A 54,904-nucleotide genomic window follows, 5' to 3' on the forward strand; every position below is an offset into this window, starting at 1 on the left:
TCCAGGACGATGGAGCCCTCCGGCGAGAGCCGCCCGCGCAGCGTGTCGGCGAGCGCAGCCGGCTGCTCGCTGATCTCCTTCAGCATGAAGTAGGGGAAGCCGCCCTTCTCGGCGGCGCTCGCGTCCCAGTCCACGTGGTAGCGACGGCCCTCGATCGGGGTGCCGGCGAAGTCGTAGATGGTCACGCCGTCGCGGCGGGCCTCGACGACCTGGTCCTGCCCGATCTCCAGGGCCTCCCGCGTGTGCGCGATGAAGGCGGAGACGTCGCTGGCGAGGAACGCCTCGCCGGCTCCGAGGCCGACGACCAGCGGGCTGTTGCGCCGCGCGCCGACGACGACCTCAGGATGGTCCTGGTGCAGGACGACGAGGGTGAACGCGCCCTGGAGCCGACGGCAGACCGCGCGCAGAGCCTCGGTCAACGGATGCGGCCCGGTCGGCCCGGTATCGGCAGCACCGCCCGCGGCGCCGGAGCTGCCCGCCGTGCCGGCCGTGGCGGCGGCTGCGGCGACGGCGGCTGCCGCGGTGGTGGCTGAACCTCCGGTGCTGCCGGACGCAGCGCGGGACCGGGCGATCTCGATTTCCAGCAGGTGTGCGACGACCTCGGTGTCGGTCTCGCTGGTCAGTTCGTGGCCGCTGTTCTCCAGCTCCGTGCGCAGCTCGGCGAAGTTCTCGATGATCCCGTTGTGGATCACCGCGACCGTGCCGGTGCAGTCGGTGTGCGGATGGGCGTTCACGTCGGTGGGACCACCGTGCGTCGCCCACCGGGTGTGTCCCATGCCGGTCGTTCCCGGCATCGCGTCACTGCCCTCGTCGAGGACCTTCTCCAGGTTCGCCAGCCGCCCGGCGCGACGCTCGGTGCGTAGCACCCCGGCGCCGACGACGGCGACACCCGCAGAGTCGTAGCCGCGGTACTCCAACCGGCGCAGCCCGCTCAGCACGACCTCGAGGGCCGGCTGTGCACCGACGTACCCAATGATCCCGCACATGTTGCTCAGCGTACGCAGTCCGGTCCGGGTCCTGAGCACGGACCACTCGGATGCCGGAGATGTCGGCGCGCAGCCGCGCCCGTTCCGTCACAGCGGGTGTGTTTCACCCGCCGCCGGCCATGTCAGCGCAAGGCACGCTGGACGACGTCCGCCAGCCTGCCCGCGATCGCGCGGGCGAGCTGGTCGGTGGGTGCCTCGACCATCACCCGGACCAGCGGCTCGGTGCCCGACGGCCGCAGCAGCACCCGGCCCGCGCCGCCGAGCTCCGCCTCCGCCACCGCGACCGCCGCACGCAGTTCGTCGGACGTCTCCGCGCGGGCCCGGTCCACCCCACGCACGTTCACCAGCACCTGCGGCAGGCGGGTCATCACCTTCGCCAGCTCGTCGAGCGGCTGGCCCTTCTCCGCCATCCGGCCAAGAATCTGCAGTGCCGTCAGCAGCCCATCACCCGTCCCCGCGTGCCGCAGGAACAGCACATGCCCACTCTGCTCCCCGCCCAGCGAGTAGGAACCCGCGCGCATGGCCTCCAGCACGTAACGATCGCCGACCGGGGTGGTGACCACGGAGATCCCGGCGTCCCGCATCGCGTGGTGGAAGCCCAGGTTCGACATGACGGTGACAACGACGGTGCGGTGCGCCAGCTCGCCTCGCTCGGCGAGCGCGAGCGCGCAGAGGGCGAGGATCTGATCGCCATCGACGATCTCGCCGGTCGCGTCGACAGCCAGGCAGCGGTCGGCGTCGCCGTCGTGGGCGATGCCCGCGTCGGCACCGTGCAGGCGGACAGCGTCCCGCAGGCTGTCGAGGTGGGTCGCCCCGGAGCGGTCGTTGATGCGCAGCCCGTCGCCGTCGGCATGCAGCGCAACGACCTCGGCGCCGGCGGCGCGCAGCACCCGCGGAGCGAGGTCGAAGGCGGCGCCCTGGGCGCAGTCGACGACGACCTTGAGGCCGTTCAGGCTCCCCCTGCCGGCAGGCAGGCTGGTGAGCAGGTGGTCGACGTAGCCGTCGACGAGCATGCGGTCGTCACGGACCCGGCCGACCGCGGCCCCGACGGGGCGGTGGCCGGCAGCCGCGCCGGACATCCGGCGTTCGATCGCGTCCTCGACCTCGTCGGGCAGTTTGAGACCGCCGGCCGCGAACAGCTTGATCCCGTTGTCGGGCATCGGATTGTGGCTGGCCGAGAGCATCACGCCCAGATCGGCACCGGTCGAAGCGACCACGTAGGACACCGCCGGGGTCGGCACGACCCCGACCCGGACGACGTCCGCCCCGGACCGGGCGAGGCCGGCGACGACCGCGGCCTCCAGGAACTCCCCCGACGGCCGCGTGTCCCGCCCGACGATGACCAGCGGGCGGTGGTCGGCTGCCGAAGCCGACCGGGCCACCGGCACCCCGTCCACGGGCTGCCGGGGCGGCGTGCCCTGGCCCGCGACCTCCTCGACAGCAGCCGAGGCCAACGCGAGCGCCTGCTCCGCCGTCAGATCGGCGTTCGCGACACCGCGCACGCCGTCAGTACCGAAAAGCCTCGCCATTGAGGCCTCCCCTGCAGTCGCGGCGGCACCGGCGGGCGCCGTTGGCACGCCGCGCGGAGATCGACAGAAAACCATCGCACGCCTGACGGCCCGACAGGCCAGGCCTGCCGGGCCGCACCCACCGAACCGGTGGGCGGCGAATCAGCGCTTGCTGTACTGAGGCGCCTTACGGGCCTTCTTCAGGCCGTACTTCTTCCGCTCCTTGATCCGCGAATCCCGGGTCAGGAAGCCGGCCTTCTTCAGGGTCGGCCGGGACTCCTCCTCGGCGATGATCAGCGCGCGGGCGATCGCCAGGCGCAGCGCGCCCGCCTGCCCCGACACGCCGCCACCGTGCAGGAGGGCGACCATGTCGTACGACTCGGCCTTCTCCAGGATCTTCAGCGGCTCGTTCACCAGCTGCTGATGCACCTTGTTGGGGAAGTACTCCTCGAGCGTGCGCCCGTTGAGGGTCCACTTACCCGTACCCGGGAGCAGACGCACCCGGACAACAGCCTCTTTGCGCCGGCCAGTGGCTCGGGGATTGCCCTGGGCGTCGGTCACGACAGCCACGTCGCGTTCCTTCCTTGTCTGAAACAGATTGCTCGAGGCCACCCGAAACGGCTCGATCGGTCATGTCGGGCCGTCAGTCGGAGGGACGCCGTGCGCCCATCCGCGTGCTTCGGGATGCCCATCGAGCCGCGACTACTGCGCGACCTGCTTGATCTCGTACGGGACGGGCTGCTGGGCCTGGTGCGGGTGAGTCGGGCCCGCGTACACCTTCAACTTGCTGCCCTGCGCCCGGCCGAGCCGGTTGTGGGGGAGCATCCCACGGATCGCCCGTTCGACGATCACGTGGGGGCGGGTGTCGAGCAGCTCGCCGTAGGAGGTGCTGCGCAGACCACCCGGGTAGCCCGAGTGCCGGTGGAACTGGGCCTGCTCACGCTTGTTGCCCGTCATCGCGACCTTGCCGGCGTTGATGACGATGACGAAGTCGCCCGTGTCGATGTGCGGAGCGAAGTACGGCTTGTTCTTGCCGCGCAGGAGCTGGGCAGCCTGGCTGGCCAGCCGACCGAGCACGATGTCGGTGGCATCGATGACGTGCCACGCGCGCTGTACGTCCGCGGGCTTGGGCTGGTACGTGCGCACAGGTCTGCCTTCTCGTTCGGACGAACTCGCGGGGAGCCTCGTCGTGTGTCGCCAGCAAGGTGCCCAGCGGGACGTGGAGAACCGCGGGGCGAGATGCACTGCCAGAGGTATGGGGCCGACCTCAGCGCGCAGAGCTGGCCATACCAGGCCGCCACACGGAGCTGAAGGTCCGCAGCAGTCTTTGAGGTTACCAGGCGATCGCCGCGGCAGGACCGACGGCCCTCGCGACCGGCGGGCCCGCCGTCCCGCCTCCGCCCCACGGACGAGCCGCGCGGCCGGCCCGGCACCAGGCCTGCCCGGCCCCGACAACCCGGACCTGGCACGCCGACCACCCGATCCGCCGCTCCCGACCCGCTGTTCCCGATCCGCTGTTCCGGCCGGCGCGCGCCCAGCGTGTCCAGCCCGGACCCTCGACCCCGACACGCCGGCTGACCGGCACATATGCCGCGTTCGGTTATTCTCTCGCAGACATCCGGACGCGTCGCCTTCACCGCAGGCCGCGAGGCGCTCCGCCAAGCCTGACAGGACATACCGCGCCACAAACCGCGCCGACCGTGGGCTACCACCTCGCCGCAGGCACACCGCGGCGGGGCGGGCATCTCGGCAGCGGGGCGTGGGATGAGCGAGGAGGAGCCCATGCCACCCGAACCCGCGGACGACCTGCCCTTCGAGGTCCGGTCGGGCTCGGGCTCGGGTGACCAGGGTCCTGGCAGCTCGGGTCCTGGCAGCTCGGCCGGTCCGGCCGAGGAACCGCCGGCCGGCGGATGGACCCCGCCGGTCGAGGATCCGCTGTTCGGTCCGCTCCCCACCTACGCCACCGGCGCCTACCCGCTCGCCGGCCACCAGCAGGGCGGCTATCCGATCGCCGGCCACCTGCCGACCGGCCCGCTGCCCGGGCCCGGCACGCACGGCGGCGCCGCCGCCGCCGACGGTGCCCACTCGCCCGGCTGGCAGGGTGACCGGGGCCAGGCGGTCGGCGCGGGTGGCCAGATTTCTCCGGCGGAGCTCGGTCCCGAGCAGACCGGAGGCTTCTCCTTCCACCTGCGCACCGCGACCAGCCCGCTTCCGGTCCTGGCACCACGTCCCGAGGCCCCGGCCGTAGGCCAGGCATCTGCCGGCAGGCCGCCGTCGGCTGCCACGCCGGCCGCGACACCGGCTGGGGCGCAGGGGCCGCAGGAGCCACCCACCGGTCCGATCGCCACGCCCTATCCCGAGGAGGACGCGGCCCAGTCGCGGGCGGGCATGATCGGTGGCGAGCCGCGGGCCCGTTCGACGAATCTCGCGAAGCCGGCCAGGACGCGGGTCGCGATGAGTCGTCAGCAGACCGACCGTGACGACACCGACCGCCGCGAAGCTACGGAGGGTGGCGAGAACCGTCCGGGCGGGCGGGCCCGTTTCGGCGGAGACGTCAGGCGTTTCGAGGTTCCCGAGGAGGGGGCTCCGGGGCGGCGGGGCACGCGGCGGCTGATCGCGGTTGCGGCCGCGCTCGTGCTCACCCTGGTTGCCGCGGGAGCCGTCATCGTCCTCGCCCGGGGTGGCGGCGACGGCACCCCGGGCACCCCGGCGCCCACAGCAGCGGCGCCGTCGGTGGACCCGAACTTCATCAACAGCGCGGCCTCCGACGCCAGGCCGGTGGCGGCGAACGAGTTCTTCCCCGACCGCGAGATCACCGTCCAGGGCCACCGGTACACCCGGCTCGGCTCCAGTCTGGTGTCCGGCTGCCCGGACCGCAGCGGTGAGCTCGTCACCGCCCTCAACGACGACTCGTGCACCCAGCTTGTCCGCGCGCTGTACCTGACAGCGCCGGCCGGGGGCGGCCCGCAGGTGCTCGCCGGTGTCTCGGTGTTCGTCACGGACACACAGAGCACCGCGCAGGCCGCCGCGGCGATCGCTGCCCAGGGCCGGGGCGGCGTGACCGCACTGCCGATCCCCGCGGGCTCGATCGAGAACGCACAGATTCTCGGCCCGGCCGGGGACAACTCCTGGCGAGCTGCGATCGCCCGCGGGCACTACATGATCCTCACGCAGCTCGCCTACGTCGACGGCAGCCAGGGCGGTCCCGACGACCCGGCGCTGCGTGACACGATCACCGACCTGGGGCTGATCGCCGTCGAGCCGATCGCCCAGCGCATGGTCGCTGGTGGGACCGGTACCGCCGGCGGCGGCTCCTCCCCCGCGACCAGCCCGGCCGGCCGCTGAGCCGACCCCGCACCCTGGCGCACGAAAGGCTCTGGCCGCCAGGCTCCCCGGCGGGCCGTCCGGTCAGCCGGAGGACGTCGTCGGGACCCGTACCGCCCGGGTCACCCGGGCGCGGGCGGCCAGCAGCGCGTCGGGGGGGTAGCGGACCTCGACGAGCGTCAGGCCGTGCGCGGGGAGCACGGTGACCGCGGGGTCGCGCACACCTCGGCCGAGCACACCGGCGGCCCATTCCGGTCGCTGGCGCCCCTCCCCCACCGCTACAAGCGCGCCCACCAGGGCGCGCACCATCGAATGGCAGAACGCGTCAGCCTCGACATCGGCCAGGATCACGCCGCCCGCGCTGCGGGAGACATCCAGGCGCAGCAGCGTCCGCACCGTCGTGGCACCCTCGCGCCGGCGACAGAAGGCGGCGAAGTCATGCTCCCCGAGCAGCAGCAGTGCGGCCTGGGCCATCGCGGCGGTGTCCAGCGGGCGAGGGGAGGCCAGCGTGTCGAAACGGCGCAGCGGGTCCGCGCCGTGGGGTGCATCCGTGATCCGGTAGACGTACCGGCGGGACAGCGCCGAGAAGCGGGCGTCGAACCCGGCCGGGGCGGGTGCGAGGCCGGTGACGCGGACCGCGCGGTCGAGCACCCCGTTGAGCCGGCGGGCCAGCCCGCCGACCGGGGTACCAGCAGGAAGGTCGACATGCGCCACCTGGCCGATGGCGTGCACGCCCGAGTCGGTGCGACCCGCGACGGTGAGGCGCACCGCCGACAGCCGGGCCACCCTCATCAGCGCGTCCTCGACGTCGCCCTGGACCGTGCGCTGCCCGGGCTGACGGGCCCACCCGGCAAACGGGGTGCCGTCGTAGGACAGATCCAGTCGCAGGCGGAGCAGCCCTTCGATCGGGGCTGTCGGGGTCACCACTGCCATCTGGCCAGCCATCAGGACCTCCCACACCGCAACACGGCAGTCCCGGAGCCCTGACGCCCGGCACGGCCCTCGTCCCCCGCGGGGACCTACCTGGACCCTCGTACTACGGGGGGATCTACCCGGACCATCGTGGCGAACTCCGGGCACACACGCAGGAGCCCGCCGCCCCACCACGGGCGACGGGCTCCTGACCGATCAGATGCAACGACTCCGCAGCCGGCCACGAACCGGGCCGCCACGACAGTCGGAACCGCTCAGCTCTCCGGCTTGGTCTCGGCGCCGGTCTCGTTCTCGTTGCTCACGGCCTCGGCGCTGGTGGCGTCGGCGCTGGTGGCGTCGGCGCTGGTGGCGTCGGCGCTGGTGGCGTCGGCAGCCTTCGCGGCCTCGGCCTCGGCGGCAACCCCGGCAGCCGTCGGCGACTCCTTGCGGAGGTCGTCGGCAGCCTCGGCCGTGGCGCCGGTCGGCGCCTTGCGGGAGGCGAACCGCGTCCCGCGGGCACGCTCGGCCTCGGCGACGGCCGACTGGCCGACGGTCAGTGCCTCGACGAGCTCGATGCGGGCCATCGGAGCGGCGTCGCCGCGGCGCGGGCCCAGCTTCACGATGCGCGTGTAACCACCGCTACGGTCCGCGTACCGCGGCCCGATCTCGGTGAAGAGCGTGTGCACGACCGAGTTGTTCCGGACGACCCGCATCACCCTCCGCCGCGCGTGCAGGTCACCACGCTTCGCGTGGGTGACCAGGCGCTCGGCGTAGGGGCGCAGCCTGCGCGCCTTCGCCTCAGTGGTCGTGATGCCACCGTGCTCGAACAGCGCGGTGGCGAGGTTGGCCAGCAGCAGCCGCTCATGTGCGGGGCTGCCGCCGAGCCGGGCGCCCTTGGTTGGCGTGGGCATGATGGGTGCTCCTCGTTCCTCTCGCTGTTCTCCGGGCGCTGCCGGGAAGCACGGCTGGGCCCCCGGTAGACGTGCGCCTCGGGCCCCCGGTCATCCGGGGGCCCGGGCCACACGGTCGGATCAGTACTGTTCGGTCTCGACGAACTCGCGACCGTCGTCGGACGGGTCGGAGAACGACGGGTTGTACGTGTCGGTGCCGTAGGTGTCGACCGCCTGACGCGGGTCGAACCCGGGCGGGGAGTCCTTGAGCTGCAGGCCCATGGCACCCAGCTTGGTCTTGACCTCGTCGATCGACTTCTGCCCGAAGTTGCGGATGTCGAGCAGATCGGCCTCGCTGCGGGACACCAGCTCACCGATGGTGTGGATGCCCTCGCGCTTGAGGCAGTTGTAGGAGCGGACGGTCAGGTCCATCTCCTCGATCGGCAGCGCCAGGTCGGCGGCCAGGGCCGCGTCCGCCGCGGACGGGCCGATGTCGACACCCTCCGCCTCGGCGTTGAGCTCCTGGGCCAGGCCGAAGAGGCCGACGAGGGTCTTGCCCGCGCTGGCCATCGCGTCCCGCGGCGAGATCGACTGCTTCGTCTCGACGTCGACGATCAGCCGGTCGAAGTCCGTCCGCTGCTCGACACGGGTTGCCTCGACCTTGTAGGTCACCTTCAGCACCGGCGAGTAGATGGAGTCGATCGGGATACGGCCGATCTCCTGGCCGGGCTGCTTGTTCTGCGCGGCGCTCACGTAGCCGCGGCCCCGCTCGACGGTCAGCTCGATCTCGAGCTTGCCCTTGTCGTTGAGGGTCGCAAGGTGCAGGTCGGGGTTGTGCACCTCGACGCCGGCCGGGGGCGCGATGTCCGCCGCGGTGACCTCACCGGGGCCCTGCTTGCGCAGGTACATCACGGTCGGCTCGTCGTTGTCGGAGCTGACGACCAGTTCCTTGAGGTTCAGGATCAGGTCGGTCACGTCCTCCTTGACCCCGGGAACCGTGGAGAACTCGTGGAGGACGCCGTCCACCCGGATGCTCGTCACGGCCGCGCCCGGAATCGACGACAGCAGGGTGCGGCGCAGCGAGTTGCCGAGGGTGTAGCCGAAGCCCGGCTCGAGCGGCTCGATCACGAAACGCGACCGGAACTCGGTGATCGGGTCCTCGGCGAGGGTGGGACGCTGAGCGATCAGCATGAGATCTTCCTTCCGCACACGGCGACCGCCATATGACGCCGTGAATGCCCCGGAACGCGGGGCCGACACAGAGACATCCGTCCATCCCTGTACCCCCAACAGTACGCCGAGCCACGATCCGGCCCGGCACGCCACTGGTGAAACCGGCTGCCGGCCGGCGTGGCCGGCAGCCGGGAAACGACTACTTCGAGTAGAGCTCGACGATCAGCTGCTCCTGCACCTGGGTGTCGATCACCTGGCGAGCGGGCAGCGAGTGGACGAGCAGGCGCATCTGGCTCGGGATCGCCTCGATCCACGGCGGAACGGTGCGGCCGGTCCCCGCGGTCTCGCGGGCCACGATGAACGGGGTGAGCTCGCGCGACTTCGGCGCGATCTCCACGATGTCGTTCTCGGTGACCCGGTAGCTCGGGATGTCGACCTTGCGGCCGTTGACCTGCACGTGACCGTGCCGGACCGCCTGGCGGGCGGCGTCCCGGGACGGCGCGAAGCCACCCCGGTAGACCACGTTGTCCAGGCGCGACTCGAGGATCTTCAGCAGCTCGTCACCGGTCTTGCCGGCGCGGCGGTTCGCCTCGTCGTAGTAGCCCCGGAACTGCTTCTCGAGGATGCCGTAGATACGCGCGCACTTCTGCTTCTCGCGCTTCTGCAGCAGGTACTCGGAGTCCTTCGTGCGGCCCCGGCCGTGCTCGCCCGGCGGGTAGGGCCGGATCTCGATCGGGCACTTCGGGGTCTCGCACTTGCTGCCCTTGAGGAACAGCTTCGTCTTCTCGCGGCGGCAACGCTTGCAGTCCGCGCCGGTGTAACGGGCCATGCTAGTCCTTCTCTCTCGTATCCCTGGCGCGGACTTCAGACCCGGCGACGCTTCGGCGGGCGGCAGCCGTTGTGCGGGGTGGGCGTGACGTCCTGGATGGCGCCGACCTCGAGGCCGGCGGCCTGCAGCGAGCGGATCGCCGTCTCCCGACCGGAGCCGGGGCCCTTGACGAAGACATCGACCTTACGCATCCCGTGCTCCTGCGCCTTGCGGGCCGCGTTCTCGGCGGCCATCTGCGCGGCGTACGGGGTCGACTTACGGGAGCCCTTGAAGCCGACGTGCCCGGCCGAGGCCCAGGAGATCACGTTCCCGCTCGGGTCGGTGATCGAGACGATCGTGTTGTTGAACGTGCTCTTGATGTGAGCGTGCCCGTGGGCGACGTTCTTCTTTTCTTTGCGCCGGACCTTCTTGACGCCGGCAGTGCGTGTCTTGGGAGGCATAAACCCGTGGTCTCCGTCTGTGAGGTCGTCGGTCAGCGGTCGGCGCCCGGGTACGCGTGGCCCGGGCGGAGCCGATGACTACTTCTTGCCGGCCTTCTTCTTCCCGGCGATGGCACGGCGCGGGCCCTTGCGGGTGCGCGCGTTGGTGTGCGTGCGCTGGCCGTGGACCGGAAGGTTGCGGCGGTGACGGAGACCCTGGTAGCAGCCGATCTCCATCTTGCGGCGAATGTCCTGCTTGATCTCACGGTTGAGATCGCCCTCGACGCGGTAGTTGGCGTCGATCCACTCCCGGAGCTTCTGGACCTCTTCGTCGGTGAGGTCACGGACCCGGGTGTCGGGGTTGACGCCGGTGGCGGCGAGGGTGTCCCGAGAGCGGCTGCGGCCGATCCCGAAGATGTAGGTCAGCGCGATCTCGACCCGCTTCTCGCGGGGAAGGTCGACGCCGGACAGGCGTGCCATGAAACGGTGGTTCCTTCCTGCATCCGGAGGTCTCGGACGACACCGCCCCCGCCCTGCCCGGCGACGAGCCCACCCTCACGGCGGACGTCGACCCGATAACAGACGAGGCCCCGGCCTCCGACCGGGGGTGGAACCGCTGGACGCGGTCTGGCGTCGCTCCTGACGGCGGGCCATCGGCCCGCCGGGTCGGCGGCGGGCCTACAGCCCGCCACCCGTCATCAGCCCTGGCGCTGCTTGTGACGCAGGTTGTCGCAGATGACCATGACACGCCCGTGACGGCGGATCACCTTGCACTTGTCGCAGATCTTCTTCACGCTCGGCTTGACCTTCACGGCCGCACGAACCTCCACACGCAGCCGTGGGCCGCGCTCGCTGATGGGATGACGACTACTTGTAGCGGTAGACGATGCGACCGCGGGACAGGTCGTAGGGCGAGAGCTCCACCACCACGCGGTCCTCGGGGAGGATCCGGATGTAGTGCTGACGCATCTTGCCACTGATGTGGGCGAGCACTCGATGACCGTTCTGGAGCTCCACCCGGAACATGGCGTTCGGGAGCGGCTCCACCACTCGGCCCTCGATCTCGATGGCCCCGTCCTTCTTCGGCATGTCCTCCGCTGTCCTGACGTCGACGCTGGGATGACGGCCCGGACGCGCATGGCGGGCACCCACACAGCCCTGGCAGGGCGCTCACGCAACACCACCGCACCGAACACCACCTCAAAGGCCATGCCCGACGACGCTGGAGACCGTCAACTCATGAGTGTACGTGCCGGCTCCGTCAAGGGCCAACAGGGGCCTTGCGCATCCTCACGGCACGCATCCTCACGGGGCGGACGGCGCGTCCGCGGGCTGCCCGCAGACCACTCCGAGCTCGGCAAACCGCGCGACTCCGCCATCCGGCTCGGTGAGGACCCAGGGACCGCGCGGAGTCACGGCCACCGAGTGCTCGGTGTGGGCCGCGAGCGAGCCGTCCTTCGTCGCGACCGTCCACTCGTCCGCAAGCACGACAGTCTCCGCCGAGCCCAGGGTGATCATCGGCTCGATGGCAAGTGCGACGCCCTCGACCAGCTTCAGGCCGCGGCCAGGCCGCCCGTAGTTCAGCACGTGCGGAGGCTGGTGCATCTCGGAGCCGATCCCGTGACCTCCGTAGTGGTCCACGATGCCGTAGCCGTGCGGCGTGATGTGCCGCTCCACCGCGCTGCTGATGTCGGTCAGCCGGCCACCGAGCTGGGCCGCCGCCAAGCCGCGCCACAGCGCCTCGTCGCAGACCCGCAGCATGTCGAGGACCTCCTGCGGGACCTCGCCCACCGGGACGGTGATCGCGGCGTCACCGTGCCAGCCCTCGACGATCGCGCCGCAGTCGATGGAGATGATGTCGCCCTCACGCAGCACCCGGCGCCGGCTGGGGATCGCGTGCACCACCTCGTTGTTCACCGAGCTGCAGATCGACGCGGGGTACGGAGGATGGGCGTAGCCCTTGAAGGACGGGATGCCGCCGTCATCGCGGATCGTCTTCTCCGCGAGCGCGTCCAGGTCCGCGGTGGTCACGCCGGGCGCAACCGCCTCCCGCAGCTTGGCCAGGGTCTTCGCGACGAGCAGCCCGGCCACCCGCATCCTGGCGATCTCAGCTGCCGTCTTGATCTGGACATGCTCTCGACGTGCCACGCTGGTTCGGTCCCGTCCTCAGTAGTTTTCGCCCGCGCAGGTGCCCGGTGTGGTTACCGGACAGGGGCACGCGTCCGGAACACCGAGCCCAGGGCACTTCCGCCTCGTCGACGATAGCTGCCCGACGCAGGGTCGATGAACACGTGCCCAACCACTCGGCTCCTGGAACGACTCTCGTCCAGGGAGGTCACCGCGGCGCCTCGCGCCGGCAGGGGGTCAGCAACCGGCGCGAGCGCACGCCGCCCGCCACTGACCGCCCGGTCTCAGTCGCCGTAGTGGCGCAGCGCGTCCAGCGCCCGGTCGGTCACGTTGTCCACCGGTCCGGTGGCGTCGATACCGATGAGGATGCCCTTGGCCGCGTAGTAGGCGACAAGCGGAGAGGTCTGCTCCGCGTACACCTCCAGACGGTGGCGGACGGTCTCGGAGCGGTCGTCGTCGCGCTGGAACAGCTCGCCCGAACAGCGGTCGCAGACGTCCTCGACGCGCGGCGGATCGAAGTCGAGGTGCCAGATGTGGCCACAGCTGCGGCAGGTCCGGCGGCCGGAGAGCCGACGGACCACCTCGTCGTCATCCACGACCAGCTCGAGCACGACATCCAGCCGCGTGCTCAGCGCGTCGAGCATGCCGCCGAGCACCTCCGCCTGCGGGACGTTGCGAGGGAAGCCGTCGAGCAGGAAGCCCTTGACCGCGTCGTCCTCGGCGAGCCGGTTGCGCACCATGCCGATGGTTATCTCGTCGGGAACGAGGTCACCGGCATCCATGTAGGTTTTCGCCTTGACGCCCAACTCGGTGCCTTCGCGGACGTTCGCCCGGAAGATGTCACCGGTGGAGATCTTCGGAATGGACCGCGCCTGGGCGATGAAGGCGGCCTGCGTCCCCTTACCTGCTCCGGGCGGTCCTACCAGTACGAGGCGCACTACCGGAGGAAACCTTCGTAGTTGCGCAGCATGAGCTGGCTTTCAATCTGTTTCACGGTCTCCAGCCCCACTCCCACCATGATCAGCACCGATGTACCAGCAAACGGGAAGGGCTGGTCCTTGGTCAGGTTGAGAAGCGCCAACGGCAACACCGTGATGACCCCCAGGAACAACGAGCCAGGGAGGGTGATGCGGGACAGCACGTGGTCCAGGTACTCGGCTGTGGGACGGCCGGGCCGGATCCCCGGGATGAACCCGCCGTACTTCTTCATGTTGTCGGCCACCTCCGTCGGGTTGAAGGTGATCGCGACATAGAAGTACGTGAAGAAAATGATCATCGCGAAGTAGGCCGCCAGATAGAGCGGGTGGTCACCTCGGGAGAGATAGCGCTGTTCGAAGTCCTGGAATGTCGCGTTGCTCCACACCTGGCCCAGCAGCTGCGGGAGCTGGAGCAGTGACGAGGCGAAGATGACCGGGATGATGCCGGCCTGGTTCACCTTGATCGGCAGATAGGTCGACGTCCCGCCGTACATCCGGCGGCCGATGAGCCGCTTGGCGTACTGGACCGGGATACGGCGCTGCGACTGCTCGACGAAGATGACGAACACCAGGATCGCCAGGCCCAGCAGGATCACCAGGCTGAAGACGACCCCGCCGGCGACCTGCAGGATGCGGCCGCCCTGCGAGGGGAGCTGAGCCGCGATCGAGGTGAAGATCAGCAGCGACATGCCGTTACCGACACCCCGAGCCGTGATCAGCTCACCCATCCACATGATGACGGCGGTCCCCGCGGTCATCGTGATCACGATGGTGGTGATCCGGAAGAGGCTCGTGTCCGGGATAATCGCGGCGGTACAGCCGGGAAAGAGCCGGCCGCTGCGCGCAAGAGCGACGATGCCGGTGGCCTGCAGGACTCCCAGTGCGATCGTCAGATATCGGGTGTACTGAGTGAGCTTCTGCTCACCCGCACTACCTTCCTTCTTCAGCTGTTCCAGTCGCGGGATGACCACCACGAGAAGCTGAATGATGATGCTCGACGTGATGTACGGCATGATGCCGAGCGCGAACACCGACAGCTGCAGGAGCGCGCCACCGCTGAAGAGGTTGATCAGCGAGTAGACGTTGTTGCTGTCCTCACTCGCCGAGTCGAGACACGCGTTCACCGCAGCCGTGGAGACGCCGGGCGACGGCATGACGCTGCCCAGGCGGAACAGGACGACCACGCCCAGAGTGAAGAGCAGTTTCTTCCGCAGGTCGGGCGTGCGGAAGGCCCGCGTGAAGGCGGTGAGCACGACTCCTCCTGCTGATCCATACGGCTGACGGGACAGGCGCGGTGTTTGGTACGGATCCCCGCCGGCCCTCGAAGCCGGACCGTACGCGGTGAGGCGACTCTAACAGCACCTGAGGCTTACTCGTCCGGACATCACGCGCGGTAGGCACTGGTGTACCGGGCAGGTGGAGCGGCGGGGTGGCGCCGCCGGTGTTCGGGCGGACCACCCCCAGAGTGTCAGACGTCCCGCACAGGTGCCAGCAACCACGGCCGAACTCGGCGACGACAGTCGTCCACCGGTGCCCGACCGGATACCACCGGCACAAAGCAAACGCCTCGGGACGGGCGTGGTCACGCCCGTCCCGAGGCGAGCGGTCACGCCTGGGAGACAGTGCCTCCGGCAGCCTCGATCTTCTGCTTCGCCGAACCGGAGAAGGCATGTGCGGTCACCTGGACCGCCACGCCGATCTCACCGTCACCGAGCACCTTGACCAGGGACTTCGACCGGACAGCGCCAGCGGCCACCAGGTCGTCGACACCGATGGTGCCGCCGTCCGGGAAGAGCTCGCCGAGGGTGGCGACATTCACCACCTGGTACTCGGTGCGGAAGCGGTTGCGGAACCCCTTGAGCTTGGGGACCCGCATGTGCAGCGGCATCTGGCCGCCCTCGAAGCGGATCGGCACCTGCTTGCGGGCCTTGGAGCCCTTGGTGCCACGCCCCGCCGTCTTGCCCTTGGAGCCCTCGCCGCGGCCCACGCGCTGCTTCTTCTTGTGGGCACCCGGCGCGGGGCGAAGGTGGTGGACCTTCAGCCCGCTGCCGCGGGGCTCCTCCGCGGTGGCGGAGTCCGCCTTCTCCAGCGTCTTCTCGGCCATCAGGAGTCCACCTCCTCGACCCGCACAAGATGGGTCACGGTCGCGATCATCCCACGCACCTCGGGACGATCCTCACGGACGGTGCTGCCGTTGATGCGGCGCAGACCCAGCGTCCGCAGCGTCTCGCGCTGGTTGCGGGTGCCGCCGATCTCGGAGCGGACCTGGGTGATGCGCAGCTTTGCCATCACGCACCGACCCCGGCCGCCCGCGCACGCAGCATGGCCGGCGGAGCGACGTCCTCGAGCGGCAGACCGCGACGGGCCGCGATCTCCTCCGGCCGCATCAGCCCGCGCAGCGCCGCCACAGTGGCGTGCACGATGTTGATCGGGTTGGACGACCCGAGCGACTTCGACAGGACGTCGTGCACCCCGGCACACTCCAGCACCGCGCGCACCGGGCCACCGGCGATGACGCCGGTACCGGGCGAGGCGGGCTTGAGGAGCACGACACCGGCGGCATCCTCACCCTGCACCGGGTGCGGGATGGTGGAGCCGATGCGCGGCACCTTGAAGAAGTGCTTCTTGGCCTCTTCGACGCCCTTGGCGATGGCCGCCGGGACCTCCTTGGCCTTGCCGTAGCCGACGCCGACGGTGCCGTCCGCGTCACCCACGACGACGAGCGCGGTGAAGCTGAAGCGGCGACCGCCCTTGACGACCTTCGCCACGCGGTTGATGGCGACGACCCGCTCGACGTAAGCGGTCTTCTCCTGCGCCGGGCCACCGCCCGAACGGTCGCGGCGCTCGCGGCGGTCGGAACCGCCGGAGCCGCCTCCGCGGCGCTGCTGGCCTGGCATCTAGAACATCTCCCTAGTAACTGTGGTCATCAGAAGTTCAGCCCGCCCTCGCGGGCCGCGTCCGCCAAAGCGGCGATACGGCCGTGGTAGGTGCGACCGCCACGGTCGAAGACCACGGCGTCGACACCGGCGGCGCGGGCACGCTCCGCGACGATGCGGCCGACCTCGCGGGCCTTGGCGCTCTTGTCCCCGTCGGAGGCACGCAGGTCGACCTCCAGCGTGGACGCGGAGGCCAGGGTGTGGCCGGCGACGTCGTCGATGACCTGGGCGTAGATGTGCCGCGAGGACCGGGTGACGACGAGACGCGGCCGGGTCGGCGTTCCCGCCACCTTCTTGCGCACGCGAACGTGGCGGCGGAGCTTGGCCGTCCGCCGGCGCGCGCTGGCGCTGAGGCTCACTGCCATGTCTGTCTACCTACTTCCCGGTCTTCCCGACCTTGCGGCGAACGACCTCGCCCTGGTACCGCACGCCCTTGCCCTTGTACGGGTCGGGCTTGCGCAGTCCGCGGATCTTGGCTGCGACCTCGCCGACCTGCTGCTTGTCGATGCCGTGCACGACGAAGCGGGTCGGGGTCTGCACCTCGAACCGGATGCCCTCGGGAGCCTTCACGGGGACCGGGTGGCTGTAGCCGAGTGCGAACTCCAGGTCCGAGCCCCGGGCCTGGACACGGTAACCGACCCCGACGATCTCCAGGGTCTTCGAGTATCCGTTGGTGACCCCGACGACCATGTTGGAGACCAGGGTGCGGGTGAGGCCGTGCAGCGAGCGGCTGCGCCGCTCGTCGTTCGGCCGGCTGACGACGATCTGACCGTCCTCGCGGGCGACCTCGATCGGCTCCACGACGGTGTGGCTCAGGGTGCCCTTGGGCCCCTTGACCGTCACCGTCAGGCCGTCGAGGCTGACCTCGACGCCGCTGGGAACACTGATGGGCTGGCGCCCGATCCGTGACATCGTTGCGCCTTCCTTACCAGACGTAGGCGAGGACTTCTCCGCCCACGCCCCGCTTGCCGGCCTGCCTGTCGGTCAGCAGCCCCGACGAGGTGGAGATGATCGCGACGCCCAGGCCGCCAAGGACCTTCGGCAGACCCGTCGACTTCGCGTAGACGCGCAGACCGGGCTTGCTGATCCGCTTCACGCCCGCGATGGAACGCTCCCGGTTCGGGCCGTACTTCAGGTCGACGATCAGCGAACGGCCGACCGCGCCCTCGGCGGGGTCCTCGACGTGCCAGCCGAGGATGTAGCCCTCCTGCTGGAGGATCTCGGCGATGTGGGTCTTGATCTTGCTGTGCGGCATCACCACCCGGTCGTGATAAGCCCGGTTGGCGTTGCGGACACGGGTGAGCATGTCCGCGATCGGATCGGTCATCGTCATGGCTTGGCGCCTTTCTCACGGCGGTTCCCGCTCCTCGCGCCCCAGGGGGCACGCGGGCCTACCGCGATCGTGTGGGTACTACCAGGAGCTCCGGGACTACCAGGAGCTCTTTGTCACGCCAGGCAGTTCGCCGCGGTGGGCCATCTGCCGCAGGCACACCCGGCACAGGCCGAACACGCGGTACACCGAGCGCGGACGGCCACACCGCTGGCAGCGGGTGTAGCCGCGCACGGCGTACTTCGGCTTACGGGCGGCCTTCTCGACCAGCGCCTTCTTCGCCATCTCTCAGCTCTCCCGGAACGGGAAGCCCAGCGCCCTCAGCAGCGCCCGGCCCTCGTCGTCGTTGGTCGCGGTCGTGACGACCGTGATGTCCATGCCCCGGACCCGGTCGATCCTGTCGATGTCGATCTCGTGGAAGATCGACTGCTCGGTCACACCGAACGTGTAGTTCCCCGCGCCGTCGAACTGCTTCGGCGACAGTCCGCGGAAGTCACGGATGCGGGGCAACGCGATCGAGACCAGCCGGTCGAGGAACTCCCACATGCGATCGCCGCGCAGAGTCACCTTCGCCCCGATGGGCTGGCCCTCGCGCAGCTTGAACTGGGCGATCGACTTCTTGGCTCGCCGCACCGCGGGCTTCTGGCCGGTGATGGCCGCCAGGTCGCGGGTGGCACCGTCGATCAGCTTCGCGTCCCGGGCGGCGTCACCGACGCCCATGTTGACGACGACCTTCACCACACCGGGGATCTGCATGACGTTGCCGTAGGAGAACTCCTCCCGCAACGCCGGGGCGATCTCGGCGCGGTACCGCTGCTTCAGCCGAGGGACCGGCCGGGCTTCCGTGGTCACACTCATTGTCTCGTTTCCTAGCCTTGCGCCGGGGGCCTAGAGCTCGGCACCGGTGCGGCGCGAGATCCGGACCTTGGTGCCGTCCTCGTTGAAGCGGTAGCCGATGCGGGTCGGCCGGCCGTCAGACGGATCGACGATCATCACGTTGCTGACGTGGATCGGCGCCTCCTGGGTGACGATCCCGCCGGACTGCGAGCCGCGCTGGCTCTGCTGGACGCGGGTGTGCCGGGTGACCCGGTTCGCGCCCTCGACCACGACCTTGTTCTGGTCGGGGATGGCCCGGATGACCTTGCCCTTCAGGCCACGGTCCTTACCTGTGACGATCTGGACCGTGTCGCCCTTCTTGATCTTCATACCGGCCACGGTCTACAGCACCTCCGGCGCCAGCGAAATGATCTTCATGAAACGCTTGTCCCGCAGCTCACGGCCGACCGGGCCGAAGATGCGGGTACCGCGGGGGTCTCCGCCATCGCGGATGAGGACCGCCGCGTTCTCGTCGAACCGGATGTAGGAGCCGTCCGGGCGCCGCCGCTCCTTGGTGGTGCGCACCACGACCGCCTTGACCACGTCGCCGCGCTTCACGCCGGCGCCGGGCAGGGCGTCCTTCACCGTTCCGACGATGATGTCGCCGATCCCCGCGTAACGACGCCCAGAGCCGCCGAGCACGCGGATGCACAGAATTTCCCTGGCTCCGGTGTTGTCGGCGACCCGAAGTCGCGACTCCTGCTGAATCACTTTCTGCTCCTGATCACCCGTTGCCGCCCGACCGCCGCCGGCCGGCTCTCTCCCCTGCCGCCGGTGACGACCGCGAGGTCACCGCGCCCGGCCGGCCGGGGGCCCGCAGCTCGCGAGCCCCCGAGGTCCCGAAGGACCTACTTCGCCTTCTCGAGGACCTGGACGACCCGCCAGCGCTTGGTGGCCGACAACGGCCGGGTCTCCATCAGCAGGACGCGGTCACCCACGCCCACGTTGCCGCTCTCGTCGTGCGCCTTGACCCGCTTGGTGCGGCGGATCGTCTTGCCGTAGAGCGGGTGCTGGACCCGGTCCTCCACCGCGACGACGACCGTCTTCTGCATCTTCTCGCTGATGACCAGCCCCTCCCGCACCTTGCGGAAGCCGCGCTCGGTGGACGCGTCCGCGGGCGCGGTGGTGGTCGTGCTGTCCGTGCTGGTGTCGCTCACTTCGTCTCCGCTCACTGCACTCACGCGTCCGAACCGGCGGCGTCCGCCGCGACGGCCGGGTCATCGCTCAGGCCGAGCTCGCGCTCGCGCATGACCGTGTAGATCCGGGCGATGTCCCGACGGACGTCACGCAGCCGCCGGTTGTTGCGCAGCTGCCCGGTCGCGCCCTGGAAACGGAGGTTGAACAGCTCCTCCTTGGCCTCCCGAAGCTTGTCCACCAGCTCGGTGCTGGACAGCGCGCGCAGGTCGTCCGCAGTCGTGACAGCCATCAGGCACCACCCTCACGGGTCACGAAGCGGCACTTCATCGGCAGCTTGTGGATGGCCCGACGCATCGCCTCACGGGCGACGGGCTCGGCCACACCGGAAAGCTCGAACATGATGCGTCCGGGCTTCACGTTCGCGACCCACCACTCCGGGGAGCCCTTGCCGGAACCCATCCGGGTCTCGGCAGGCTTCTTGGTGAGCGGACGGTCCGGGTAGATGTTGATCCAGACCTTTCCACCACGCCGGATGTGCCGGGTCATCGCGATACGCGCCGACTCGATCTGCCGGTTCGTCACGTAGGCCGACTCCAACGACTGGATCGCGTACTCACCGAAGGCGATCCTGGTGCCGCCCTTGGCCGCGCCCGTCCGCTTGGGGTGGTGCTGCTTGCGGTGCGCGACCTTCCGGGGAATAAGCATGTTTCCTAACCCTCCGCCTTCTCCGGCGTGCCCTGGGTCTCGGTGACCGCCGGGGCCGACGTCGCCTCGGGCGCGGCAGGTGCGGCGGTCTCAGCCGGCGCAGTGCTGGCCGGCGTGGTCTCGACCGTCGCCTTCTCAGCCGCGGCCTTCTCCGCACCGCCACCGCCGCTGCCGCCGGCACCACCGGCGCCGCCGCTACCACCGCGACCGCGCCGGTCACCGGCACGAGCCGCCGCGCGACCCGCGTCCGTTCCGCCCTGCGTGGTGCCCGAGGAACCCGAGCGCGGCCCGCGTCGCGGCCGTTCCCGGCGCTGCTGGCGCAGGAGCGCCTCCTGGGCCTCCCGCTCCGCGCGGCTCTGGACGATGTCGCCCTTGTAGATCCAGACCTTCACGCCGATGCGGCCGAAGTTCGTCCGGGCCTCGTAGAAGCCGTAGTCGATGTCCGCGCGCAGCGTGTGCAGCGGCACCCGACCCTCGCGGTAGAACTCCGACCGGCTCATCTCGGCACCGCCGAGACGACCCGAGCACTGCACCCGGATGCCCTTGGCGCCGCTCTTCATCGCCGACTGCATGGCCTTGCGCATCGCGCGACGGAAGCTGACCCGGCTGGAGAGCTGCTCGGCGACGCCCTGTGCCACGAGCTGCGCGTCGACCTCAGGGTTCTTCACCTCGAGGATGTTGAGCTGCACCTGCTTGCCGGTGAGCTTCTCGAGGTCACCGCGGATGCGGTCGGCCTCGGCGCCACGCCGGCCGATCACGATGCCCGGGCGGGCGGTGTGGATGTCCACCCGCAGCCGGCCCTGGGTGCGCTCGATGTCGACCCGGCTGATACCGGCCCGCTCCATGCCCTTGGACATCATCTTGCGGATCTTGACGTCCTCACCGACGTACGCCTTGTACTGCTTGTCGGCGTACCAACGGGAGGTGAACTCCGACGTGATGCCAAGTCGGAACCCGTGCGGGTTTACCTTCTGCCCCACTACCGGGCCCTCCTAGTCGTCCTGGCGCCGGCGCCCGTCGCGACCGGTTCCCGGCTCTCCACCACGATCGTGATGTGGCTGGTGCGCTTGCGGATCCGGTATGCCCGGCCCTGGGCGCGGGGCCGGATGCGCTTGAGCGTGGGTCCCTCGTCGACGAACGCGGATGCGATCCACAGCGTCGCCGGGTCGAGATCGTGGTTGTTCTCGGCGTTGGCCACCGCGCTCGCCACGACCTTGTAGACATCCGTGCTCGCCGCCTGCGGCGCGAACCGCAGGATGTCGAGCGCCTCGCCGGCAGCCCGGCCACGGACCAGGTCGATGACCCGGCGGGCCTTTGTCGGGGAGGTGTGCACGTACCGGGCGGTCGCCCTGGCGCCGGGCAGGCCCGAGCGGGTCAGGCCATCAACCAGGTCGTCAGCCACGGCGTGACCTCCGGTCCTCCTTGACGTGCCCGCGGAAGGTGCGCGTGGGCGCGAACTCGCCGAGCTTGTGCCCGACCATTCCCTCGGTGATGAACACGGGGACGTGCTTGCGCCCGTCGTGCACCGCGATGGTGTGGCCCAGCATGTCGGGGATCACGGTCGAACGACGCGACCAGGTCCGGATGACGTGCTTGGTGCCCTTCTCGTTCTGAACGTCCACCTTCTTGAGCAGGTGGTCGTCGACGAACGGGCCCTTCTTAAGACTGCGTGGCATGGCTGTGTCTCCTCCTTCCTGCTCAGTGGTGGGTGCGGATCGAACTGGCCGGCAGCCAGGCGAGCAGGGTCATGACTACCGCCGCCTGTTCTGCTTGCGGCGCCGGACGATCAGCGCGTCGCTGGACTTCTTCGTACGGCGGGTGCGGCCCTCCGGACGGCCCTTCGGGTTGACCGGGTGGCGGCCACCGGAGGTCTTGCCCTCACCACCACCATGGGGGTGGTCGACCGGGTTCATCGCGACACCACGGACGGTGGGACGGCGGCCCTTCCAGCGCATCCGGCCGGCCTTGCCCCAGTTGATGTTGCTCTGCTCGGCGTTACCGACCTCGCCGACGGTGGCGCGGCAGCGCACGTCGACGTTGCGGATCTCACCGGAGGGCATCCGGAGCTGCGCGTACGGACCGTCCTTGGCGACGAGCTGCACACTGGTGCCGGCGCTGCGAGCGATCTTGGCGCCGCCGCCGGGACGCAGCTCGATGGCATGGACCACGGTGCCGGTCGGGATGTTGCGCAGCGGCAGGGCGTTGCCCGGCTTGATGTCCGCGCCGACGCCCGAGCTGACCATGTCGCCCTGGCGCAGCTTCACCGGGGCGAGGATGTAGCGCTTCTCGCCGTCGAGGTAGTGCAGCAGAGCGATCCGCGCGGTGCGGTTCGGGTCGTACTCGATGTGCGCGACCTTGGCCGGCACACCGTCCTTGTCCCGCCGGAAGTCGATGATCCGGTAGGCGCGCTTGTGACCGCCGCCCTGGTGGCGGGTCGTGATCCGCCCGTGGACGTTACGACCGCCCTTGGAGTGCAGCGGGCGGACGAGCGACTTCTCCGGGTGATCACGGGTGATCTCGACGAAGTCCGCGACGCTCGACCCACGACGCCCCGGCGTCGTCGGCTTGTACCTGCGAATACCCATGTTCTACTTCCGATCCGACGCCGGGCCGAGCGGCACCCGGGTACGCCCCACGCGGGTGTCAGGCACCGGGGCCTCCGAAGATCTCAATGCTGTCACCGGGCGCGAGGCTGACGAGCGCCCGCTTGGTGGCCGAGCGGTGTCCCCAGCCGTGCTTGGTCCGCTTGCGCTTGCCCGCCCGGTTGATCGTGTTGACCCGGGTGACCCGCACGTTGAAGATCTTCTGCACGGCGAGCTTGATCTGGGTCTTGTTCGCGTCGGGGCGAACGATGAACGTGTAGACGTTCTCGTCGAGCAGGCCGTAGCTCTTCTCGGAGACGACCGGCCGGAGAATGATGTCTCGCGGGTCGGGGATCACTTGTCCTCCTCCTCGCTGGCCGAGGTGCCAGCCGAGGCCGCCGGACGTGAGCCGCGGCCGAGGAACGCGGTGAGCGCACCCTCGGTGAAGACCACGTCGTCACTCACCAGCACGTCATAGGTGTTGAGCTGGCCCGGGTCGAGCAGGTGAACCTCGGCCACGTTGCGCAGGCTGAGCCAGGTCAGCTCGTCCGAGCGGGAGGCCACGACCAGGACACGGCGCGCGGCGACCAGGCTGGTCAGCGCGGCCACGGCCGACTTCGTCGACGGGGCGTCCCCGGCGACCAGCGACGAGACCACGTGCACCCGGTCGTTGCGGGCCCGGTCCGACAGGGCCCCGCGCAGCGCGGCGGCCTTCATCTTCTTGGGTGTCCGCTGGTCGTAGTTGCGCGGCGTCGGGCCGTGGACGATGCCACCGCCGGTGAACTGCGGCGCGCGCAGCGAACCCTGCCGAGCCCGGCCGGTGCCCTTCTGGCGGTACGGCTTGCGCCCACCGCCGCGGACCTCGCCGCGGGTCTTCGTCGAGTGCGTGCCCTGCCGGGCCGCGGCGAGCTGCGCCACGACCACCTGGTGGATCAGCGGCACGTTCACCGGCACGTCGAACACCGCGCCGGGCAGCTCGACGCTGCCTGCGTCGCCGCCCGCGGGGGCGTGCACCGGGACCGTGCGGTCCGCGGGCGCATCCGCCTCGGCGGGGGCTTCCTTCGTCATCGATGCCGTCGGGCTCATGCCGAGGCCTCCTCACCGGTGCCGGCGGCCGCGGTGGCCGCGACCGGAGCGGCCGGCTCCGGAGCGGGGCGCTTGGCCGCGCTGCGAACGAAGACCAGACCGCCGTCGGGGCCGGGAATCGCACCCTTGATCAGCAGGAAGCCACGCTCGGTGTCGACGGCGTGGATGGTCAGCCCGGCCACGGTCACGCGGTCGTGCCCCATCCGGCCGGCCATCCGCAGGCCCTTGAAGACCCGTCCCGGAGTGGCGCAGCCGCCGACGGAACCCGGGGAGCGGTGCTTGCGCTCGACACCGTGACCGGCACCCAGGCCCTTGAAGCCGTGCCGCTTCATGACACCGGCGAAGCCCTTGCCCTTGGAGGTACCGGTGACGTCGACCACCTGGCCGGCGTCGAACACCTCACCGGTCAGCTGCTGGCCGGGACGGTAGTTACCGGCGTCGGCGGTACGCAGCTCCACCAGATGCCGCCGGGGAGTGACACCCGAGGTCTCGAAGTGGCCACGCAGTGGCTTGTTGATCCGCCGCGGGTCGATCTCGCCGTAGCCGAGCTGGACGGCCGAATAGCCGTCGGAGTCGGGCGTCTTGACCTGGGTCACGACGTTGGGGCCGGCCTGAATGACGGTGACCGGCACGACGCGGTTGTTCGCGTCCCATACCTGGGTCATCCCGAGCTTGGTGCCCAGGAGCCCTCTGTAGTTGCGGTTGAGCATGACTGGCGCCGGCCCCTCTTACAGCTTGATCTCGATGTCCACGCCGGCGGGCAGGTCGAGGCGCATCAGCGAGTCGACCGTCTTCGGCGTCGGGTCAAGAATGTCGATCAGCCGCTTGTGCGTCCGCATCTCGAAGTGCTCGCGGCTGTCCTTGTACTTGTGCGGCGACCGGATGACGCAGTAGACGTTCTTCTCCGTCGGCAGCGGCACCGGACCCGCGACCTGCGCACCGGTACGCGTCACGGTCTCGACGATCTTCCGCGCCGAGCTGTCGATGACCTCGTGGTCATAGGCCTTGAGCCGGATGCGGATCTTCTGTGCCGCCATGGTGGGCTTCGCCTGTCCTGTCTGTCTCGTCCGGCCGGTATTACTACCGGGTCCCCGTCGACCTCGCCTAGCTCCGCGGCGCGGGTCGCCGCCGCGAGGACGGGCGACCCGGCGGGGCCGGGTTCGTGCCGGGTGTACCGCCTTGTCTGACGCCCGTCGGCACGCACATCGCGAGCCCCCGGGCAGCTACCTGCTCCACTCCCGGTCGCACGCCGGCCGGGACGCACCAGGCGCCCCGGCGTGCCGCCGGGCAGCAACAGTGGGCGGCGGGCCCTGTGAGGCACCCGCCGCCCGCGGCTACTACTTGATGACCTTGAGAACCTGGCCCGCACCGACGGTCCGGCCACCCTCACGGATGGCGAACCGCAGGCCCTCCTCCATGGCGATCGGCTGGATCAGCTCGACCGTCATCTCGGTGTTGTCACCCGGCATGACCATCTCGGTGCCCTCGGGGAGGGTCACGACGCCGGTCACGTCGGTGGTGCGGAAGTAGAACTGCGGCCGGTAGTTCTTGAAGAACGGCGTGTGCCGGCCACCCTCGTCCTTGTTGAGGATGTAGACACGCGCCTCGAACACCGTGTGCGGGGTGATCGACTTCGGCTTGACGATGACCTGGCCGCGCTCGACGTCCTCGCGCTTGATGCCGCGCAGGAGCAGACCGACGTTGTCACCGGCCTGGCCCTCGTCGAGCAGCTTGCGGAACATCTCGACGCCGGTCACGGTCGTCGTCGTGGTCTCCGGCTTGATGCCGACGATCTCGACGGTCTCGTTGACCTTGACGATTCCACGCTCGATACGACCAGTGACGACGGTGCCACGACCAGTGATCGTGAAGACGTCCTCGATCGGCATGAGGAACGGCCGGTCGATGTCACGCTCGGGCTCGGGGATGGACGCGTCCACCGCGGCCATGAGCTCGAGGAGCTTCGCGCCCCACTCCTTGTCGCCCTCCAGCGCCTTCAGCGCGGAGACGCGGATCACGGGGACGTCGTCGCCGGGGAACTCGTAGGTGTTCAGGAGCTCCCGGACCTCGAGCTCGACGAGCTCGAGGATCTCCTCGTCGTCGACCATGTCGGCCTTGTTGAGCGCGACGACGATGTAGGGCACGCCGACCTGGCGGGCGAGGAGCACGTGCTCCTTCGTCTGCGGCATCGGGCCGTCGGTCGCCGAGACCACCAGGATCGCGCCGTCCATCTGCGCGGCACCGGTGATCATGTTCTTGATGTAGTCCGCGTGGCCGGGGCAGTCGACGTGGGCGTAGTGCCGGGCGTCGGTCTGGTACTCGACGTGCGCGATCGAGATCGTGATACCGCGGGCCTTCTCCTCCGGCGCCTTGTCGATCTGGTCGAACGGCGTGAAGGGGTTGAGGTCCGGGTGCGCGTCGTGCAGAACCTTGGTGATGGCTGCCGTCAGCGTCGTCTTGCCATGGTCGATGTGACCGATGGTGCCGATGTTGACGTGCGGCTTGGTCCGCTCGAACTTCTGCTTCGCCACTGGTGTCCCTCCAAGGACGGGTGGTGTCGTGCTTGTGTCGTGGTCAGTGGGCCGGCACTGTCGTCAGTGGTGCCGGCACCCCGGCCCGCTGGGAGACCTGACTACTCGCCTCGCGCCTTCGCGATGATCTCCTTGGCGACGTTCTGCGGAACCTCGGCGTAGGAGTCGAACTGCATCGAGTAACTCGCCCGACCGGAGGTCTTCGACCGCAGGTCACCGACGTACCCGAACATCTCCGACAGCGGCACCAGGGCCCTGATGATGCGGGAACCGCCCCGCTCGTCCATCGCCTGGATCTGCCCGCGGCGCGAGTTCAGGTCGCCGATCACGTCACCCATGTGGTCCTCGGGCGTCGTGACCTCGACCGACATCAGCGGCTCGAGAATGACCGGGTCGGCCTTCCGCGCGGCCTCCTTGAACGCCATCGAACCGGCGATCTTGAAGGCGAGCTCGGAGGAGTCCACGTCGTGGAACTGGCCGTCCCGCAGGGTGACCTTGACGTCCACCAGCTGGTATCCGGCCAGGACACCGAACTCCATGGCCTCCTGGCAGCCGGCGTCCACCGAGGGGATGAACTCCTTGGGGATACGCCCGCCCGTCACCTTGTTCTGGAACTCGTAGCCGCCGCCGTCGCCGCCGGAGGGCTCGAGGTCGATGATCACGCGAGCGTACTGGCCGGAGCCACCCGTCTGCTTCTTGTGGGTGTAGTCGACCTTCTCCACCTTGCGGCGGATGGTCTCGCGGTAGGCCACCTGCGGCTTGCCGACGTTCGCCTCGACGCCGTACTCACGGCGCATCCGGTCGACGAAGACCTCGAGGTGCAGCTCACCCATGCCGGCGATGACCGTCTGACCGGTCTCCTCGTCGGTGCGGACCTGGAAGGTCGGGTCCTCTTCGGTGAGCCGCTGGATCGCGGTGCCCAGCTTCTGCTGGTCAGCCTTGGTCTTCGGCTCGATGGCGACGTCGATAACCGGGGCAGGGAAGATCATCGACTCGAGGATGACCGGCGAGCTCGGGTCGCAGAGCGTGTCGCCGGTCGTGGTGTTCTTCAGACCCACCACGGCGACGATCTGACCCGCGCCCACGCCTTCCCGGTCCTCCCGGTGGTTGGCGTGCATCTGCAGGATGCGGCCGATCCGCTCCTTGCGGTCCTTGGTGGAGTTGAGCACCGCGGTACCGCTGGTGATCTTGCCGGAGTACACCCGGATGTAGGTCAGCTTGCCGACGTACGGGTCCGACATGATCTTGAAGGCCAGGGCGGAGAACGGAGCGTCCTCCTCAGCCTCACGGATGACCTCGGTCTCCTCGTTGCCGACCGCGTGGCCGGTGACCGCGCCGATGTCGGTCGGCGAGGGGAGGAAGTCGACCACCGCGTCGAGCATGGGCTGAACGCCCTTGTTCTTGAAGGCCGAACCGCAGAGCACCGGGTTGACCTTGCTGGCCACCGTGGCACGCCGCAGCGCCGCCATGAGCTGCTCCTCGGTGGGCTCCACGCCCTCCAGGTACAGCTCCATGAGGTCGTCGTCGTTCTCGGCGACGGTCTCGACCAGCTTCTCCCGCCATTCCTGCGCGGCTTCGGCATGGTCGGCGGGGATGTCAACCGTCTCGTAGGAGGCGCCCTTGTCCTCCGTGTGCCAGAGCAGGCCCTTCATGCGGATCAGGTCGATCACGCCACGGAAGTCGGCCTCGACACCCCAGGGAAGCTGGATGACGGCGGGCGTCGCGTCCAGCCGGTCGACCATCATGTCGACGCAGCGGTGGAACTCGGCGCCGACCCGGTCCATCTTGTTGACGAACGCGATCCGCGGGACGTCGTAGCGGTCGGCCTGCTTCCACACCGTCTCGCTCTGCGGCTCGACACCGGCGACGGCGTCGAACACCGCGACCGCGCCGTCGAGGACGCGCAGCGAACGCTCCACCTCGACGGTGAAGTCGACGTGACCCGGAGTGTCGATGATGTTGATGGTGTGATCGCGCCAGGAACAGGTGGTGGCGGCGGAGGTGATGGTGATCCCCCGCTCCTGCTCCTGCTCCATCCAGTCCATCGTGGCGCCACCCTCGTGAACTTCACCGATCTTGTAGTTCACACCGGTGTAGAAGAGGATGCGCTCGGTGGTGGTGGTCTTGCCCGCGTCGATGTGGGCCATGATCCCGATGTTTCGGGTCGCGGCCAGGGCGGAACGTGCGTCAGCAGCCATGATGAGTTACCAGCGGTAGTGGGCGAAGGCCTTGTTGGACTCCGCCATCTTGTGGGTGTCCTCCCGGCGCTTCACGCTCGCGCCGAGGCCGTTGCTCGCATCGATCAGCTCGTTCATCAGGCGCTCGGTCATCGTCTTCTCACGACGACCGCGGGAGTACCCGACGATCCAGCGCAGCGCCAGCGTCGTGCTGCGGCCCGCGCGGACCTCGACCGGCACCTGGTAGGTGGCGCCACCGACGCGACGGGGACGCACCTCGAGGGTGGGCTTGACGTTGTCAAGCGCACGCTTGAGCGTGACGACCGGGTCGTTGCCGGTCTTGTTCTTGGCGCCCTCGAGCGCGCCGTACACGATGCGCTCCGCCACCGACTTCTTGCCGCTCATCAGCACCTTGTTGACCAGAGCGGTCACCAACGGCGAGCCGTAGACCGGGTCGATGACGACGGCGTGCTTGGGTGCTGGCCCCTTGCGCGGCATCAGCCCTTCTCCTTCTTCGCGCCGTAGCGGCTGCGAGCCTGCTTCCGGTTACGGACGCCCTGCGTGTCGAGGGCGCCCCGGACGATCTTGTAGCGGACGCCCGGGAGGTCCTTTACTCGGCCGCCACGCACCAGCACGATCGAGTGCTCCTGCAGGTTGTGGCCAACACCCGGGATGTAGGCGGTGACCTCGATCCCGCTGTTGAGCCGGACGCGGGCGACCTTGCGCAGCGCCGAGTTCGGCTTCTTGGGCGTGGTCGTGTAAACGCGGGTGCACACGCCACGACGCTGCGGGCTCCCCTTGAGTGCCGGGGTCTTGGTCTTCTCGACCTTGTCCTGCCGGCCCTTGCGGACCAACTGCTGGATCGTGGGCAACGCCGCTCCCGTTCCTTCGTGCCTCGTCGTACTCCTCGGCAGCCATCCCGGATGGCCGGCCTGTCTGCCTGCTGTGTCGCGGTGCGGCCCCGCCGGTCGGCACGGAACGGGCGCCGGAGCGCTCCCTTCCGACCCACGCGGTCGGGCGTGTCGCGCCCTTCAGGACTGCTCGAAAGATCCGAACCGTCCCGGTAAGGAGCGCGCCCACCCGGCCATCAGCCGGCTCGAACCTGACAGTCACCGACGGCGGCCTGGGTGCCTGACCTGAAAGGTCGACTCCCGGCGCCACGGCGCCACATCTAGGCGCAGGACACACGCCAGAGCCACGTGGGCTCCAGCCACAGGTGCCAACATTACTCCACGCCCGCGTCAAGTGTCGAACGGGGTATCACCCGACGACCACGACACCCCGCGCTCGGCAACAGACGGCCTGCCTGCGCCTTCCCGCCGAGCTGCGCGACCAGCGCCCACTCGGCGTGCCGCGGGTGTGCTGCCGGCGTGTTTCCGCCGTGCTGCCCATGAGCGACGCCGGCTGGTAGCACCGGACACCCTTCGCGCCGAACGCCCGCGAACCGCCCCCGGCCGCCGCGTACGCCCAGGTGCAGCGCGTTTCGAGGGTCCTGTCGAGCCTGGTACCCATGATGGAGAAGGATGTGTCCGTGTCCAGTTCCCCGCCGCCGTCCCCGCCTGCGGCTGCCCGGCCGGCGATCGCGGCCCGGTCCGGCTCCGACCTGCGTGATGGACCCGATGGACGCGATGGACGCGATGGACGCGGCCGCCCGACCCGGCCCGGCCGCGCGGAGCTGCTGGCCGCCTACGGCACGACCGTCCCCGATCTGGTCGGGTCCGAGACCCGGGTGCTGCTGTGCGGCATCAACCCGTCCCTGGAGTCCGGGGCGACCGGGTTCCACTTCGGGACACCGAGCAACCGTCTCTGGCCGGTCCTGCACCTGGCCGGGTTCACCTCCCGCCGGCTGCACCCGTCGGAGACCGACGAGCTGCGGGCCCGCGGCATCGGCATCACGAACCTGGTGCACCGGGCCACCGCGCGGGCGGACGAGATCGACGACGACGAGGTGCGCGCGGGCGTCCCGGTACTCACGGCGCTGGTCGAGCGGATCCGCCCCGACTGGGTGGCGTTCCTGGGCCTCGCCGCCTACCGGATCGGCTTCGGGCGGAGGACGGCGAAGGTGGGCCGCCAGCCGGAGCACCTCGGGCCGGCCGGTGTGTGGCTGCTACCCAACCCCAGCGGCCTCAACGCCCACTATCAGCTCCCCGACCTGGTGCGGGTCTACGGCGAGCTCCACAAGGCGGCGTACGGGGGCCCGGCCCGGTCATCGTCCGGCGGGACGGAGCCTGGCGTCTCCGCGCCTCCAGAGGCGATCTGACGGACCACCGCAGCTCTGTCCAGGGGCTTGACGGCCTGGCCCGGACAGCGCCACGACGCCCGGCCGCGGACTGACCGGCACGGTCAGGACCTGTCGCGGCCACCGGCGCCGGCGAGGGGCTCGACGGCGACGGTCGGATAGGGGCCCGCGAGCCGGGCCAGGTCGGCCGGGTCACCAGTGAGGATCACCCCGCCGCCGCCCTCCACCGCCGCGGCCACCGCGTGGGCGTCCGCGAGATACCGGGAGCCGAGGCCGGCCTGGGCGAGCACCGCGCCGGCAAGCCGGGCCATCGACCGGTCGGTGTCCCGCAGGCTCAGCGCGTCGGCATCCCGCGCCAGCAGGGCGTCCACAGCAGCGCTGCGGCCCGCGCCGCGGTAGAGCTCGGCCAGCACGATGGTGGGCACCACGACGTCGCGCTGCAGGCGGATGGCAGCCCGCATCGAGTTGCGGACCTGGCCACGGCTGTGATGGTCACGGTGGAGGAGTGCGTTGACCGCCTCCGCGTCCAGCACAAGCCTCACGCCGGAGGCCCGCCGAGCAGGCGCATGTACCGCTCGGTCTCCTCCTCGTCCGCAGCCGGGTCGCGCCTGGGGGCCTCGGCGTCGAGTCGCTCGACAAGCGCTTCGAGCGCCCGCTGACGGCGGCGGCGGTCGAGCTCGCCGCGCAGGGCGAGGTTCACCTGGGCGGAGAGGTTCTCCCCCGCGGCCTCCAGCTCGGCGACCAGGTCGGCGTCCAACGTGATCGACACCTTGCGCTTCGCCGGCGGACCGGAACCGCCTGGCGGGAGCCTGCCCACCGTCATCACCGCCAGAGTCATGGATCAATCCTACTGTGATCCTACTGTGATCCCACCAGCCGATCGCTCTCCGTTCCCGGCAACGCGAACGGCCCGGTGTGGCCGCATGCAGCGGACACACCGGGCCGTGGCGAGGTCAGACCGACCAGCACCGTCGCGCCGGGTGGGCCCATCGACCCACCCGGCGCGGCCGGGTCAGCGGTAGTCGCCCGAGCTGCGGTAGTCGAACTCGTCCAGCGGAACGGCCTGGCCGGAGCCGGTACCGAACGCGCCGTACTCGACCGAGCCGCCGTCCTCGTAGCCACTGACCGAGTACATCGCCGCCCGTGCCTCGTCGGTCGGCTCCACCCGGATGTTGCGGTACCGGGAGATGCCGGTACCCGCCGGGATGAGCTTGCCGATGATGACGTTCTCCTTGAGGCCGACCAGCGAGTCCGAGCGGGCGTTGATCGCCGCGTCGGTGAGCACCCTGGTCGTCTCCTGGAAGGACGCCGCCGACAGCCACGACTCCGTGGCCAGCGAGGCCTTGGTGATGCCCATGAGCACCGGGCGGGCCGAGGCCGGCTGGCCGCCGGTCTCCACCACGCGGCGGTTCTCAGCCTCGAACCGGGCGCGCTCGACGAGCTCGCCGGGCAGCAACGCGGTCTCCCCCGACTCCAGCACGTTCACCCGCTTGAGCATCTGGCGGATGATGATCTCGATGTGCTTGTCGTGGATCGACACACCCTGCGACCGGTACACCTCCTGCACCTGGTCGACCAGGTGCAGCTGCACCTGGCGGGGGCCGAGGATGCGCAGCACCTCGTGCGGGTCGACCGCGCCGTCGATCAGCTGGGCGCCGACGTCGACCCGCTCGCCCTCGCGGACCCGCAGCCGAGAGCGGCGGGACACCGGGTAGGCGATCTCCTCGCTGCCGTCGTCGGGGACGATGACGACCTTGAAGGTCTTCTCCGTCTCCTCGATCTTGACCCGGCCGACCACCTCGCTGATCGGGGCCTTGCCCTTGGGGCTACGGGCCTCGAACAGCTCGACGACACGGGGCAGACCCTGGGTGATGTCATCACCGGCGACGCCACCGCTGTGGAAGGTACGCATCGTCAGCTGCGTACCCGGCTCACCGATCGACTGCGCGGCGACGATGCCGACGGCCTCACCGACGTCCACCAGCTTGCCGGTGGCCAGCGAACGGCCGTAGCACTGCGCGCAGACACCCATCCGCGACTCACAGGTGAGCGCCGAGCGGACCCGCACCGACTCGATCCCGGCCTCGATGATCTGGCCGATGACCACGTCGCCGGCGTCGGCGCCGGCCGGGACGACGACCTCGCCCTGGGCGTCGACGGCGTCGGAGGCGAGCGAGCGGGCGTACGCGGAGGTCTCCGCGTAGCGGTCCCGCACCAGCACCCCGTCCGGCCCCTTGCGGGCGATCCGGGTGAGGATGCCGCGCTCGGTGCCGCAGTCCTCCTCGCGGACGATGACGTCCTGGCTGACGTCCACCAGACGACGGGTCAGGTAGCCCGAGTCCGCGGTCCGCAGGGCGGTGTCGGCGAGACCCTTACGAGCACCGTGCGTGGAGATGAAGTACTCGACGACGGTGAGGCCCTCACGGAAGTTCGCCTTGATCGGCCGCGGGATGATCTCACCCTTGGGGTTGGAGACCAGTCCACGCATGCCGGCGAGCTGCCGGATCTGCATCATGTTTCCGGCGGCCCCGGAGTTGACCAGTGTGTAGACCGGGTTGGTCTCCGGGAAGTTCGCCTCCATGGCCTCGGCGATCTTGTTCGTCGCCTCGGTCCAGATCTGCACCAGTTCGCTGCGGCGCTCCTCGTCGGAGAGGAAACCGCGGCCGAACTGCTTCTCGACCCGCTCGGCCCGCTGCTCGTACTCGTCGAGGATCTGGGCCTTGTTCGGCGGTGCCACGACGTCCTCGATCGCGACCGTCACACCGGACCGGGTGGCCCAGTAGAAACCGGCGCTCTTGAGGGCGTCCAGTGTCGCGGCGACCTGGATCTTCGGGTACCGCTCGGCGAGGTCGTTGACGATCGCCGCCTGGGCCTTCTTGTTCAGCTGGGCGTTGATGAAGGGGTAGCCCTCCGGCAGCGCCTCGTTGAGCAGGCAGCGCCCGAACGTGGTCTCCAGGGTGAACGGGTCCCCCGGCAGCCAGTCGGCGGGCGGCGTCCACTCGGTCGGCGGCGTGCTCTCCCGCAGCCGGACCTTGATCAGGGCCTGCAGCCCGATCTCACGCGCGTCGAAGGCCATCTGCGCCTCGGCCACGCTGGAGAAGTAGCGGCCCTGGCCGAGCTCGTCATCGGTGATCCGGGACAGGTGGAACACCCCGGTCACCATGTCGAGGCTCGGCATGGCCAGCGGACGCCCCGACGCCGGCGAGAGGATGTTGTTGCTCGACAGCATCAAAATCCGGGCCTCGGCCTGCGCCTCCGCGGACAGCGGCAGGTGCACGGCCATCTGGTCACCGTCGAAGTCGGCGTTGAAGGCGGTGCAGACCAGCGGGTGGATCTGGATGGCCTTGCCCTCGACCAGCTGCGGCTCGAACGCCTGGATGCCGAGACGGTGCAGGGTCGGCGCCCGGTTGAGCAGCACGGGGTGCTCGGTGATGACCTCTTCGAGCACGTCCCACACGACGGGGCGGGCCCGCTCGACCATGCGCTTGGCCGACTTGATGTTCTGCGCGTGGTTGAGGTCGACCAGCCGCTTCATCACGAACGGCTTGAACAGCTCCAGCGCCATCTGCTTCGGCAGCCCGCACTGGTGCAGCTTGAGCTGCGGGCCGACGACGATGACCGAACGGCCGGAGTAGTCGACGCGCTTGCCGAGCAGGTTCTGGCGGAACCGGCCCTGCTTGCCCTTGAGCATGTCGGACAGCGACTTGAGCGGGCGGTTGCCGGGCCCGGTGACGGGCCGGCCGCGGCGGCCGTTGTCGAACAGCGCGTCGACGGCCTCCTGCAGCATCCGCTTCTCGTTGTTGACGATGATCTCGGGCGCGCCGAGGTCGAGCAGCCGCTTCAGCCGGTTGTTCCGGTTGATCACCCGGCGGTACAGGTCGTTCAGGTCGGACGTCGCGAAACGGCCACCGTCGAGCTGCACCATCGGGCGCAGGTCCGGCGGGATGACCGGGACGCAGTCGAGCACCATCCCCATCGGGGAGTTGCGGGTGTTCAGGAACGCCGAGACGACCTTGAGCCGCTTGAGCGCACGGGCCTTCTTCTGCCCCTTGCCGCTGCGGATGGTCTCCCGCAGCGACTCCGCCTCGGCGGCCAGGTCGAAGTCGGCGAGCCGGCGCTGCAGCGCCTCGGCTCCCATGCCGCCCTCGAAGTACTGGCCGAACCGGTCGCGCAGCTCGCGGAAGAGCAGCTCGTCGGGCTCCAGGTCCTGGACCTTCATGCCCTTGAAGCGATCGAAGACCCGCTCGAGGTCGTCGATCTTGCGCTGGGAGCGGTCGCGGATCTGGCGCATCTCGCGCTCGGCCGACTCACGCACCTTGCGGCGGGCGTCGCCCTTGGCCCCTTCGGCCTCGAGCTGCGCGAGGTCCTCCTCCAGCTTGCGCTGGCGGGTCTCGACATCGGCGTTCTTCTTGTCCTCGAGCTGCTGCTTCTCGACCCCGATCCGGGCCTCGAGCGTCGGCAGATCGCGGTGCCGGGAGTCGATGTCGACCTTGGTGATCATGTACGCGGCGAAGTAGATGACCTTCTCGAGGTCCTTCGGCGCGAGGTCGAGCAGGTAGCCGAGCCGGCTCGGCACACCCTTGAAGTACCAGATGTGGGTGACGGGAGCGGCGAGCTCGATGTGGCCCATCCGCTCGCGGCGCACCTTGGCGCGCGTGACCTCGACGCCACAGCGCTCACAGATGATGCCCTTGAACCGGACCCGCTTGTACTTCCCGCAGTAGCACTCCCAGTCCCGGGTGGGACCGAAGATCTTCTCGCAGAAGAGTCCGTCCTTCTCCGGCTTGAGGGTGCGGTAGTTGATCGTCTCCGGCTTCTTGACCTCACCGAACGACCACTGGCGGATGTCGTCCGCGGTGGCCAGGCCGATGCGCAGCTCGTCGAAGAAGTTGACGTCCAGCAAGACTGTCGCCTGCTCTCTCTTTCTCAGTCGGGACGCTGCCGGGGCCCCCGGTCGGCGCCGGTGGGCGCCGGGCCGGGTGGCACGAGTGGACGGGGGCGGGGGCCCGCCGGAACCGGCCGTGGCCGGTCGGTACGGGTGCCTGGTGGGCGTGGGCCTGGCGGGCATGTGCCGCCCGGCCCGCCGCTACCGGGCGGGCCCCCCGTCACGTCAGACCTCTTCGACGCTGCTCGGCTCACGCCGCGACAGATCGATACCGAGCTCCTCCGCCGCGCGGAAGACGTCCTCGTCGGTGTCCCGCATCTCGATCGAGACGCCGTCGCTGGACAACACCTCGACGTTGAGGCACAGCGACTGCATCTCCTTGATGAGGACCTTGAACGACTCCGGGATACCGGGTTCCGGGATGTTCTCGCCCTTGACGATCGCCTCGTAGACCTTCACACGGCCCACGACGTCGTCGGACTTGATCGTCAGCAGTTCCTGCAGGGCGTAGGCGGCGCCGTACGCCTCCAGCGCCCACACCTCCATCTCACCGAACCGCTGGCCGCCGAACTGCGCCTTACCACCGAGCGGCTGCTGCGTGATCATCGAGTAGGGGCCGGTCGACCGGGCGTGGATCTTGTCGTCGACCAGGTGCAGGAGCTTGAGGATGTAGATGTAACCGACCGCCACCGGGTACGGGTAGGGCTCGCCGGTCCGGCCGTCGTACAGCTCGGCCTTGCCGGAGGAACCGATCATCTGCTGGCCGTCCCGGTTGGGCAGGGTGGCGTCCAGCAGACCGGTGATCTCCTCCTCGCGGGCGCCGTCGAACACCGGCGTCGCCACGTTCGTCCCGGGCGGGGCGGCGTCGGCGCCGATACCGCGCAGGCGCTCCTTCCAGCCCTCGGTGCCCGAGTCGACCTGCCAGCCGGTCTTGGCGACCCACCCGAGGTGGGTCTCCAGGATCTGGCCGATGTTCATCCGGCGCGGCACGCCGTGCGGGTTCAGGACGACGTCCACCGCGGTGCCGTCGGGGAGGAAGGGCATGTCCTCCACCGGCAGGATCTTGGCGATGACGCCCTTGTTGCCGTGCCGGCCGGCGAGCTTGTCACCATCGGTGATCTTCCGCTTCTGGGCCACGTAGACGCGGACCAGCTCGTTCACGCCCGGAGGCAGCTCGTCGCCGTCCTCGCGGGAGAACACCCGGACACCGATGACCTTGCCGGACTCGCCGTGCGGCACCTTCAGCGAGGTGTCGCGGACCTCCCGGGCCTTCTCACCGAAGATCGCGCGGAGCAGGCGCTCCTCCGGGGTCAGCTCGGTCTCGCCCTTCGGGGTGACCTTGCCGACCAGCACGTCACCGGGCGACACCTCGGCGCCGATCCGGATGATGCCGCGCTCGTCGAGGTCGGCCAGGACCTCCTCGGCAACGTTCGGGATGTCCCGGGTGATCTCCTCCGGGCCCAGCTTGGTGTCCCGGGCGTCGACCTCGTGCTCCTCGATGTGGATCGAGGAGAGGACGTCGTCCTGGACCAGCCGCTGGGAGAGGATGATCGCGTCCTCGTAGTTGTGCCCCTCCCACGGCATGAAGGCGACGAGCAGGTTCTTGCCCAGCGCCATCTCGCCGTTGTCGGTGCATGGGCCGTCCGCGATGACCTGGCCGGCCTCGACCCTGTCCCCCTCGAACACGATCGGCTTCTGGTTGATGCAGGTGCCCTGGTTCGACCGGCGGAACTTCGCCAGCCGGTAGGTGCGCCGCGTCCCGTCGTCGTGCATGACGGTGATGTAGTCGGCCGACAGGTCCTCGACCACACCGGCCTGGGCGCAGACGACGACGTCGCCGGCGTCCTTGGCCGCCCGGGCCTCCATGCCGGTGCCCACCAGCGGAGCCTCGGAACGCAGCAGCGGAACCGACTGCCGCTGCATGTTCGAACCCATCAGGGCCCGGTTGGCGTCGTCGTGCTCGAGGAACGGGATCATGGCCGTCGCGACGGACACCATCTGCCGCGGCGAGACGTCCATGTAGTCGACCTCGTCCGGCGGGATGAACTCGACCTCACCGCCCTTGCGGCGGACCAGGACGCGGTCCTCGGCGAACGTGCCGTCCGCGTTCAGCGGGGTGTTCGCCTGCGCCTTGACGTGCCGGTCCTCCTCGTCCGCGGTCAGGTAGTCGATCTGGCCGGTGACCCGGCCGTTCTCCACCTTGCGGTACGGGGTCTCGACGAAGCCGAACGGGTTGACCCGCGCGAACGTCGACAGCGAGCCGATCAGACCGATGTTCGGGCCTTCCGGCGTCTCGATCGGGCACATCCGGCCGTAGTGGCTGGGGTGCACGTCGCGGACCTCGAAGCCGGCCCGCTCCCGGGACAGACCGCCGGGGCCCAGCGCCGACAGGCGGCGCTTGTGGGTCAGACCGGCCAGCGGGTTGGTCTGGTCCATGAACTGGGAAAGCTGGCTGGTGCCGAAGAACTCCTTGATGGAGGCGACGACCGGCCGGATGTTGATCAGGGTCTGCGGCGTGATCGCCTCGACGTCCTGCGTGGTCATGCGCTCACGGACGACGCGCTCCATCCGGGCCAGGCCGAGCCGGACCTGGTTCTGGATGAGCTCGCCGACGGTGCGCAGCCGCCGGTTGCCGAAGTGGTCGATGTCGTCGACCTCGTAGTTGTCCTGGTCCTGGCCGGCGTGCAGCTTGACGATGTACTCGATCGTCCGGACCACGTCGTCCTCGGTGAGGACGCCGACGTCGTGCGCGACCTCGAGAGTCAGCTTCTTGTTCACCTTGTAGCGGCCGACCTTCGCCAGGTCGTAGCGCTTCGGGTTGAAGAAGAGGTTCTCCAGCAGGGTCTGCGCCGACTCCCGCGTCGGCGGCTCGCCGGGGCGGAGCTTGCGGTAGATGTCGAGCAGGGCGTCGTCCTGGCTGGAGGTGTGGTCCTTCTCCAGGGTGACCCGCATCGACGGGAAGTCGCCGAACCGCTCGAGGATGCGAGCCTCGTCCCAGCCCAGCGCCTTGAGCAGCACGGTGACCGACTGGCGGCGCTTGCGGTCGATGCGCACGCCGACGGTGTCGCGCTTGTCGATCTCGAACTCGAGCCAGGCGCCTCGCGAGGGGATCACCTTGCAGGAGAACAGATCCTTGTCGGACGCCTTGTCGATCGCCTTCTCGAAGTAGACACCCGGGGACCGGACGAGCTGGCTGACCACCACGCGCTCGGTGCCGTTGATGACGAACGTGCCCTTCGGGGTCATGAGCGGGAAGTCGCCCATGAACACCGTCTGGCTCTTGATCTCACCGGTGGTGTTGTTGGTGAACTCGGCGGTGACGAACAGCGGCGCCGAGAAGGTCATGTCCTTGTCCTTGCACTCCTCGACGGAGTACTTGGGAGGCTCGAACCTGTGATCCCGGAAGGACAGGGACATCGAGCCGGAGAAGTCCTCGATCGGAGAGATCTCCTCGAAGACCTCCTCCAGCCCGGAGGTGATGGGGACGTCGTCCCTACCGGCGTCGATAGCCTCCTGGACCCGCTCCGCCCAGACGTCGTTACCGATCAGCCAATCAAAGGACTGCGTCTGCAGGGCGAGAAGATCCGGGACCTCGAGAGGCTCGATGATCTTTGCGAACGAGATGCGGGGGGCGGAACGCGAGGCGGCCAAGGTGGTCCTTCCGGTGGCCTGATCGTGGGGCTGGCGTCGCGGATGTCAAGGATCCGTTTGGGGGTGGTCAGGTGATCAGTGTCTCGCTACGGTTATGCGGAACATCGGCGGGGGGTACCCCGGCAATGCGAGGATCCCGAGGTGAGGACTCCTTCGCCGCTGCGGTGATCCGCCGGACGGCGCTCGCCCTCGCGGACGCCGACGCGGCCGTGCGGTCGAGCCGTGCGGGGCAGGCGTCCATGCGGGGCCCGTACCGACCGCGCAGGGCCGGATCCGGGCGCGACGAAGCCGCCGCGGGTCTGATCGGCAGGCGCGGGGAACGTCCACGCGCCGCCGGCGCGGCGATCTCAAATCGACGTGTCGGTGCAAGGGCGAGAAGTCTCGTTCGGGTCTCGATGCGGACAGCCGGGCCGCCGTGCTCACTGACGAGGCACGACCACGCCGCTCTCGCGTCACCCCGAACCCGCTGAGGCGGCAGGTGCTCGGCCATTGGCCAGAGGACCGCGGACCGCCCCGCGGCGCGAATCCGATCACCCGAAGGGGCCGGATCCCGATGTCGAACGTGTTACCGACGAGCCCGATGCAACGAGAAAGACAGCGCAAACTAGCAGTGTAGCCGAAGGCTTCACTGCTGGCAAGGACGAGGCATCGGTACGTCGCGCGCTGCTTCCCTACGAAGGTTCGCGAAATGATGGAACTCCGTTGCCCGGGAGCTCGTCAAGGTCTCGGAGGCAACATCGTCACGAGCGCAATCCCCTGCTCGGCAGGATCCCCCGCCCCCGGCTCGCTCGCCAGCCCGACCGCCCCGCCCCGCGACGGCGCGTCGGCCGATCCCGAACATGCGGCGTGAAAAGGCCATTCGTGCATGAGCCCGGCAGTCCTGACAGCTCGGACGAGCGAGCGCGGCGCCCGGCGGGACGCGCCGATGATCCGCGCCCTCGGCCGCACAAGCCCCGTGGCCGACCGGCGGACGTCACCTAGGTCTTACCACCCATGGCGCCCCGTGCCGGGCTCTGACGCGGCCTGCCGGCAACGACGAGGCTACGACGAAGCCCCGCCCCGGAGAACCGGGGCGGGGCTTCGATGCGTTCTGGTCGGGCAGCCGGGGCCCGACCGGGCGGCCAAGCGCGGGAGCCCGGGCGCGGACGTCTCGGCGCCCGCCCCGAAGGTGCTCCCTGCCGGGCCTGGGTGCCGCGATCGGCACCCAGGGGAACTACTTGACGGTGACCGAGGCGCCAGCGCCCTCGAGGGCCGCCTTGGCCTTCTCCGCGGCCTCCTTGGCAACCTTCTCCAGGACGGGCTTGGGCGCGCCGTCGACGAGGTCCTTGGCCTCCTTGAGGCCCAGGCTCGTGAGCGCGCGGACCTCCTTGATGACCTGGATCTTCTTGTCGCCGACAGACTCCAGGATCACGTCGAACTCGTCCTGCTCCTCAGCGGCGGCGGCCTCGCCGCCGGCGCCACCGGCAGCCGGGGCGGCCGCGACGGCGACCGGCGCGGCCGCGGTCACGCCGAAGGTGTCCTCGAACTGCTTCACGAACTCGGAGAGCTCCAGGAGGGTCATCTCCTTGAACGCGTCGAGCAGCTCGGTGGTCGAAAGCTTCGCCATGGTGGCGGTTCCTTCCTTGTCATGCCGGTCAGATGAACCGGTGCCCGGTCGGCCGGGCATTCGTCAGAGGGGTGGTCCGTGGTGGGCGGCCCGAGGTGGGTCAGGCCACCCGGTGCAGATCAGGTCGCCCGCGCCGGATCCCTGGGATCGATCGGATCCGGCGCATCGAGCGGAGATCGCTCAGGCGTCGACGGCGACGGCCGGCTCGGCGGCAGCCGGCTCCGCGCCAGCCGCCTCCTGCCGCTGCGCGCGCAGCGCCTCGCTGAGCCGGGCGACCTGCGACAGCGGGGCCGCGAACAGGCCGACAGCCTTCGCCAGGGAGCCGTTCATCGCGCCGGCCAGCTTGGCCAGCAGGACCTCGCGGGACTCCAGGTCTGCGAGCTTGCGGATCTCCTCCGCGGACAGCGCCTTGCCCTCGACGACGCCGCCCTTGACGATCAGGGCCGGGTTGGCGCGGGCGAAGTCCCGCAGACCCTTCGCCGCCTCGACCGGGTCGCCGCCGACGAAGGCGACGGCCGTCGGGCCGACGAGCAGGTCGTCGAGACCGGACACGCCGGCCTGCGCTGCAGCAATCTTGGTGAGGGTGTTCTTGACCACCGCGTACCGGGTGGTCTCGCCGAGCGCGCGACGCAGCTCGGTGAGCTGGCTCACCGTGAGGCCGCGGTACTCCGTCAGCACCGCGGCGGTCGAACCACGGAACTCCTCGGCGATCTCCGCCACGGCGGCGGTCTTCTCCGAGTTCGCCATCGGGCTCCTTCAGGGGTCGGCCGGCCATGCCGACAGGCCTCGGAAACGACGAACGCCCCGGCGCAGAGGCGCGGGGCGTCAGAGATCCGACGGCGTCCTGAATGCTGCCGACCACCCTGGTGGGAGGCAACGATCCTGACGGTCTTCATGGCGACTTCCCGTTCGCCACCTGCGCAGGCCGCCCGGGAATCCCGAGCCTTCGGCCTCCAACCTTTCGGGCCCGGCAGCTGCCGGGATCCTGGAGAGGTGGAGAACGACCAGCGGTCTTCGGTGTGGAACTGTTGGTCATCGTAGCAGGCTCCGCAGGCGGAACGGCGGCGGCCGCACCGGCTCCAGGCGGCTCCAGATCACCAGCACCAGCACCAGCACCAGCACCACGAACGCACAAAGGGGCCGTACCGCGAACGGTACGGCCCCTGCGCCGTCATTCCCTGCCCGGCCCCGTCACGGGGGCGAGAGCAGGCCCCGCCTCCCGGTCAGGCCGGGGTCTCCTCCAGGAGGTTACGGGTCCGGTTCGGGTCCACCGGGATGCCCGGGCCCATCGTGGTCGCGAAGGTGACCTTCTTCAGGTAGCGCCCCTTGGCGGCCGACGGCTTCACCCGGACGATCTCGTCCAGCGCCACGGTGTAGTTCTCGATCAGCTGGTTCTCCGAGAAGCTGACCTTGCCGATGACGATGTGCAGGTTGCCCTGCTTGTCGACCCGGAAGTTGATCTTACCGCCCTTGATGTCGCCGACCACCTTGGCCACGTCGAGGGTGACCGTGCCGGTCTTCGGGTTGGGCATGAGACCGCGCGGGCCGAGGATACGGGCGATCCGGCCGACCTTCGCCATCTGGTCGGGGGTCGCGACGGTGGCGTCGAAGTCCAGGAAGCCCTCCTGGATCCGCGCGACGAGGTCGTCGCTGCCGACGACGTCGGCGCCTGCGGCGGTGGCCTCCGCGGCCTTCTCACCGGCGGCGAAGACGGCGACCCGCGGCGACTTGCCGGTGCCGTGCGGCAGGTTCACCGTGCCGCGGACCATCTGGTCGGCCTTGCGCGGGTCCACACCGAGGCGGATCGCGACCTCGACGGTCGCGTCGTACTTCGTCGAGGACGTCTCCCGGGCCAGCCGAGCGGCATCCAGCGGGCTGTACAGAGTGGTCAGATCGATCTTCTCGGCCGCGGCGCGGTATGCCTTGCTGCGCTTCATGAGCTCTCAGTTCTCCCTGTGGTGTTGGCGGGTCCGGTCCGCCGCCGAGCCGGGTCCACCCCGCCTCGGGCCGCCAGCCGGCCCTCCCACATCTGTGCGGGCCTGACCGCGGCGAGACGCCGCGGTGCCCCGTGTTCCACTCCGCGCTGCCGCGCGGAGGACCTCACTCGCCGACGGTGATACCCATCGACCGGGCGGTACCCGCGATGATCTTCTCCGCCGCCTCGAGGGTGTTGGCGTTGAGATCCGGGAGCTTCGTCTGCGCGATCTCCCGGACCTGCGCCGGGGTCAGCTTCGCGACCTTCACCCGGTGCGGCGTGCCGCTGCCCTTGTCGACGCCGGCAGCCTTGAGGATCAGCCGCGCGGCGGGCGGGGTCTTGGTGACGAAGGTGAACGAGCGGTCGTCGTACACCGTGATCTCGACCGGCACGACGTTGCCGGTCTGCGACTCGGTGGCCGCGTTGTACTGCTTGCAGAACTCCATGATGTTGACGCCGTGCTGGCCCAGCGCGGGGCCGACCGGCGGCGCCGGGGTTGCCTTGCCGGCGTTGATCTGGAGCTTGATCAGCGCAGTGATCTTCTTCTTCTTGGGAGGCATCTGTTCGTCTTCCTACCGGAGTTCTACGGAGCGGATCAGATCTTCGCGACCTGGTTGAACTGCAGCTCGACCGGCGTCTCCCGACCAAAGATGGAGACGAGCACCTTCAGGCGCTGCGCGTCGAGGTTGATCTCGCTGATGGTGGCAGGCAGGGTGGCGAACGGGCCGTCCATGACCGTGACGGACTCCCCGACCTCGAACTCCTGGGCCTTGACCGTCTCGACCTTCTTCTCCTTCGGCGCAGCCGGCGCGAGGATGGAGACCACCTCTTCGCGGCGCAGCGGCGACGGCCGGTTCGTCAGGCCGACGAACCCGGTCACACCCGGCGTGTTCCGGACCGCCGACCAGGACTGGTCGGTGAGATCCATCCGGACGTAGATGTACCCGGGGTACTTCTTCTGCTGGACAAGCTGGCGCTTGCCGTTCTTGACGACCGGGACCTCCTCGGTCGGCACCTCGATCTGGAAGATGTAGTCCTCCATGTTGAGGCTGGAGATCCGGGTCTCGAGGTTCGTCTTGACCTTGTTCTCGTAGCCGGCGTAGGAGTGCACCACGTACCACTCGCCGGGGGCCTCCTCCAACGCGCGGAGCAGGTCGTCCGCATCGTCGTCGGCGTCCGGGCCGGTTGCCGCGAGCGGCTCGGGCTGGGCCGAGGAGGGCGCGGAGGCGGCGGCGTCCGCCGACTCCTCGCCGTCGGTGTCGGGTGCGGCCGCGGCATCCGTGCTCGCGACCTCGTCACGCTCGAACGCCGCAATGGGGTCGAGACGGTCGAGGGCCTCCCCCTGCTCGGAGGAGGCGTGCTCGGGAGACTGGGACACGCGGCCGATCCTTCTCTCGTGGACAGTGCGACTGTGGGTGGTTCTCTCATCGGCGGTCATTGGCCCGGGGCGACGGTACGGCTGCGAGCCACGAACGCCCGCGGCACCCGGCCCGCCCCGCCGGGATGGACCATGGCCACACCGGACGACCGGACGAACCCGGACCGGGCCACGCGCCGAACCTCGCCGACGGTGACGTCGACCCGGCCCCGGTGCCCGTGACGGCTCCAGGTGTCAGCCGAAGACCGCGATGACCGCCTTCGTCAGGCCGAAGTCGAGGCTGGCCACGAAGGCCGTCATGACCGTGACGAAGACAAGCACCACGACCACATAGGTGATCAGCTCGCTCCGACCCGGGTAGACAACCTTGCGAAGCTCCCCGATGACCTCGCGGACGAACTGACGAATCCTGCGGAGAATCGAGAACGGCGACCGACGACGGTCGGCCCGCGCGGACCGGTTGGCCCGCGGTGCCGCGTCACGTGTATCGGTCGCCACTCAGCTCCACCCACTCGTTCGTCGGTCCAACGCAGGGGCGACAGGACTCGAACCTGCAACCGCCGGTTTTGGAGACCGGTGCTCTACCAATTGAGCCACGCCCCTTAGACGTACCCGGAGCCCTGACGGTTCCACTACTGAACACCTCCCGAACGGATCCTCCGAGGACGCCGCGCCACACTCCGCGCGCCGATCCTCCCGGGACCATCGTTCCGCTGAGATGGGCCGTAAGCGGGGCCGACAGACCGAGCGGATCGAGCATACCCCTTCATGGCCGGGGAGCTCGCCGCACGGTACTCCCGGACGTCCGCAGGTCGCCCCAGGACGGGCCGGACGGGCCAGCCCGTGGACGCTCTCCCGTGGCAGCATGGCGACCATGAGCAGGATCTCCCACCGCATCGCGGGCATCGCGCCATCCGCGACCCTAGCCGTCGACGCGACCGCCAAGGCGATGCGCGCCGCGGGCAGGGACGTGATCGGCTTCGGTGCTGGCGAGCCCGATTTCCCCACGCCCGAGCACATCGTCGCGGCCGCCGAGAAGGCGTGCCGCGAGCCGCGCATGCACCGCTACACCCCCGCCGCGGGCCTGCCCGAGCTGCGTGAGGCCGTCGCGGAGAAGACCAGACGCGATTCCGGTCTGGTCGTCGAGCCGAGCCAGGTCCTCATCACCAACGGCGGCAAGCAGGCGGTCTACCAGGCGTTCGCGACACTGCTCGACCCCGGCGACGAGGTCATCCTGCCGGCGCCCTACTGGACGACCTACCCCGAGGCGATCCGGCTCGCCGGGGGTGTCCCCGTCGACGTCGTGACCGGCCCGGAATCCGGCTACCGGGTGACTGTCGAGCAGCTGGAAGCAGCCCGTACGCCCCGCACCAAGGTCCTTCTCTTCTGCTCACCGTCGAACCCCACTGGCGCCGTCCACACCCCGGAGGAGGTGCGGGCCATCGGCCGGTGGGCCGCCGAGGCCGGCGTCTGGGTCATCAGCGACGAGATCTACGAGCACCTCGTCTACGGCGACGCCCGCTTCGCCTCGATGCCCGTCGAGGCCCCCGAGCTGGCGGACCGCTGGATCGTCGTCAACGGCGTGGCCAAGACGTACGCGATGACCGGCTGGCGGGTCGGTTGGCTGATCGCCCCGCTGGACGTCGTCAAGGCGGCCACCAACCTGCAGTCGCACGCCACCTCGAACGTCTCGAACGTCGCCCAGGCAGCGGCACTCGCCGCCGTCGCGGGCCCGCTCGACGCCGTCTACGAGATGCGCAAGGCGTTCGACCGCCGGCGGCAGACCATGCACGGGCTGCTCGTCCAGATCCCCGGCGTGCAGTGCCCGCTGCCGGACGGGGCGTTCTATGCGTACCCCTCGCTGGAGGGCGTGATCGGCCGGACCCTGCGCGGGCGCACTCCGGCGACATCCGCCGATCTGTGCCAGCTCATCCTGGAGGAGGCCGGGGTCGCGATCGTCCCCGGTGAGGCCTTCGGCACTCCGCGTTTCGCCCGGTTGTCCTACGCGCTCGGGGACGACGACCTGGTCGAGGGTGTCCGGCGGCTCGCGGCCCTGCTGGCCGAGGCCTCCTGACCGACTACCCCCACCCGCACACCGGGCCCCGCGGCGATCTGCCGCGGGGCCCGTGTCCGTTCAGTGGCTGGTTCGGGGCTCGGTGGCCGAGTCCTCGTGCGAACTCGTGCGCCGCCGGGAGTGGCCCGCCAAGGACGCCGGAGCGCGGCGGCGGTCAGCCGAGCTGGACGGTGGCCCGCGCCGCCATGAGTACCTTGGCACCCTGGTGGCGGACTGTGAGGTTCACCACCACCCGCCCGCCATCGAGCTTCTTCTCCACAATGCCCTGGACAGAGATCTCGGCGCCCTCGTCGTCGTCGGGCACGACGACCAGTGAGGAAAACTTCACGCCGTACTCGACGACCGCGCCGGGGTCGCCGGCCCAGTCGGTGACCAGGCGGCCGGCCGTGGCCATCGTCAGCATGCCGTGGGCGACAACGCCGGGCAGCCCGGCCTCCCGCGCCGCACGCTCGTTCCAGTGAATTGGATTGAAATCGCCGGAAGCGCCGGCGTAGCGCACCAGATCGGACCGCCGCAGAGAAAAGGTCCGGTCACCGATCACGGTGCCGACATCGACGTCGTCATAGGTGATGGCGGGCGGCATTCCCAGCTCCGATCTGCCCGGTCACCGCGGCGGCGCCGTGCCGCGGGACACCAGACTGCACGTTCCCTCGGCGACGAGCTCCCCGCTCGTCGAGGTGAACTCGTAGGACGTCACCAGCAGCTCGTTACGGCCGACGGAGCGGATCGACGCCAGCGTGGACCGCACCACCAGCTCGTCGCCGGCCACGACCGGCCGGTGCAGGGTGAAGCGCTGCTCGCCGTGCACCACGAGCGTGTAGTCCAGGCCCAGCGCCGGGTCGTCGGTGGGCAGGCCCAGGTTCCCGGGAATCGCGGTGACCAGAAAGGTCGGCGGCGCGGGCAGGTCGGCGTGGCCGGCCGCCTTGGCTGCCTCCACATCGTGGTACAGCGGGTTGTCGTCGCCGACCGCGCGGGCGAACTGGCGGATGTGCTCGCGGCCGATCTGGAACGGGACGTCGGAGGTGTAGCTACGACCGACGAAGTCCTGGTTCAGCGGCACCGCGCGCTCCGATCTCGACCTGGCCCGGTCGGGCCCGGCCCGACTGGACGGTGACCCGGACCGGCCACCGTCACACCCGGCCACCGTCACACCCGGCCGGTTCAGCACCTTACCGGGCAGCACCCTATCGGGAGTGGTGCCCGCCCGGCGGACAAAGCCCCGGGCAGCCGTCCGCGGGAATGACGAAACCGGGTGGGTCGGTGTGATTCCGGACCCACCCGGTGAACGTCAGAAGCAGACAACCGGAAAGCACGGCCTGCCTGGCGATGAAGGGCCTGGGGTGTGTGCTGCCGAGGCCCGGCCGGCGCGGTTACGTGCCCACGCGGTCAGCGGGTTTCGCGGTGCTCCGTGTGCGAACGGCAGTTCGGGCAGAACTTGCGGAGTTCGAGACGGTCGGGGTCGTTCCGCCGGTTCTTCCGCGTGATGTAGTTGCGGTGCTTGCACACCTGGCACGCCAGTGTGATCTTGGGACGAACATCGGTGGCAGCCACGGCGGGAGGCCTCTTCCTGTCTCGAATGCTTACAGACCAAAGGGGCCGCGACTCACCGGACCCCGCGGGGGTCACTACGGTGTGCCGCGACCCGATGGTAGCGGTGGCCGGACTTGAACCGGCGACACAGCGATTATGAGCCGCTTGCTCTGCCAGACTGAGCTACACCGCCATGACGGATCACCGGCGAGCGAGGACCCGAGAGACAGTATAAGCGGATGTACCACCCACTGCCGATCACGATCCCACCCGGCACCGGACCGCCCGAGCCCCTTTACGGAATCGAACCGTAGACCTTCTCCTTACCATGGAGACGCTCTGCCGACTGAGCTAAAGGGGCGTGTTCGCGGGACTCACGTTACACGACGCCGACGGCATCGTGACGGGCACCCCCCCACCAAATTTCGCGACAGCCGACACGGCGCGACCATGGGCCGCGACCGCCCCGGGGCACCTGCCCACCGACCCCAGCGTCCGGTGACGGCACCTGGTGACGAACCGCGACGGCCCACTCCGACTCATGGGCAACACGCAGTGATGGTTGGACCGGGCGAAGGCGTATCAAAGGCGCACCACAGTGGACTTCAGTGACGGCGGGGCCGACACGCACCCTCCGTTGATAGCTGTAAGTAATCACATGAGTGCCTAGCGTGTGGCCTGGCCACAGACGCGCGCCCACCGGGTGCTACCGAAGCAGCCGCGCCGCCCAGCATCGAGGTTTGCTCATGCCGCTCTCGCACCATGCCGCCCGAGACTCCGGATCCCCGGAGGCGGCACCCGTCGTCCTGCACGCCCAGCAGGCGGGACACCCCGCCGCGTCGCGGGCCCTACCTCCGCTGGCCGGAGTACCTGTCCCGGCCGGTGCCTCCCTGCCGGCGGGGACCTCCTTCGAGACGCTGCACGCCGCCTTCCACAGCCGACAGCAGACCCGGACAGCTCCGCCGCGCCTCGTACGTCCTGCCCCCGCCGCCACCCACGCCCGGCCGCAGTCCCCCAGCGGGGCTACCCGCGCCGCCGTCGACTCCTCGGTGGCGACGTGGCGGCTGCGCAACACGGGCCGGTTCTCCGCGCGCGTCCTGGGCGCGGCGACGGTCGCCGTCACCGCGGTCGCGCTGTCCGCGGGCACGGCGCAGGCCGTCGGCGAGCCGACCGCGGCCGGGCAGCCCACCCCGTCCACGCAGCCGGTCACGCCCGCCCCGCCCGCCCCGCCCGCTCCCGGCGCGGCAGCTTCGGCACCGGCTGACGGCGGACCGGACCGCATCCTGCTGGCCGAACCGTCCCCCGCCTGGCCGCGGGGCATCGACATCGCCTCCTGGCAGCACCCCGGATCGGCCCCGATCGACTGGAACGCGGTCAAGGGCTCCGGAGTGAGCTTCGCGATCGTGAAGGCGACGGAGGGCACCAACTACACCAACCCGTACTTCACCGGTGACCGCACCGCGGCCCGGCAGGCCGGCCTCACCGTGGGTGCCTACCACTACGCCCGCCCGGCGGCCCCGATCTCCACCGCCGTCGACCAGGCCCGGCACTTCCTGGCGGTGACCGGTCTCACCCGCATGTCGGGGCACCTGGCGCCGGTCCTCGACATCGAGACGACGGGCGGCCTGGACCCGGTGGCCCTCGCCGCCTGGACGCGGGCCTTCCTGGAGGAGGTCGAGTCCCAGACCGGCCGCGCACCGATCATCTACACCTACCGGTCCTTCTGGACAGACCAGATGGCGGACACCCGCGACTTCGCGCACTACCCGTTCTGGTTCGCCCTCTACAACAACGAGACCACGCCGGGATGGCTGCCCGGCGGCTGGCCCGGGTGGGCTATGTGGCAGTACACCTCCTCCGGGACCGTGCCAGGCATCAGCGGAAACGTCGACATGAACGTCGCGTGCTGTTCGCCGGCCGAACTTGCCGGACTCGCGGACGGCACGCTCTCCGAGATCGACCGCCGCCTCGCCTCGGCCGGCCTCCTTCAGTACTCCCTGGGCGCGCCGACGGGTGTCGAGGTGCGGGCCGGCGGCGGCGGGCGCTGGCGGCCGTTCGCGAACGGCCTCATCTTCTGGTCCGTCGCGACCGGGCCGCGCGTGCTGCACGGGGAGGTGGCCAGGAAGTACCTGGAGCTGGGCGGCAGCAACGGTTTCCTGCAGCGCCCGCTGAGCGACGTCGAGTGGGCCACGGCACCCGGGACGCACCAGGCGATGTTCCAGGGCGGCTGGATCTACTGGCACCCGGCGACCGGCGCGCACGAGGTCCACGGCCTGATCCTGCGCCGTTACCTGGAGCTCGGCGGCTCGACGTCCGCGCTGGGTCTGCCGGTGACGGACGAGTACTCGGTACCGGGCGGGCGGGAGAGCGCCTTCCAGTTCGGCACGCTGCGATGGACGGCCGCCACGAACGCGGTGACCCTCCTCCCCGCCGGGGCGCCCTGAGACCTCACCGGAGGCGCCCTGAGGCCTCGCCGGAGGGGAGTGACATCGACTCACGGGGGGTATCTGGCCCGGGTGCGGCGGTGTGTGGCCGCTCGGCTACAAGCAGCGTTGCCGCGCAGCCGGGAGGATCAGATGGTAGATCTGCGGCAGGCACGCAATACCGACGGATGGCTGCTCTTTGCCGCCGTCATCATGTTCATCGTCGGTTTCCACAACCTCATCTACGGCATAGCGGCACTGCGCGACTACATCGTGGTGGTCGACAACCTCTACTCCACCTCGACCGGCACCGGGGTGATCTACGCCAGCACCTCCTTCTGGGGCTGGCTGTGGATCGCGTTCGGCGTCGTCCAGATGGTCATCGCGGTCGGCATCGCGGCCGGCAACGAGCTCGCCCGCTGGGTCGGCATCGTGATCGCCGCGCTGAACGCGATCGGCCAGCTGGCCTTCCTCGCCGCGTTCCCGGTGTGGTCGGTCATCATCATCGCGATCGACATCCTGGTGATCTACGCGCTGGCCACCTACCAGACGCGGGGACGTCCGGGCGGCGCGGTCGAGCCCTACCCGGGTGACCGGCCCGGCGTGACGCGCGGCGCGTCGACGCGGTCGCGGACAGGCGCCTACGCGGGCAGCGCCACGGGGCCTGGCGGTGGCGGCATGCGCGCCGGCGGGGATGCCTCCGGCGCGGGCCGATCGGGGGACCCGGGCCGATCGGGGGACCCCGGCGACGACTTCTTCGAGCCGACCTCGGACCGACCGGGCTCTGCGGGCAGCCGGTCGGCCGGTGACCGCGCGGTCGGAAACACCGGTAGCACCGGGGACGACCGGGGAGTCGGTATGGCCGGCGACGCCGGTGGCCGCTTCCCCGCGGGAACGACCGACCCGAGCGCCGGAACGCGACGCCCCAAGTCCGGCTACCGGCCTGCGCCCGGGGGGACGGGCGGCACCGGGCCGGATTCCGGCTCCGGTCGCTGGAGCAACGAGCGCCCACCGCCCGCGGACCGCTAGCAGGCCCCTGACCGCCGAGGCCGTCGCGGACCTGTCACCGCGGCGGCCTCGGCACGTCCACCTGCCGGCGCCACTCCAGGCAGTGGTCGATGAACCCGGCGAGGTGCTCGGCCTCGAAGACGGCGATGTCCCAGTCCCCCGTCTCCACCTCCGCCGGACTGCGCCACAGGTAGGCGACAGCCCGTCCGCCCTCGGCCAGCGGGACGTCCCGCGGTTCGTAGGGCTCACCTTCGAACAGGTCGAGCAGCTCACGCTCCGCTCGGGTGAGACCGCGCAGGCAGGTCCCCGGGCACAGCACATCGGCGGCGGCCGGGACCAGGCCCGGGTAGCTCCGCCCCCGCAGTGCCGCGGCCCGCCACCCCGGGACCGCCCCGGAGGTCATGGCCGGACGCCGCCCGAGCAGCGCCTCGACAACCTCGGCGAAGCGCAGCGTTCCGTAGGCGAACAGCACCGGCTCCGCCAGCCCGCCGCCGTCCGGGGAGAGCGCGGGCACGGCTATCCCGCCGCGTCGAGGTCGACCCGGGTCAGCACCGGGCGCAGGGTCAGGCCGATGTCGGCCAGGCGCTCCCGTCCGCCCTCCTGCCGATCGATCACACACAGGACGTCCTCGACGACCGCACCCTCCTCCCGCAGCACGCGGGTGGCGTCCAGGACGGCGCCGCCGCTGGTCACGACGTCCTCGACCAGGACAATGCGGCGACCTTCGACCACGCCACCCTCGGCGATCCGCCGGGTCCCGTACTCCTTCGCCTTCTTCCGGACGAACCGCGCCGGCAGGCCGGTCCGGGCCGAGAGCAGCGTCGCGAGCGGGACGCCGCCCAGCTCCAGGCCCGCCAGAAGATCCGTGCCGGGAGGCAGATGTACGGCCATCGCGGCCACGATGTCGGCGAGCAGGACGGGGTCGGCCTCGAAGAGGTACTTGTCGAAGTACTCCGTACTGGTGCGACCTGACCGCAACACGAAGGTGCCGGTCAGATGAGATGCCGCCCGGACACGGACGGCCAGTGTGTCGATGTCGGCCACACCGACCGACTCTACGGGCCGGCCGTCCCTGGTTCCCCGGGCCGGCCGGCTCCGCAGGTTCGGACCGCCGGCACGCATACCGCGCGAACCTGCGGGCATGACGACCGCCGGACATGACGAAGGCCCGGAGAGAAATCTTCCGGGCCTTCGTCAGACGCGTGTCCCCCGGACGAACCGGGGTGGTGGCAGGTGATGGATTCGAACCATCGTAGGCTCAGCCGACGGTTTTACAGACCGCTCCCTTTGGCCGCTCGGGCAACCTGCCGTGTTCGGCAAGCATACCGGTTACCCGGAGCAGTACGACGGGAGGGGCCCCCGAACATCCCGGCCGATGCCCGAACCACGTCTCGGTGCGCCAGGCCGCACCGAGCGACCCGACCCAGGAGGTCCGTGCCCGTGGCAGATCCGTCCTTCGACATCGTGAGCAAGGTCGACACCCAGGAGATCGACAACGCCGTCAACCAGACCGCGAAGGAGATCCGGACCCGGTTCGACTTCCGGGACACCGGCGCCTCCGCGGAGCTGAGCGGCGAGGCGATCCAGCTGCAGGCCAACAGCGAGGAGCGGGTGAAGGCAGTCCTGGACGTCCTGCAGGAGAAGTGCGTGAAGCGCGGCATCTCGCTCAAGAGCCTCGAGTACGGCGAGCCGCGGCAGTCCGGCAAGGAGTACCGGCTGACCGTCACCGTGCAGCAGGGCATCGCGGACGAGAAGGCCAAGACGATCGCCAAGAAGATCCGCGCCGACGGGCCCAAGGGGGTGCAGGCGCAGATCCAGGGTGACCAGTTGCGGGTGACCGGCAAGAAGCGGGACGACCTGCAGCGCGTCATCGCACTGCTCAAGGCGGAGGACTTCGAGGTTCCGCTGCAGTTCGTCAACTACCGCTGACGCCCCACCTCGGCTGCCCGGCCGGGGTCCCGCCGGCCCGACGTGGCCCGGCGGCCCCGGTCAGCCGGCGTACGGGGCCGACCCGCACCATCCGCCGCTCGCCGACCGTTGTGTTGGCCGCCGCCCGAAGCGCGGATGTCCGACGTAGGACGTAGGACATCCGCCGCCGGCGAAATGACATTTTCCTTGGCAACGAAGGCGGGCCGCCGACAGCGGCCGGATTCACATGCAGGTGCACAGGATGCTGCACGGTCGCCGATTTTCGTACGGAAAGCAAGCCGGCCCCCGGGCCGGCAGACATACCCCGGAAAAGGTGCACCCCGCCCGATGGGGGGTTTCGGGCGGGGTGCGCGCGGCGGAACCTGGGGGGTACGCTCCGCCGCGGTCCGTGAGGATTAAGCGTACTCGTGTTCGGGCGCTGCGGCGTGCCTTCCGCGGGTCTTCTTATTTCACCGCAGTGAACTCCTTGTGCCCGACTTGTACCCGCCGAAACCGTGCGCCGACGTGGTCCGCGCCATGGCTCGCCGCAGCCCCGGCGGGGCCTACTGGTAGGGGTTCATCCGGGCGCGCTCTTCCAGCCGGGCGACTCGTTCGGCGATCGGCGGGTGGGTCGAGAAGAACCGGGAGACGCCACCACCGCGGAACGGGTTGGCGATCATCATCGCGGATGCCGGGCCGAGCCGGGAGCTGGCCGGCAGCGGGCGCGCCGCAGTTCCAGCCTCCAGCTTGCGCAGAGCACTGGCCAGCCCGAGCGGATCGCCCGTCAACGTCGCCCCGGACTCGTCGGCCTGGTACTCACGGGCGCGGCTGATTGCCAGCTGGATGATGGTGGCGGCAATCGGGCCGACGACGATCAGGGCGAGCATCTCCACCAGGCCGGGGCCGTCCTCGTCCCGGCCGCCCCCGAAGAAGGCGAAGACCTGCATCATGTTCGCGAAATAGACGATGATGCTCGCCAGCGCGCCCGCAACCGAGGCGATCAGGATGTCGCGGTTGTACACGTGACTCAGTTCGTGACCCAGGACGCCGCGCAGCTCGCGGTCGTCCATGATCTCCAGGATTCCCTCGGTGCAGCACACTGCCGCATTGCGCGGGTTCCGGCCGGTCGCGAAGGCGTTCGGAGACGAGGTGGGGCTGAGATAGAGCCTCGGCATCGGCATCCGCGCCCGGGTGGCGAGTTCCTGCACGATGGCGTACAGCCGAGGCTGCTGGACCTGGCTGACCGGGTATGCACGCATCGCGCGCAGCGCGAGCCGATCCGAAAAGAAGTAGGAGAAGCCGTTCATCCCGAGGGCGAGCACGGCCGCGATCACGATGCCGCCCCTGCCGAACAGCGAACCGACCGCCACGATGACCGCCGAGAGCACGCCGAGGAGAAGAGCCGTCTTCAGCCCGTTGAGACTGCGATGAGGCATGGCTGTCGCGCATCCGTCCTGTTGACCTGTTGCGACTTCACCAACGAAGGAGCTGACACTCCTCGTTCCCGGCGGCGGCTGCCCTACGCCGGAGCGCCGCCGCCCTGCCCGGCACCTCCGGGTGTATGCGGTTCGCGGCCCCGCTCCCCCGCGGCGGCGCGCACGGAGGCGGCGACATCCGAGGTCAGCAGGCCTGCGTCCTCGAGGCGGTCAGCCGTCAGGACGGCCAGCGCGGCGTAGGCATCGGCGAGATGGGGGTCCAGCCTTGCCAGCTCGGCCGACTGGA

The 54,904-nt window shown here is 69.9% G+C and carries 63 protein-coding genes and 4 tRNA genes (2 of these 67 only partly in view); 6 read left to right on the forward strand and 61 right to left on the reverse strand.

Going from position 1 to position 54,904, the window contains the following annotated elements:
* From glmS to rplM, 4 genes are all read right to left on the reverse strand, one after another.
* Positions 1 to 986, reverse strand: the beginning of a protein-coding gene (gene glmS, locus AB1460_RS00225; protein WP_368958495.1) for a glutamine--fructose-6-phosphate transaminase (isomerizing). 1,000 nt of this gene lie to the left of the window's left edge; the window shows 986 of its 1,986 coding nt (coding positions 1-986); its start codon is at positions 984 to 986; the stop codon falls past the left edge of the window.
* A 122-nt stretch (positions 987 to 1,108) separates the two neighbouring features.
* On the reverse strand, positions 1,109 to 2,515 hold the full coding sequence (gene glmM, locus AB1460_RS00230) for a phosphoglucosamine mutase (RefSeq protein ID WP_368958496.1): 1,407 nt from the start codon (positions 2,513 to 2,515) through the stop codon (positions 1,109 to 1,111).
* Positions 2,516 to 2,656: 141 nt separating this feature from the next.
* Positions 2,657 to 3,064 carry a 30S ribosomal protein S9 gene (gene rpsI / locus AB1460_RS00235; RefSeq protein WP_018638448.1) on the reverse strand — a complete coding sequence of 136 codons (408 nt, stop codon included), beginning with the start codon at positions 3,062 to 3,064 and terminating at the stop codon, positions 2,657 to 2,659.
* Between the two features lie 132 nt (positions 3,065 to 3,196).
* A complete protein-coding gene (rplM, locus tag AB1460_RS00240) occupies positions 3,197 to 3,640 on the reverse strand; it encodes a 50S ribosomal protein L13 (RefSeq protein WP_368958497.1) in 444 nt (147 codons plus the stop codon).
* A gap of 636 nt (positions 3,641 to 4,276) precedes the next feature.
* On the opposite strand from rplM, the gene AB1460_RS00245 reads away from it, so the two are divergent.
* On the forward strand, positions 4,277 to 5,839 hold the full coding sequence (locus tag AB1460_RS00245) for a hypothetical protein (RefSeq protein WP_368958498.1): 1,563 nt from the start codon (positions 4,277 to 4,279) through the stop codon (positions 5,837 to 5,839).
* 63 nt (positions 5,840 to 5,902) lie between these two features.
* On the opposite strand, the gene truA is transcribed toward AB1460_RS00245, so the two are convergent.
* The 36 genes from truA to rpsL all read right to left on the reverse strand — a co-directional run bounded on the left by truA (position 5,903) and on the right by rpsL (position 29,377).
* Positions 5,903 to 6,763, reverse strand: a complete 861-nt coding sequence (gene truA / locus AB1460_RS00250) for a tRNA pseudouridine(38-40) synthase TruA (RefSeq protein ID WP_368958499.1) — start codon at positions 6,761 to 6,763, stop codon at positions 5,903 to 5,905.
* A gap of 242 nt (positions 6,764 to 7,005) precedes the next feature.
* Positions 7,006 to 7,641: a 50S ribosomal protein L17 gene (rplQ, locus tag AB1460_RS00255; RefSeq protein WP_368958500.1), complete on the reverse strand. Its 636-nt coding sequence runs from the start codon at positions 7,639 to 7,641 to the stop codon at positions 7,006 to 7,008.
* A gap of 120 nt (positions 7,642 to 7,761) precedes the next feature.
* Complete coding sequence (locus tag AB1460_RS00260) at positions 7,762 to 8,811, reverse strand: DNA-directed RNA polymerase subunit alpha (protein WP_071083883.1); 1,050 nt, start codon at positions 8,809 to 8,811, stop codon at positions 7,762 to 7,764.
* Positions 8,812 to 8,992: 181 nt separating this feature from the next.
* On the reverse strand, positions 8,993 to 9,622 hold the full coding sequence (rpsD, locus tag AB1460_RS00265) for a 30S ribosomal protein S4 (protein ID WP_018638454.1): 630 nt from the start codon (positions 9,620 to 9,622) through the stop codon (positions 8,993 to 8,995).
* A gap of 35 nt (positions 9,623 to 9,657) precedes the next feature.
* Entirely contained in the window at positions 9,658 to 10,062 is a 405-nt protein-coding gene (rpsK, locus tag AB1460_RS00270) for a 30S ribosomal protein S11 (protein ID WP_018638455.1), read from the reverse strand.
* Between the two features lie 78 nt (positions 10,063 to 10,140).
* Positions 10,141 to 10,521: a 30S ribosomal protein S13 gene (gene rpsM, locus AB1460_RS00275; protein ID WP_018638456.1), complete on the reverse strand. Its 381-nt coding sequence runs from the start codon at positions 10,519 to 10,521 to the stop codon at positions 10,141 to 10,143.
* Between the two features lie 218 nt (positions 10,522 to 10,739).
* The gene (gene rpmJ, locus AB1460_RS00280; protein ID WP_003956441.1) at positions 10,740 to 10,853 is read right to left on the reverse strand and encodes a 50S ribosomal protein L36; all 114 of its coding nucleotides are present in this window, start codon (positions 10,851 to 10,853) and stop codon (positions 10,740 to 10,742) included.
* Positions 10,854 to 10,908: 55 nt separating this feature from the next.
* Positions 10,909 to 11,130 carry a translation initiation factor IF-1 gene (gene infA, locus AB1460_RS00285; RefSeq protein WP_006541558.1) on the reverse strand — a complete coding sequence of 74 codons (222 nt, stop codon included), beginning with the start codon at positions 11,128 to 11,130 and terminating at the stop codon, positions 10,909 to 10,911.
* Between the two features lie 216 nt (positions 11,131 to 11,346).
* Positions 11,347 to 12,189: a type I methionyl aminopeptidase gene (gene map, locus AB1460_RS00290; RefSeq protein ID WP_368958501.1), complete on the reverse strand. Its 843-nt coding sequence runs from the start codon at positions 12,187 to 12,189 to the stop codon at positions 11,347 to 11,349.
* 263 nt (positions 12,190 to 12,452) lie between these two features.
* On the reverse strand, positions 12,453 to 13,106 hold the full coding sequence (locus AB1460_RS00295; RefSeq protein WP_018638458.1) for an adenylate kinase: 654 nt from the start codon (positions 13,104 to 13,106) through the stop codon (positions 12,453 to 12,455).
* On the reverse strand, positions 13,106 to 14,398 hold the full coding sequence (gene secY, locus AB1460_RS00300; protein ID WP_368958502.1) for a preprotein translocase subunit SecY: 1,293 nt from the start codon (positions 14,396 to 14,398) through the stop codon (positions 13,106 to 13,108). Before secY ends, AB1460_RS00295 begins: the two co-directional genes overlap by 1 nt.
* 353 nt (positions 14,399 to 14,751) lie before the next feature.
* The gene (gene rplO / locus AB1460_RS00305; RefSeq protein ID WP_368958503.1) at positions 14,752 to 15,249 is read right to left on the reverse strand and encodes a 50S ribosomal protein L15; all 498 of its coding nucleotides are present in this window, start codon (positions 15,247 to 15,249) and stop codon (positions 14,752 to 14,754) included.
* Entirely contained in the window at positions 15,249 to 15,434 is a 186-nt protein-coding gene (rpmD, locus tag AB1460_RS00310; protein ID WP_071083874.1) for a 50S ribosomal protein L30, read from the reverse strand. Before rpmD ends, rplO begins: the two co-directional genes overlap by 1 nt.
* Positions 15,434 to 16,042, reverse strand: coding sequence for a 30S ribosomal protein S5 (gene rpsE, locus AB1460_RS00315; RefSeq protein WP_006539149.1), 609 nt, complete (start codon positions 16,040 to 16,042; stop codon positions 15,434 to 15,436). The genes rpmD and rpsE overlap by 1 nt, the downstream gene beginning before the upstream one ends.
* A 29-nt stretch (positions 16,043 to 16,071) precedes the next feature.
* The gene (rplR, locus tag AB1460_RS00320) at positions 16,072 to 16,446 is read right to left on the reverse strand and encodes a 50S ribosomal protein L18 (RefSeq protein WP_018638462.1); all 375 of its coding nucleotides are present in this window, start codon (positions 16,444 to 16,446) and stop codon (positions 16,072 to 16,074) included.
* Between the two features lie 10 nt (positions 16,447 to 16,456).
* Positions 16,457 to 16,993, reverse strand: a complete 537-nt coding sequence (gene rplF, locus AB1460_RS00325; protein ID WP_018638463.1) for a 50S ribosomal protein L6 — start codon at positions 16,991 to 16,993, stop codon at positions 16,457 to 16,459.
* A gap of 13 nt (positions 16,994 to 17,006) precedes the next feature.
* The gene (gene rpsH / locus AB1460_RS00330; protein ID WP_018638464.1) at positions 17,007 to 17,414 is read right to left on the reverse strand and encodes a 30S ribosomal protein S8; all 408 of its coding nucleotides are present in this window, start codon (positions 17,412 to 17,414) and stop codon (positions 17,007 to 17,009) included.
* Between the two features lie 96 nt (positions 17,415 to 17,510).
* The gene (locus AB1460_RS00335; protein WP_006539145.1) at positions 17,511 to 17,696 is read right to left on the reverse strand and encodes a type Z 30S ribosomal protein S14; all 186 of its coding nucleotides are present in this window, start codon (positions 17,694 to 17,696) and stop codon (positions 17,511 to 17,513) included.
* Positions 17,697 to 17,699: 3 nt separating this feature from the next.
* Positions 17,700 to 18,269, reverse strand: coding sequence for a 50S ribosomal protein L5 (rplE, locus tag AB1460_RS00340; RefSeq protein ID WP_071083872.1), 570 nt, complete (start codon positions 18,267 to 18,269; stop codon positions 17,700 to 17,702).
* Between the two features lie 30 nt (positions 18,270 to 18,299).
* Complete coding sequence (gene rplX / locus AB1460_RS00345; RefSeq protein WP_026311263.1) at positions 18,300 to 18,617, reverse strand: 50S ribosomal protein L24; 318 nt, start codon at positions 18,615 to 18,617, stop codon at positions 18,300 to 18,302.
* Between the two features lie 12 nt (positions 18,618 to 18,629).
* Complete coding sequence (rplN, locus tag AB1460_RS00350) at positions 18,630 to 18,998, reverse strand: 50S ribosomal protein L14 (RefSeq protein ID WP_006539142.1); 369 nt, start codon at positions 18,996 to 18,998, stop codon at positions 18,630 to 18,632.
* Positions 18,999 to 19,135: 137 nt separating this feature from the next.
* A complete protein-coding gene (gene rpsQ / locus AB1460_RS00355) occupies positions 19,136 to 19,444 on the reverse strand; it encodes a 30S ribosomal protein S17 (protein ID WP_368958504.1) in 309 nt (102 codons plus the stop codon).
* A gap of 20 nt (positions 19,445 to 19,464) precedes the next feature.
* Positions 19,465 to 19,713 (reverse strand): 50S ribosomal protein L29, encoded by a 249-nt coding sequence (rpmC, locus tag AB1460_RS00360; protein ID WP_018638468.1) that lies wholly within the window; start codon positions 19,711 to 19,713, stop codon positions 19,465 to 19,467.
* Positions 19,713 to 20,129: a 50S ribosomal protein L16 gene (gene rplP / locus AB1460_RS00365; RefSeq protein ID WP_018505125.1), complete on the reverse strand. Its 417-nt coding sequence runs from the start codon at positions 20,127 to 20,129 to the stop codon at positions 19,713 to 19,715. The genes rpmC and rplP overlap by 1 nt, the downstream gene beginning before the upstream one ends.
* A gap of 5 nt (positions 20,130 to 20,134) precedes the next feature.
* Positions 20,135 to 21,109, reverse strand: a complete 975-nt coding sequence (rpsC, locus tag AB1460_RS00370; RefSeq protein ID WP_368958505.1) for a 30S ribosomal protein S3 — start codon at positions 21,107 to 21,109, stop codon at positions 20,135 to 20,137.
* Positions 21,109 to 21,531, reverse strand: coding sequence for a 50S ribosomal protein L22 (gene rplV, locus AB1460_RS00375; RefSeq protein WP_368958506.1), 423 nt, complete (start codon positions 21,529 to 21,531; stop codon positions 21,109 to 21,111). The genes rpsC and rplV overlap by 1 nt, the downstream gene beginning before the upstream one ends.
* On the reverse strand, positions 21,524 to 21,805 hold the full coding sequence (gene rpsS / locus AB1460_RS00380; protein ID WP_018505128.1) for a 30S ribosomal protein S19: 282 nt from the start codon (positions 21,803 to 21,805) through the stop codon (positions 21,524 to 21,526). The genes rplV and rpsS overlap by 8 nt, the downstream gene beginning before the upstream one ends.
* 75 nt (positions 21,806 to 21,880) lie before the next feature.
* Positions 21,881 to 22,714 carry a 50S ribosomal protein L2 gene (gene rplB, locus AB1460_RS00385; protein WP_018638472.1) on the reverse strand — a complete coding sequence of 278 codons (834 nt, stop codon included), beginning with the start codon at positions 22,712 to 22,714 and terminating at the stop codon, positions 21,881 to 21,883.
* 58 nt (positions 22,715 to 22,772) lie between these two features.
* The gene (gene rplW / locus AB1460_RS00390; protein WP_018505130.1) at positions 22,773 to 23,069 is read right to left on the reverse strand and encodes a 50S ribosomal protein L23; all 297 of its coding nucleotides are present in this window, start codon (positions 23,067 to 23,069) and stop codon (positions 22,773 to 22,775) included.
* Positions 23,066 to 23,797, reverse strand: coding sequence for a 50S ribosomal protein L4 (gene rplD, locus AB1460_RS00395; RefSeq protein ID WP_368958507.1), 732 nt, complete (start codon positions 23,795 to 23,797; stop codon positions 23,066 to 23,068). The genes rplW and rplD overlap by 4 nt, the downstream gene beginning before the upstream one ends.
* Positions 23,794 to 24,507, reverse strand: a complete 714-nt coding sequence (gene rplC, locus AB1460_RS00400) for a 50S ribosomal protein L3 (RefSeq protein WP_018638474.1) — start codon at positions 24,505 to 24,507, stop codon at positions 23,794 to 23,796. Before rplC ends, rplD begins: the two co-directional genes overlap by 4 nt.
* Positions 24,508 to 24,525: 18 nt before the next feature.
* Positions 24,526 to 24,834, reverse strand: coding sequence for a 30S ribosomal protein S10 (gene rpsJ, locus AB1460_RS00405; protein ID WP_006539131.1), 309 nt, complete (start codon positions 24,832 to 24,834; stop codon positions 24,526 to 24,528).
* Between the two features lie 300 nt (positions 24,835 to 25,134).
* A complete protein-coding gene (gene tuf / locus AB1460_RS00410) occupies positions 25,135 to 26,328 on the reverse strand; it encodes an elongation factor Tu (protein ID WP_018505133.1) in 1,194 nt (397 codons plus the stop codon).
* Positions 26,329 to 26,429: 101 nt separating this feature from the next.
* The gene (fusA, locus tag AB1460_RS00415; RefSeq protein WP_368958508.1) at positions 26,430 to 28,526 is read right to left on the reverse strand and encodes an elongation factor G; all 2,097 of its coding nucleotides are present in this window, start codon (positions 28,524 to 28,526) and stop codon (positions 26,430 to 26,432) included.
* Positions 28,527 to 28,532: 6 nt separating this feature from the next.
* Positions 28,533 to 29,003 carry a 30S ribosomal protein S7 gene (rpsG, locus tag AB1460_RS00420; protein ID WP_368958509.1) on the reverse strand — a complete coding sequence of 157 codons (471 nt, stop codon included), beginning with the start codon at positions 29,001 to 29,003 and terminating at the stop codon, positions 28,533 to 28,535.
* Positions 29,003 to 29,377 carry a 30S ribosomal protein S12 gene (gene rpsL, locus AB1460_RS00425; protein WP_009740532.1) on the reverse strand — a complete coding sequence of 125 codons (375 nt, stop codon included), beginning with the start codon at positions 29,375 to 29,377 and terminating at the stop codon, positions 29,003 to 29,005. The genes rpsG and rpsL overlap by 1 nt, the downstream gene beginning before the upstream one ends.
* 638 nt (positions 29,378 to 30,015) lie before the next feature.
* Here rpsL and mug point away from each other — a divergent pair.
* Complete coding sequence (gene mug, locus AB1460_RS00430) at positions 30,016 to 30,765, forward strand: G/U mismatch-specific DNA glycosylase (protein ID WP_368958510.1); 750 nt, start codon at positions 30,016 to 30,018, stop codon at positions 30,763 to 30,765.
* An 83-nt stretch (positions 30,766 to 30,848) separates the two neighbouring features.
* Here mug and AB1460_RS00435 read toward each other — a convergent pair whose 3' ends face one another.
* The 11 genes from AB1460_RS00435 to AB1460_RS00485 all read right to left on the reverse strand — a co-directional run bounded on the left by AB1460_RS00435 (position 30,849) and on the right by AB1460_RS00485 (position 44,842).
* Positions 30,849 to 31,286, reverse strand: a complete 438-nt coding sequence (locus AB1460_RS00435; RefSeq protein WP_368958511.1) for a PIN domain-containing protein — start codon at positions 31,284 to 31,286, stop codon at positions 30,849 to 30,851.
* Entirely contained in the window at positions 31,283 to 31,582 is a 300-nt protein-coding gene (locus AB1460_RS00440; protein WP_368958512.1) for a type II toxin-antitoxin system CcdA family antitoxin, read from the reverse strand. The genes AB1460_RS00435 and AB1460_RS00440 overlap by 4 nt, the downstream gene beginning before the upstream one ends.
* 174 nt (positions 31,583 to 31,756) lie before the next feature.
* Positions 31,757 to 35,647: a DNA-directed RNA polymerase subunit beta' gene (locus AB1460_RS00445; RefSeq protein WP_368958513.1), complete on the reverse strand. Its 3,891-nt coding sequence runs from the start codon at positions 35,645 to 35,647 to the stop codon at positions 31,757 to 31,759.
* 207 nt (positions 35,648 to 35,854) lie between these two features.
* Positions 35,855 to 39,280, reverse strand: coding sequence for a DNA-directed RNA polymerase subunit beta (gene rpoB / locus AB1460_RS00450; RefSeq protein WP_368958514.1), 3,426 nt, complete (start codon positions 39,278 to 39,280; stop codon positions 35,855 to 35,857).
* A 1,213-nt stretch (positions 39,281 to 40,493) separates the two neighbouring features.
* Positions 40,494 to 40,886: a 50S ribosomal protein L7/L12 gene (gene rplL / locus AB1460_RS00455; RefSeq protein ID WP_018638482.1), complete on the reverse strand. Its 393-nt coding sequence runs from the start codon at positions 40,884 to 40,886 to the stop codon at positions 40,494 to 40,496.
* A 180-nt stretch (positions 40,887 to 41,066) separates the two neighbouring features.
* Positions 41,067 to 41,633 carry a 50S ribosomal protein L10 gene (gene rplJ / locus AB1460_RS00460; protein WP_071083861.1) on the reverse strand — a complete coding sequence of 189 codons (567 nt, stop codon included), beginning with the start codon at positions 41,631 to 41,633 and terminating at the stop codon, positions 41,067 to 41,069.
* A gap of 476 nt (positions 41,634 to 42,109) precedes the next feature.
* The gene (gene rplA, locus AB1460_RS00465; RefSeq protein ID WP_368958515.1) at positions 42,110 to 42,823 is read right to left on the reverse strand and encodes a 50S ribosomal protein L1; all 714 of its coding nucleotides are present in this window, start codon (positions 42,821 to 42,823) and stop codon (positions 42,110 to 42,112) included.
* A gap of 163 nt (positions 42,824 to 42,986) precedes the next feature.
* Entirely contained in the window at positions 42,987 to 43,421 is a 435-nt protein-coding gene (gene rplK / locus AB1460_RS00470; RefSeq protein WP_071083859.1) for a 50S ribosomal protein L11, read from the reverse strand.
* 35 nt (positions 43,422 to 43,456) lie between these two features.
* Complete coding sequence (gene nusG, locus AB1460_RS00475) at positions 43,457 to 44,239, reverse strand: transcription termination/antitermination protein NusG (protein ID WP_368958516.1); 783 nt, start codon at positions 44,237 to 44,239, stop codon at positions 43,457 to 43,459.
* Between the two features lie 234 nt (positions 44,240 to 44,473).
* The gene (gene secE / locus AB1460_RS00480) at positions 44,474 to 44,737 is read right to left on the reverse strand and encodes a preprotein translocase subunit SecE (protein ID WP_018638487.1); all 264 of its coding nucleotides are present in this window, start codon (positions 44,735 to 44,737) and stop codon (positions 44,474 to 44,476) included.
* Between the two features lie 32 nt (positions 44,738 to 44,769).
* Positions 44,770 to 44,842: transfer RNA gene (locus AB1460_RS00485), tRNA-Trp, on the reverse strand.
* A 262-nt stretch (positions 44,843 to 45,104) separates the two neighbouring features.
* Here AB1460_RS00485 and AB1460_RS00490 point away from each other — a divergent pair.
* On the forward strand, positions 45,105 to 46,313 hold the full coding sequence (locus tag AB1460_RS00490) for a pyridoxal phosphate-dependent aminotransferase (RefSeq protein ID WP_368958517.1): 1,209 nt from the start codon (positions 45,105 to 45,107) through the stop codon (positions 46,311 to 46,313).
* A gap of 154 nt (positions 46,314 to 46,467) precedes the next feature.
* On the opposite strand, the gene AB1460_RS00495 is transcribed toward AB1460_RS00490, so the two are convergent.
* The 5 genes from AB1460_RS00495 to AB1460_RS00515 form a co-directional block, all read right to left on the reverse strand.
* Positions 46,468 to 46,896, reverse strand: a complete 429-nt coding sequence (locus tag AB1460_RS00495; RefSeq protein WP_368958518.1) for a MaoC family dehydratase — start codon at positions 46,894 to 46,896, stop codon at positions 46,468 to 46,470.
* A 21-nt stretch (positions 46,897 to 46,917) separates the two neighbouring features.
* The gene (locus AB1460_RS00500; RefSeq protein WP_368958519.1) at positions 46,918 to 47,373 is read right to left on the reverse strand and encodes a MaoC family dehydratase N-terminal domain-containing protein; all 456 of its coding nucleotides are present in this window, start codon (positions 47,371 to 47,373) and stop codon (positions 46,918 to 46,920) included.
* A gap of 326 nt (positions 47,374 to 47,699) precedes the next feature.
* Complete coding sequence (gene rpmG / locus AB1460_RS00505) at positions 47,700 to 47,864, reverse strand: 50S ribosomal protein L33 (RefSeq protein WP_018638491.1); 165 nt, start codon at positions 47,862 to 47,864, stop codon at positions 47,700 to 47,702.
* 95 nt (positions 47,865 to 47,959) lie between these two features.
* Positions 47,960 to 48,036: transfer RNA gene (locus AB1460_RS00510), tRNA-Met, on the reverse strand.
* Between the two features lie 95 nt (positions 48,037 to 48,131).
* Positions 48,132 to 48,204: transfer RNA gene (locus tag AB1460_RS00515), tRNA-Thr, on the reverse strand.
* 385 nt (positions 48,205 to 48,589) lie between these two features.
* Between AB1460_RS00515 and AB1460_RS00520 the strand changes: the two genes are divergently transcribed.
* Both AB1460_RS00520 and AB1460_RS00525 read left to right on the forward strand, forming a co-directional pair.
* Complete coding sequence (locus tag AB1460_RS00520; RefSeq protein ID WP_368958520.1) at positions 48,590 to 50,287, forward strand: GH25 family lysozyme; 1,698 nt, start codon at positions 48,590 to 48,592, stop codon at positions 50,285 to 50,287.
* A gap of 132 nt (positions 50,288 to 50,419) precedes the next feature.
* A complete protein-coding gene (locus AB1460_RS00525; RefSeq protein WP_368958521.1) occupies positions 50,420 to 51,295 on the forward strand; it encodes a DUF7144 family membrane protein in 876 nt (291 codons plus the stop codon).
* Between the two features lie 34 nt (positions 51,296 to 51,329).
* Here the strand turns inward: AB1460_RS00525 and AB1460_RS00530 are convergent, their stop codons facing one another.
* The 3 genes from AB1460_RS00530 to AB1460_RS00540 all read right to left on the reverse strand — a co-directional run bounded on the left by AB1460_RS00530 (position 51,330) and on the right by AB1460_RS00540 (position 52,583).
* On the reverse strand, positions 51,330 to 51,788 hold the full coding sequence (locus AB1460_RS00530) for a gamma-glutamylcyclotransferase family protein (protein WP_368958522.1): 459 nt from the start codon (positions 51,786 to 51,788) through the stop codon (positions 51,330 to 51,332).
* Positions 51,789 to 51,790: 2 nt separating this feature from the next.
* Entirely contained in the window at positions 51,791 to 52,318 is a 528-nt protein-coding gene (gene pyrE / locus AB1460_RS00535; protein ID WP_368958523.1) for an orotate phosphoribosyltransferase, read from the reverse strand.
* Between the two features lie 180 nt (positions 52,319 to 52,498).
* A tRNA-Tyr gene (locus tag AB1460_RS00540) sits at positions 52,499 to 52,583 on the reverse strand.
* 131 nt (positions 52,584 to 52,714) lie between these two features.
* Between AB1460_RS00540 and AB1460_RS00545 the strand changes: the two genes are divergently transcribed.
* Entirely contained in the window at positions 52,715 to 53,203 is a 489-nt protein-coding gene (locus AB1460_RS00545) for a YajQ family cyclic di-GMP-binding protein (protein ID WP_368958524.1), read from the forward strand.
* Positions 53,204 to 53,745: 542 nt separating this feature from the next.
* Here the strand turns inward: AB1460_RS00545 and htpX are convergent.
* Positions 53,746 to 54,618 carry a zinc metalloprotease HtpX gene (htpX, locus tag AB1460_RS00550; RefSeq protein WP_368958525.1) on the reverse strand — a complete coding sequence of 291 codons (873 nt, stop codon included), beginning with the start codon at positions 54,616 to 54,618 and terminating at the stop codon, positions 53,746 to 53,748.
* A gap of 83 nt (positions 54,619 to 54,701) precedes the next feature.
* A protein-coding gene (locus tag AB1460_RS00555; protein WP_368958526.1) for a Rossmann-like and DUF2520 domain-containing protein crosses the window boundary here: on the reverse strand, positions 54,702 to 54,904 show its end. Its footprint extends 850 nt past the window's final position; the window shows 203 of its 1,053 coding nt (coding positions 851-1,053); its start codon lies beyond the right edge, outside the window — the gene reads right to left on this strand; the stop codon is at positions 54,702 to 54,704.

The sequence above is a fragment of the Parafrankia sp. FMc2 genome, from assembly GCF_041008525.1.
Taxonomy (GTDB): domain Bacteria; phylum Actinomycetota; class Actinomycetes; order Frankiales; family Frankiaceae; genus Parafrankia.

Excerpts from the sequence above, each read along its gene's own strand:
- glmM (WP_368958496.1), bottom strand. The coding sequence starts at position 2,515 with ATGGCGAGGCTTTTCGGTACTGACGGCGTGCGCGGTGTCGCGAACGCC.
- AB1460_RS00245 (WP_368958498.1), top strand. The coding sequence starts at position 4,277 with ATGCCACCCGAACCCGCGGACGACCTGCCCTTCGAGGTCCGGTCGGGC.
- truA (WP_368958499.1), bottom strand. The coding sequence starts at position 6,763 with ATGGCTGGCCAGATGGCAGTGGTGACCCCGACAGCCCCGATCGAAGGG.
- rplQ (WP_368958500.1), bottom strand. The coding sequence starts at position 7,641 with ATGCCCACGCCAACCAAGGGCGCCCGGCTCGGCGGCAGCCCCGCACAT.
- AB1460_RS00260 (WP_071083883.1), bottom strand. The coding sequence starts at position 8,811 with ATGCTGATCGCTCAGCGTCCCACCCTCGCCGAGGACCCGATCACCGAG.
- rpsD (WP_018638454.1), bottom strand. The coding sequence starts at position 9,622 with ATGGCCCGTTACACCGGCGCGGACTGCAAGCGTTGCCGCCGCGAGAAG.
- rpsK (WP_018638455.1), bottom strand. The coding sequence starts at position 10,062 with ATGCCTCCCAAGACACGCACTGCCGGCGTCAAGAAGGTCCGGCGCAAA.
- rpsM (WP_018638456.1), bottom strand. The coding sequence starts at position 10,521 with ATGGCACGCCTGTCCGGCGTCGACCTTCCCCGCGAGAAGCGGGTCGAG.
- infA (WP_006541558.1), bottom strand. The coding sequence starts at position 11,130 with ATGCCGAAGAAGGACGGGGCCATCGAGATCGAGGGCCGAGTGGTGGAG.
- rplO (WP_368958503.1), bottom strand. The coding sequence starts at position 15,249 with ATGGCCGAGAAGACGCTGGAGAAGGCGGACTCCGCCACCGCGGAGGAG.
- rpmD (WP_071083874.1), bottom strand. The coding sequence starts at position 15,434 with ATGGCAAAGCTGCGCATCACCCAGGTCCGCTCCGAGATCGGCGGCACC.
- rpsE (WP_006539149.1), bottom strand. The coding sequence starts at position 16,042 with ATGCCAGGCCAGCAGCGCCGCGGAGGCGGCTCCGGCGGTTCCGACCGC.
- rplR (WP_018638462.1), bottom strand. The coding sequence starts at position 16,446 with ATGGCAGTGAGCCTCAGCGCCAGCGCGCGCCGGCGGACGGCCAAGCTC.
- rplF (WP_018638463.1), bottom strand. The coding sequence starts at position 16,993 with ATGTCACGGATCGGGCGCCAGCCCATCAGTGTTCCCAGCGGCGTCGAG.
- rpsH (WP_018638464.1), bottom strand. The coding sequence starts at position 17,414 with ATGACGATGACCGATCCGATCGCGGACATGCTCACCCGTGTCCGCAAC.
- AB1460_RS00335 (WP_006539145.1), bottom strand. The coding sequence starts at position 17,696 with ATGGCGAAGAAGGCGCTGGTCGAGAAGGCCGCCCGTAAGCCGAAGTAC.
- rplE (WP_071083872.1), bottom strand. The coding sequence starts at position 18,269 with ATGAGTGTGACCACGGAAGCCCGGCCGGTCCCTCGGCTGAAGCAGCGG.
- rplX (WP_026311263.1), bottom strand. The coding sequence starts at position 18,617 with ATGAAGATCAAGAAGGGCGACACGGTCCAGATCGTCACAGGTAAGGAC.
- rpmC (WP_018638468.1), bottom strand. The coding sequence starts at position 19,713 with ATGGCTGTCACGACTGCGGACGACCTGCGCGCGCTGTCCAGCACCGAG.
- rplP (WP_018505125.1), bottom strand. The coding sequence starts at position 20,129 with ATGCTTATTCCCCGGAAGGTCGCGCACCGCAAGCAGCACCACCCCAAG.
- rpsS (WP_018505128.1), bottom strand. The coding sequence starts at position 21,805 with ATGCCACGCAGTCTTAAGAAGGGCCCGTTCGTCGACGACCACCTGCTC.
- rplB (WP_018638472.1), bottom strand. The coding sequence starts at position 22,714 with ATGGGTATTCGCAGGTACAAGCCGACGACGCCGGGGCGTCGTGGGTCG.
- rplD (WP_368958507.1), bottom strand. The coding sequence starts at position 23,797 with ATGAGCCCGACGGCATCGATGACGAAGGAAGCCCCCGCCGAGGCGGAT.
- rplC (WP_018638474.1), bottom strand. The coding sequence starts at position 24,507 with ATGCTCAACCGCAACTACAGAGGGCTCCTGGGCACCAAGCTCGGGATG.
- rpsJ (WP_006539131.1), bottom strand. The coding sequence starts at position 24,834 with ATGGCGGCACAGAAGATCCGCATCCGGCTCAAGGCCTATGACCACGAG.
- fusA (WP_368958508.1), bottom strand. The coding sequence starts at position 28,526 with ATGGCTGCTGACGCACGTTCCGCCCTGGCCGCGACCCGAAACATCGGG.
- rpsG (WP_368958509.1), bottom strand. The coding sequence starts at position 29,003 with ATGCCGCGCAAGGGGCCAGCACCCAAGCACGCCGTCGTCATCGACCCG.
- mug (WP_368958510.1), top strand. The coding sequence starts at position 30,016 with ATGATGGAGAAGGATGTGTCCGTGTCCAGTTCCCCGCCGCCGTCCCCG.
- AB1460_RS00440 (WP_368958512.1), bottom strand. The coding sequence starts at position 31,582 with ATGACTCTGGCGGTGATGACGGTGGGCAGGCTCCCGCCAGGCGGTTCC.
- rplL (WP_018638482.1), bottom strand. The coding sequence starts at position 40,886 with ATGGCGAAGCTTTCGACCACCGAGCTGCTCGACGCGTTCAAGGAGATG.
- rplJ (WP_071083861.1), bottom strand. The coding sequence starts at position 41,633 with ATGGCGAACTCGGAGAAGACCGCCGCCGTGGCGGAGATCGCCGAGGAG.
- rplA (WP_368958515.1), bottom strand. The coding sequence starts at position 42,823 with ATGAAGCGCAGCAAGGCATACCGCGCCGCGGCCGAGAAGATCGATCTG.
- rplK (WP_071083859.1), bottom strand. The coding sequence starts at position 43,421 with ATGCCTCCCAAGAAGAAGAAGATCACTGCGCTGATCAAGCTCCAGATC.
- AB1460_RS00490 (WP_368958517.1), top strand. The coding sequence starts at position 45,105 with ATGGCGACCATGAGCAGGATCTCCCACCGCATCGCGGGCATCGCGCCA.
- AB1460_RS00495 (WP_368958518.1), bottom strand. The coding sequence starts at position 46,896 with ATGCCGCCCGCCATCACCTATGACGACGTCGATGTCGGCACCGTGATC.
- AB1460_RS00520 (WP_368958520.1), top strand. The coding sequence starts at position 48,590 with ATGCCGCTCTCGCACCATGCCGCCCGAGACTCCGGATCCCCGGAGGCG.
- AB1460_RS00525 (WP_368958521.1), top strand. The coding sequence starts at position 50,420 with ATGGTAGATCTGCGGCAGGCACGCAATACCGACGGATGGCTGCTCTTT.
- htpX (WP_368958525.1), bottom strand. The coding sequence starts at position 54,618 with ATGCCTCATCGCAGTCTCAACGGGCTGAAGACGGCTCTTCTCCTCGGC.